We start from the raw sequence: 56963 nt of genomic DNA, 5'->3' as shown, positions 1-56963 counted from the left end.
GTTCTCCGCCAAGGCCGCATACAAGCTGCTTCAGGATCACGACAAGCTGTTCGCGCTGGCGACCCACGTCAACGACAAATTCGGCGCCTACACGCGCTACTCCACCGTGGGCGTCGGCTACGGCACCGAGACTTATAAAACGCCGGACCACAGCATCGACGTGGAAATCGGTCCTGGTTATTTCAACGGCACGCGTTCGACCGGCGAAGCCGAAAGCGGCATGACCGTGCGCGGCGCGGCCAACCTGAAATGGAAATTGAGCGATAGCGCCCTGTTCACCCAGAACCTGAGCGTGGAACGCGGCACGTCGAACATGCACTCGCTGGCCGAGACGGCGCTGCGCACCAAAATCAACAGCACCATGCAGATGAAGGCCGCGTTCAGCGTCCGCAACGACACCAACGTGCCCGAAGATAAAAAGAACACCGATACCCAGACGTCGGTGACGCTGGTCTACTCGTTCTGATAGCGCTACATGCCCTTGAACCGGTGCTGGAAGCGCTGGCTCACGGGCAGCTTGTCCTTGTGATCGCGCAGGCTTAGCCACAAGGCGCCGTCGGCATCGCGGCTGACGGCGGCGATCCGTTTGACCGCCACCACATAACCCCGGTGTATCTGCCAGAATCCCGCATCTTCCAGTTCGGAGGCCAGCTCCTTGAGCGGCGTGCGGATATGGGCTTCGGCCTGCTGCGGCGTCACCACCCGGGTGTATTTGAACTCCGCACAGAAGTAAATCACCTCGTTCAAGTCGATGAAATGTATCGAGTTGCCGACGGTCGCCTGCAACCATGACGGCGCGACCGCTTTGGGCGACAACTGCTGCATCAGCCGCGCCAGGTCCGGCGGCGGCGTGCCGAGACGGGCGCGTACCCGCTCAATGGCCCGTACCAGGCGTACCGGATCGGTGGGCTTGAGCACATAATCGATCGCGCCTTCGTCAAACGCGGCCAGCGCATGCTCCTGGTAGGCGGTGACAAACACCACGTGCGTGCGTGCGCCGAAAGTGCGCGCCACTTCCAGTCCGTTCAAGCCGGGCATGCGAATGTCGAGAAAGGCGACGTCCGGCTCCATCGCGCGCGCCAGGCGTAGCGCTTCGTAGCCGTCGGCCGCTTCGGCGACCAATTCGGCCTCCGGCCACAGCGCCGCCAGCGACTGGCGCAATTCGGCGCGCAGCAAAGGCTCGTCATCCGCGATCAGTATGCGCGGGCGATGAAGTGACATCATGCGGCTCCCAACGGCAAGGTAATTTCTGCTTCGGTCCAGCCGTCCGCCGCCACTTGCAACCTGAATCCGGCGGCGCCGCCGTGCAAGGCAGCCAGCCGCTGGCGCAGGTTGCGCAGTCCGACACCGCTGCCCAACACGGACTTTCCGGGGCCGGCGCCGTTGTCGCGCACCGCCACTATCAATGCGCCCTCGCGGCGACGCACCAGCATGCGCACGGTGACGGTGCCGGGATGCGGCTCGACGCCGTGCTGCACGGCGTTCTCCACCAACGGCATCAGCATCAGCGGCGGCAGCTCCACCGCGCCCAGTTCGACGGGACAGTCGATCTCGAATTGCAGCCGGTCGCCGAAGCGTATTCCCATCAGCGCCAGGTAGTGGCCCGCCAGTTCGCATTCGCGGCCAAGGCTGGACATCGGGCTGCGCAAATCCGGCAAGGCGGTATGCAGATAACCGATCAGGTGATCGAGCATCACCACCGCGCGTTCGGGATCGTGGCGCGCCAGATAACGCGTGTTGGCCAGCGTGTTGTACAGGAAGTGCGGCTCGATCTGCGCCTGCAAGGCCTTCAGGTCGGCGGACAGCGCGGCCTGCGTCAACTGCGCCATCTGCAAGGCGCGCGACTGGGTCTGGGCGTTCCAGAGGCGCGGCGCCAGCAACAGCAAGGCCAACGCCGCCACCGACCACTGCACCAGCAAATCGTTATGCGTGCTCACATCCACCATCAACAAGCTGCGGTGATACAGAAGACCGGCCATCCAACTCGTCAAGCCGACCAGTAGCAGCAACGCCGGCCACAAAAATCGCCAGTCACGCAGCCGGGGGGCGGTCGTCAACGCAGCCAACAAGCCAGCGGCGCTGACCCCCACCGGTAGCAGCATCGCACCGAACAAGGCCAGCAAGGTATAGGCGTGCAGCGCCAGGCACGCTAGCGCGAAGCCGGCAACCAAGGAGGCGCTTAGCACCTTTTGCCGAACGGTACTGCCCCCCGCCCGCATTAGCGCGTCAAAGACGACGGCACCGCTCATAAGCTCGGCGACTCCGGCAGTTTATTGCGCGGCATCGAATCAACCGGCACATCCTTGCCTACCACGTCCAGCGACAATTCGTCTATCCAGACCTGCCCGGCGCCGACATTGTTCACGCCGAAGTTGACACTTACCGCATCATCGGGAACATCCAGCGTGACGCTACGGATTTGCCAATCAGTGGAGCCGACGATAGGTTTGTCGAAGCTGTTGTAGAAAGCTACGCTACGGCCCGAGGGACCATCGATACCCATCCACAAGCCCGTCCAGCCGGTAACGTCGCGCGACTTGACCCGCGCCTGGAAACGCACGCGCTGTCCTTGATAACGCTTCGCCGATACAGACTGCATCAGCGTGCCCACCCCCTTGCTGTCGCCTTGCGTATTGCGCAGGAACTTGGAACCCTTGCCGCTGGTGGTTTCAACGTTGTCAATGCCGGCCTGGTAGGAGGACGGCGTCTGGCTGGTCACGAACCATGGCGCGGGCAGCTTGGAAGTGGATTCGGCGGCGACCACCCACAGCGAGGTGGCGGCAAGTGCGGCGGCGATTACGTGCATTGGTTTCATCTTTTTTCCTTGGTCATGTCCATGACGAGATGTCATGGTCACACTGTGCCTGACGACCCGGCGCCGCGGGTGGCCATGCGACCGGCGCGGCCCTTGGCGGATAAACGCGGCCGCCCTGCGATAAGCGCGCCGCTTAAACCGATGCCAAGGTTGATCTTATTATAACGCCACTGCCGCTGTCCAAATTAGCCGCATTTTGCTATAGTCGGCCCGCGCAGCGCTGCGGCTGCGCACCATCTACCGTTTCCCCTTTATTCCCGGACGATTTCATGAACACTCCCCGCATTTTCGGCACGCCCCTGTCTCCTACCGCCACCAAAGTCATGCTGCTCGGCTCTGGTGAACTCGGCAAGGAAGTCATCATCGCCTTGCAGCGCCTGGGGGTGGAAGTGATCGCCGTCGACAGGTATCCGAATGCGCCGGGCCACCAGGTCGCCCACCGCGCCCACGTCATCAACATGGCCGACGGCGCCGCGCTGGCCGCGCTGATCGAACAGGAAAAGCCTGACCTGATCGTGCCGGAAATCGAAGCCATCGCCACCGACACCCTGGCCACGCTGGAAAAAGCCGGCAAGATCACCTGCATCCCGACCGCGCGCGCCGCCCAGCTGACGATGAACCGCGAAGGCATCCGCTGCCTGGCCGCCGAAACCCTGGGCCTGGCGACGTCGCCATACCGCTTCGCCAGCAGCCTGGCGGAGCTGGAGGCAGCCACCGCCGCCATCGGCTTCCCGTGCGTGATCAAGCCGGTCATGTCGTCGTCGGGCAAGGGCCAGTCCAAGATCGACAGCGCCGCCGAAGTGAAAGCCGCCTGGGACTACGCCGCCGCCGGCAGCCGCGTGGATTCTGGCCGCGTCATCGTCGAAGGCTTCATCGACTTCGACTACGAAATCACACTGCTGACGGTGCGCTCCATCGGCGCCGACGGCCAGGTCGTGACCCAGTTCTGCGATCCGATCGGCCACGTGCAGGTGCAAGGCGACTACGTCGAATCCTGGCAGCCGTGCCGCATGAATCCACTGGCGCTGGCGCGCGCCCGCGACATCGCCGAAAAAGTCACCGGCGACCTGGGCGGCCTGGGCTTGTTCGGCGTCGAGCTGTTCGTCAAGGAAGACATGGTCTGGTTCTCGGAAGTGAGCCCGCGCCCGCACGACACCGGCATGGTGACGATGGCGACCCAGGTGCAGAGCGAATTCGAACTGCACGCCAAGGCTATCCTCGGCCTGCCGGTCAACGTGGCGCTGAAGGCGCCGGGCGCCTCGGCCGTCATCTACGGCCAGCATGAGGCGGCAGGCATCGCCTTCGAAGGCGTGGCCGAAGCGCTGCGCGTGCCGGGCACCGACATCCGCCTGTTCGGCAAGCCGGAATCGTTCGCGCGCCGCCGCATGGGCGTGGCGCTGGCTGTCGCCGACGACGTGGAAACCGCGCGCCTCCGGGCCAAGGAAGCGGCGGCCAAGGTCAAGCCGGTACTGGGCAAGTAAGCCCCTGCGCGGAGACTACATCTGCCGGAACAGGTCGACGTAGTTCCGGCTGACGACCAGCTGCTCCTCGCGCCCCTTCAGCTGCACCATCAGGCGGCCGCGAAAGTCCTGGCGGGTGCCGGCCACATGGCGCGCGGCGACGATCACGCTGCGGTGTATCTGCCAGAACTGCTGCTCGTCCAGCTGCTCCCGCAGCTTGCTGATCGGCGTGCGTATCAGGCTCTCGCCATCGGCCAGGAACACGCTGGTGTACTTGTCGTTGCTCTGGAAGTAGATCACTTCGTCGATGGCGATCAGGCGCGTATGCTCGCCCTGCGAGGCGCGTATCCACTGCAAGGTCGGCGCTGGCGCTGGTGTCGCAGCGACAGGCGCGGCGCCGCCGAGCTGCTGCAACAGGGCTTGCAGCGTCGCCGCCGTGACGCCCGCCACTGCCGGCGCGCTTGAACGCAGCGCCGCCTTCAGTTTGCTCACGGTCTTGTCCAGCCGCTCCAGGCTGGCGGGCTTCAACAGATAATCGACCGCCGAATGCTCGAACGCCTCCACCGCGTACTGGTCGAAGGCCGTGACAAAAACGATGTGCGGCGGCTTGGCGCCGGACACCAGCCGCGCCGCCACGTCCAGCCCCGTCATGCCGGGCATGCGGATGTCGAGGAACACCACGTCCGGCGCTTGCTCGTCGATCATGCGCAGCGCTTCGAGGCCATTGGCGGCCTTGGCGACCACCTTCAATTCCGGCCACGCTGTCTTCAGCTGGCCTTCCAGATAATCGCGCAGATGTTCTTCGTCATCTGCGATCAGGGCGCGGAGGGATTCGATGTCGGACTCGCATTTAAAGGCAGCATGAGGCGCACCGTCATGCCGCAAGGTTGATTTTCCAATAATTCTACCCTAGCTGCGCCATCATACAAACTGCGCAGGCGTTCCCGCAAATTGCTCAGCCCTACCCCGCCGCCCGGCTTGGCCGACATGGTGCTGCCCGGGCCCACGCCGGTGTCGCTGATTTGCAGGATCAGGTACGCGCCTTCCGCGCGGGCGCTGACGACGATCTCGCCGCCCTCCACCTTCGGTTCCAGTCCGTGCGAGATGGCGTTTTCCACCACCGGTTGCAGCAGCATCGGCGCGATCGCGAACTGGCGCAAGGCATCGGGCATTTCGATGCGGTAGCGCAGCCGCTCGCCCATGCGCACCGCCAGCACGTCCAGGTAGGCGGCGATCAGCTTCGCTTCGGATCCCAGCGTGGCCTCGTCGCTGCGGCTGGCCGCCAGGCTGGCGCGCAGGTAGTCGATGAACCGCTCCAGCATGTGCTGGGCCTTGGCCGGTTGCGGACCAATCAGGCTCACCACGTTGGCCAGTGTGTTGTACAGGAAGTGCGGCTCGATCTGTGCCTGCAAAGCGCGCAGCCGCGCTTCCGCCAGCAGGCGGGCGGTGGACGCGATCAGCTCCTGTTGCCGGGCCTTTTCCTCCGCCTGCGCCACCCGCCGCTCGGCGCTGCTGGTGACCAGGTACATCAGCAGGGCGATGGCCGCAGCCACCACCAGCGACTGGTTCAGCGCGCTGCGGTTGTCCATCAGCTCCGCCAAGCCCTTCCCGTTCAGCAGCGCGGTCCCCAGCCCCAAACCCAGCAGCACGCTGGATCCCACCAGCGCGCTGCTGAACACCAGCCGTGGCAACCCCCTGGCGCGACGCGGCCAGCCGCCGCTGACGGCGTTGGCCAGCAGGTGGCCGAGGTGGATCAGGAAACCGATCAGGTTCGAGATGAGCAGCATCGGCAGCCAGTGCCCCGTCACCAGCCTGTCGCTCCCCGACGACAGCACATCGACCACTGTCAAGGCCGTGCCCAAGCCGCAGTTCCAGATCAGGGTGTACAGCAGATTGCGCCGCGTCGACGATGGCCAGCGCCGGAAAAACGGCATCAGGTCCAGCGGATGCGCCAACCGCGCGTGGTCGGCGCCGGTAAGCGCCGTGGCTTGCTTGCTGCTGTGGTTCATGGTGGTGTCCAAAATATTCAGGCCGGCAGAAAGTTACCATGAATGCAGGCCGGCGACGCATAAGAAAGGCGCGCCATCGCCCGTGGCCCCGCTTTGATGTTGTGCGCATCAAACACGGTCAGCACGGTCTGGGCGCGTCGCGCATCCTGCGCGACGCCAACCAGGTAGCCGTCCGTCTCGGACCGCGCGCCGCGCCGCGGCACCAGCACATGCTCCTCCGCCACCCAGCCGGCGTCGAAGCGGTAGCTGTCCGCCTTGCCGCTGTCGATGTCGATCAGGTTCACGCTGTTAAAGCTGTCGTCCGCGCTTCCCGGCGCCACGCCCAGCACCGCCAGTTTGCGGTGACGGACCGACACCACCTGCGGCGCCACCCTGGGGAATTCGCTGGCGCCGAACAGCCGCGCCTCGCGCGCCTGGCCGCTGGCGTAATCCAGCGTGATCTGCACCGTGCTGGAGCCGTCACGGAAGGGCCGTATCTCGCCATGCATCACGTCCGCCAGTTCGTGCAGCGTGTCGCCTTCGTGCATCACCGCGTCCAGCCGCGTGCAGGCGCCGTCTTCGAACGCATTCCCGAAGTGGAACACCGTGCGCGCCTGCAGCTCGAACACCTGGCGCAGTTGCAGCGTGTCCTTGGCGATGACGACCACCCGCAGCGGCCGCGTTGCGCCAGCCCACTGCAGACTGTCGCCCAAGCTGATCTCGGGGCCGGACTTCAGGTCGTAGGGCGGCACCAGGAAAATCAGGTGGCGCGCGCTGACGGCGAAGTCGTGCACCATGTTCAAGTCCGGCACGTCGATCACACCGGTGCGCGTCACCTCCCCGCTTGCGTTGAGGCGGTAGATCATCAACTTGTCCGCGCCGGGCATGTTCCCGAAATTCCACAGGCCGCCGTCCGGATCGGCTTTTGGATGCGCGGAAAACGGCATCGCCTTCAGGTCCGGGCGCCAGGTCTTGACGCCGCGCGTCGCCAGGGTCTGCGGATCGACTTCGATGGCGGATCCGCCCTCCCACAAGGCGTACACGCGGCCGCCGAACGGCAGCAGGTTGGTATTGGCGACGTTGACGGTGTCGTTGCTCTTGACCGGCCTGCGGTCGATGTAGGTGCCGAAGGCCGGATACAGGAACTGGCCGGCCGCCGTCTCCTCGGTGAACTTCTGGGTGGCGACGAAGCGGCCGCGATGACTGACCTTGCCGCCGCCGATTTGCCAGCGCTGGACGTAGCCGTCGCCGTCGAACCAGTGGTGATAGCGTTCGCCGCCCAGCTCAAAGCGGCCAGGCCCGTTGCGATAGAAGACGCCTTGCAGGTCGTCCGGCATGCGGCCGTGGATCACGGCATCGCCGGCCAGTTCGCCCGTAACGCCGGCATACGCCGACAACCTGGCGTCGTGTTCGAGCGCCTGATGGAAGCGGCGGTAGGTGTCGCTGTCAGCCAGCGCTGCGCCGGAACTCAGGCCCAGCGCGGCCAGGCCGATACCACGGGAAAGGAATGCGCGGCGGTTGCTCATGATATGCCTCCCGATCAGCGCAGACTGACGCTGGTGGCGGCGCCGGGGGCCGGCAGCGCGAAGCGCGCGGCCGCATACTCCGGCGCGCCGCGTTTGCCCATGGCGTTGTTGCTGAAGGCGTAATCCTCGGTCGGCATGCCGATCAGGTTGCGGTCCATTTTGCCGTTGGCGTTGGCGTCGTGGTACAGCGAAAAAGCGTAGTCGCCGGCCGGCAGGTCCTTGAACTCGATCTGCGTGACGCCCGCCACGGCCGGCGCGGCCGCGGCGCGGAACGGCTTGCCCAGGTAGGTCTCTGCGGAGTTGTACAGGGCGACCATGATCTGGCCGTCGGCGCTGGAGACCCCGGTCACGGAGATTTTCAGGTCGGCGGCGCAGGCAGGCGTCAGCGCCAGGGTGGACATGATCGACAACAAGGACAGGACGGCGGCGGCAAGGCTGGTGGAACGCATGATGAACTCCGTTGAGTGAAAGTGACTCCACTCTAGCCAGCGGCCCACCGCTCCGGAGAACGATGCGACGAAGTGCGCAATCCCGGCGCGAAATGCAGCCGGCAGGCGCGAAATGCACTATAAATGCACGACATCACAGGCGGCGCCCGGCCGGAATATGGCGCGAAATGATGTCCAGCATCTGCTCGACGTCGACCGGCTTGGCGATGAAATCGTTCATGCCGGCGGCGATGCAGCGTTCCTGCTCCGATTGCATCACGCCGGCCGTCATTGCCAGGATGGGCAGGTCCAGCTTGAGCTCCCGGCGTATCACGCCGGTCGCGGCGAAGCCGTCCATCACCGGCATCTGCACGTCCATCAACACGACGTCATAGTCGTGCGGATGCTCGCGCAGGCGCTCCACCGCCAGCTGGCCGTTCTCCGCCACGTCGACGCTGGCGCCGGCGTATTCCAGCATGCCGCGCGCCACCACCTGGTTGAGCGGATGGTCTTCCACCAGCAGCAGGCGCACGCCGCGCAGGCGTTGCTCCGCGGCGTCGTTGTCGGCCAGGTCATCGCCGGCCGCATCATCGTCCACCGACTGCTGCGCCGCCGGCAGCTCGGCCTTCGGCAACAGGAACGGCAGCGTGACGACAAACTCGCTGCCCTCGCCCGGCGTGCTGCTGACGGCGATGGCGCCGCCCATCAACTCGGCCAGGCGGCGGCAGATCGCCAGTCCCAGCCCGGTGCCGCCGAAGCGGCGCGTGGTCGAGGCGTCGGCCTGGTTGAAGGCTTCGAACAGGCGGCTCTGCTGTTCCTGGTCCATGCCGATGCCGGTGTCGCGCACCACGAAGCGCAGGCCGACGGCGTCGCCGGCATATCCGGCCATGCCGTTGGCCGAACGCTCGACCCGCAGCAGCACTTGCCCGCGCTCGGTGAACTTGATGGCGTTGCCGACCAAATTGATCAGGATCTGCTGCAGGCGCATGGCGTCGCCCACCAGCGCCTTCGGCACCGAGGCGTCGGTGGCGATATCGAAACGGATGCCGCTGGCGGCCACCGTGGTGGTCATCACCGAATTGACCGCCGCCAGCACCTCGTCCAGCTGGAAGGTCGACGGCGCCAGCTCCATGCGGCCCGCCTCGATCTTGGAAAAGTCCAGCACATCGTTCAGGATCCCCAGCAGCACATTGCCGGACGACCGTATCATGTCCACGTACTCTTTCTGCTGGGCGCTCAGCTCCGTATTCCCCAGCAAATACGCCACGCCCAGCACCGCATTCATCGGCGTGCGGATCTCGTGGCTCATATTGGCCACGAACTCGCTCTTGGCGCGGCTGGCGGCGGCGGCGCGCTGCTCGCCGGCTGCCTGAATCAGCTCCGCGTTCTTGCGGTCGGTGATATCCATCGCCATCAGATAGGTGCCCACCACCATGCCGTCGGCGGCCACGTCGGGCACCAGGTCCACCATGAAGTGCTGGATCTGGCCGTGCTGGTCGAAGGCCCGCTCGAAGTGCAGGCGGCGGCCCAGCAGCGCCTGATCCAGATCGCCCAGCCAGCTGTCGGCCGGAGCGCCAAAAATGTCGGACACGGTCTTGCCCAACATCTGCTGAGGATCGAGGCCGAATTGCGTGCGATAGTGCTCGTTGGTGAACAGGAAGCGCCGTTCGCGGTCCAGGTAGGCGATCAGCAGCGGCAGGTTGTCGGCCAGGATGCGCGCCCGCTTCTCGCTCTCGTAGGTGCGCAGCTGGGCCGACTCGCGTTCGGCCATCAGGCGGTAGAAGGCGCCGCTCAATTCGCCGATTTCGTCCTTGCGGTCCAGCTGCAGCACCTGGATGCCGGCGCGGCTGTTCTTGATCTCGGCGATGTTGCGGCGCAGCCGCTGCAAGGGCCGCAGCAGCCGCGCAATGCCCAGCCAGGACAGCAGGCCGGCCAGGCAGGCGAACACCGTCGCCGCTGCGGCGGCTTCATAGCGCATCTCCCGCAACGGCGCCAGCGCCTCGTCGCTGGGGAAGCGCGCCGCGACGATCCAGCGCGCGTGCTGCAAGCGCCGGTAGGAATAGATGCCCTTGACGCCGTCCTTGTTCTCGGCCTCGGTCCAGCCCTGGAAGCCGCCCAGCGCCATCTCGGTGGCGCGGTTGGTGCCCGGACGCTCGTTAATGCTGTGCAGCAGCCGCGCCTTGTTCGGATGGCTGAGCAGGATGCCCTCGGCGGTCATGATGAACGTGAAGCCGGTACTGCCCGGCTTGAGCGCGCTGAGCGACTCGAACGGCGCGTAGTGCAGCAGGTTGATGCCGCCGGCCAGCACCAGCGCCACGCGGCCGTCGCTGCCGAACACCGGCGCCGTGATCAGCACCGTCGGCGCGCCGGCCAGCTTGCTGGCGAACGGCGCCGACACCAGGCCGCGGCCGCGCGCCAGGGTGAGGTCGAACCATTCCTGGCCGGCGGCGCGGAAAGGCTGCGCCGGCATACCCTCTTCCAGCGCGCCGCTCAGCAGGCCGTCGCCGTCGTAGATTTCCAAAAAAGAGAACTGGCCGCGGGCGGTCGGACGCGCCTTCAGATAGGCGCGCAGCGCCGCGGGATCGCGCAGCGTGGCCTCCGGCAGCGATTCGGCCAGCGCCGCCAGCATGGCCTTCTTGCCGGCCAGGTGCTCGTCGATGTGGGCGGCGGCGCCGGACAGCAAGGCATACTGCTGGCTGCCGATGACTTCCTTCATATCGCGCTCGGCCAGCATCAGCGCCACCACCGTCACGGTGACGGTCGCGCCCAGCACCAGCAGCATGACCAGGCCACTGAGACGGAACCGCAGGGTGGACGGCAGATACTGTTTCAACGCCATGGACAGCGCACTCACTAGAAAGATGATATCAAAGTATTACATGTCGCAGGCCGTTTTGGCTACGGCTGCACGCCATAAACCCAACAAATATGCCGCAGTTTCGGGGTATAGTGATCGGCACCGAGACAACCCAGCTATCTGCCATGCGTGCAGGCTCCGAACAGCTCACCCCTGCCCCACCCCCATCCGGCCCCGCGCCGCTCGTGCTGGTGCTGCTGACCGCCTGCTACTACCTGGTGGCCAATACCAGCCTGTTGCTGGCCTTCGCCCACACCAACGCCACCCCGGTATGGCCGCCGTCCGGCATCGCCTTCGCCGCCGTCCTGCTGCTCGGTTACCGCGCCTGGCCGGCCATCCTGCTCGGCGCGCTGGCCGCCAACCTTGCCACCTTCACCGCCAACGGCATGCCCTTCAATGCGGGGCTGGTGACGGCATCGCTGCTGATCGCCACCGGCAATACCCTCGAAGCCCTGGCCGGCGCCTGGCTGATGCGCCGCTACACCGACGCCGCGCGGCCGCTCGGCAACCTGCAGGACGTCTACAAATTCGCCACCATCGCCCTGCTGGTGTGCCTGATCAGCGCCGGCATCGGCAGCACCACGCTGGTGCTGGGCGGGTTGGTGCCGGCGCCGGCCTGGAACACGGTGGCGCTGACCTGGTGGGTCGGCGACGTCGCCGGCGTGCTGCTGGTGGCGCCGGCCATCCTGGCCTGGCGCCGGCCGCGCTGGCGCCGGGCGGTCGCGCTGGAGGCCGCGTTGTCGCTACTATTGCTGGCCGTGCTGATCGCCTGGATCTTCGGCCGCCACTACACCGCCAACGACGATCCCGGCTGGCTGCCGTATCTCTTCATGCTGTGCGTGGCCTGGGCCTCGTTCCGCTTCGGGCTGCGCGGCGCCAGCCTGACCTGCCTGGCCACCGCCGGCGGCGCCGTGCTGTGCACCGTGCGCGGCCTGGGACCGTTCGCGGTCGGCACGCTGAACGACGCCTTGATTTCGCTCGACAGCTTCGTCGTCCTGTGCAGCCTGATCGGCATGGTGCTGTGCGCCGACGCCAGCGAACGGCGCCGCATGAGCGGCGCGGTGCGCGCCCACAGCGCCGCGCAATGGGCCACGCTGCTGATCTGCGTCGGCCTGACCGTGATCGTCTGGCACCTGGTGGCGCTCAGCACCGAGCGCCGCGCGCGCGAACAGTTCGACACCGAGTGCGCCGACATCGTCGAACGCATCGCCAGCCGCATGGCCTTGTACGAATCGGGCCTGCGCGGTGCCCGCGCGCTGTTCAGCGCCGAACCGGAACCCAGCCGCGCCCAGTGGCGCAATTTCACCGATGCGCTGGATCTGCCTCACAGCTTGCCCGGCGTGCTGGGGCTGGGCTATGCGGCGCAGGTGCCGGCCGGCCAACGCGACGCGCTGGAAGCGCAAGTGCGCAGCGACGGCCACCCCGACTTCCGCATCTGGGCCAGGCCGGGCAGCGCACTGGGGCCCTGGTCCTCCGTGGTGCTGTACCTGGAGCCGTTCCAGGGCCCGAACCTGCGCGCCTTCGGCTACGACATGATGTCCGAGCCGATCCGCCAGGCCGCCTTGCTGGAAGCGGCGCGCAGCGGCCAACCGGTGCTGTCGGCCAAGGTGGTGCTGGTGCAGAACGGCAGGGAGCAAGGGCGCCCTGGCTTCCTGATGTACTTCCCGATCTACCGCAAGCTGGCCACGGCGACGGCCGGCGACGTGCCGACGCCGGCGCAGCGCATGGCGGCCCTGCAAGGCCACTCGTATAGCCCGATCCGCGCCGACGAGATGATGGCCGGCCTGCTCGGGCCCTCCGACCGGGTGGTGCAGCTGGAGATCTTCGACGGTAGCGAAGCCGATCCCGCCGCCCTGCTGTACGCCAGCGGCAGCCGCACCGACAACGACCAGCTGCAATATCCGAGCCCCTACCTGCGCACCGCGCCGCTGGTGCAGATGCGGCATCGCTGGACGCTGCGCTTTACTTCGCTGCCGGCGTTCGAAAACTCGATCGACCGCCAGAAATCCCACATCGTGCTGCTGGCCGGCGTGATCATCAGCCTGCTGTTCTTCGGCGTGGTGCGGGCGTTGACCGCGCGCCAGACCTACGCCACCGCGCTGGCCGAGGAAAAGACCGCCGCGCTGCGCGAATCGGAAAGCTCGCTGATCGTCGCCCGCGACCTGGCCGAAGCAGCCAGCCGCGCCAAGTCCGAGTTCGTCGCCAACATGAGCCACGAAATCCGCACCCCGCTCAACGCGGTGCTGGGCATGACGCACCTGCTGAACAACACCGCGCTCTCGCCCGACCAGCAGAAGTACCTGGAGATGATACGGTCGTCCGGCAATTCCCTGCTCAGCATCCTCAACGACGTGCTGGACTTCTCCAAGATCGAAGCAGGCCGCATGGAGCTGGCGCCGGCGCCGTTCCAGCTGAGCGCCGTGCTGGAAGCGATCGCCACCATCATGACCGTCAACTCCGGCGAAAAAGATCTGGAGCTGGCGATCGGCGTGGAAGCGGCCGTGCCGCAGGCGCTGCTCGGCGACGGCCACCGCCTGCAGCAGATCCTCATCAACCTGGTCGGCAACGCCATCAAGTTCACCGAGAAGGGATCGGTCTCGGTGCTGGTGGAGCGGACCGGCGGCGACATCGCCGGCGCGGTCACGCTGCGCTTCACGGTACGCGACAGCGGCATCGGCATACCGCCCGACCAGCTGGCGCTGTTGTTCGCGCCGTTCTCGCAGGCCGACGCCTCGATGACCCGGCGCTTCGGCGGCACCGGGCTGGGACTGGCCATCTCGCGCCGCATCGCCGCGCTGATGGGCGGCGCGATCGAAGTGCAAAGCATCGCCGGCGCCGGCAGCGCCTTCGTCCTGACGGTGCCGCTGCAAGCTGCCGCCGCCACCGTCGATGCAGCGCCGGCCGGCACGCCGCTGCCGCCCCAGCACCTGCTGCTGGTGGACGACGACCCGGTCAGCGCCGATTACCTGGGCCGCACCATCCGCGCGCGCGGCTGGAGCAGCGACAGCGCCGGCTCCGGCGACCAGGCAATGACGCTGCTGCGCCGCACTGCCGGCCGCTACGACGCGATCCTGGTCGACTGGGACATGCCCGGCATGAATGGCCTCGACACCATGCAGGCGATCCGCAAGGCCTTCCCGCAGGATTGCCCCGTCATCATCCTGATGGTCAGCGCCTTCGGCCAGGGCAAGCTGCTGCACACCCAAGGCGCGGAGGCGGCCAACGCGGTGCTGCTCAAGCCCGTCACCATGGCGCGCCTGAACGAAACCTTGCAGCAGGCGCAGGCCGGCACGCCGGCCGCCGCCAGCGCCAGCGCCGACCACGCCGCCCAGCCGGGCTTGCGCATCGACGGCGTGCGCATCCTGCTGGTGGAGGACAATCCGATCAACCAGCTGGTGGCGCAGAGCATGCTGTCCTACGCCGGCGCCAGCGTCGACGCGGTGGATAACGGCCGCGCCGCGCTCGACCGGCTGCGCAGCGACGCCCATCGCTACGACCTGGTGCTGATGGACGTGCAGATGCCGGAGATGGACGGCTTCGAGGCGACCACCCGCATCCGCAGCGAGCTCAAACTGGAACTGCCGGTGCTGGCCATGACGGCCGGCGTGATGCTGTCCGAGCGCGAGCAGTGCATCGCCTCCGGCATGAACGATTTCATCGCCAAGCCCATCGACGTCGAACAGATGCTGCGCGCGATCGCCCGCAACCTGCCCGCCGCCCAGCGCGCCGCCGCCGGCCGCTAGACAGCTAGACCGCTAGACCGCTAGACCGCTCCGGCGATTGTGCATTGGTGAAAATTAATGTAGTATTCTATTTACTTGTTTAAAACCAAGGGCTCCTCATGGATACCGTCACCATCCTTCTGTCTTCGTTCATCCTGTCCATCACCGGCCTGTTTGTGTTTATCTGGTCGCTGCGCAAAAGCCTGCTCGACACCACGTCCGCCGCCGCCAATGTCATCTTTTCGCCCGGTGAAATCGGCCGCGGCGAGGAGCCGTCCGCCACCGCCGTCCAACGCGCCGGCCTGGCGCTGCGGGTCGCCGGCGACGCCCACGTCGAGCTCACGCCCGCGCTGGAAGCGACGCTGCGGCGAGACCTGGCCGAACGCATCGAAGAAGACCGCTCCACCGCCTTGGTCTCCTTCGTGTTCCTGTCCTGCGCCGTGGTGTGGCTGGTGGTCGGTTCGGTGGCCGGGCTGACCAGCTCCATCAAGCTGCACGAGCCGGACTGGCTGGTGCAGCAAGCCTGGCTGACTTTCGGCAGACTGCGCACCATCCACCTGAACATCGTCGCCTACGGCTGGGCGCCGATGGCGGCCTTCGGCATCGCCAACTGGATGCTGCCACGCTTGCTGAAAACGCCGCTGGTCGGCAGCCGCTTCGCCATCCTCGGCTGCATGATCTGGAACGCCGGCCTGGTCGCCGGCGTCGGCTGCATCGGCGCCGGCATCAGCGACGGCATGGAGTGGCTAGAGATACCGTGGCAGGTCGACATCCTGATCGTCATCGGCGGCGCGCTGATGGGCCTTCCGCTGGTGTACACGCTGCAGGCGCGCAAGGTCGACCACCTGTACGTGTCGGTCTGGTACATGGGAGCGGCGCTGTTCTGGTTCCCCATCCTGTTCCTGATCGCCAACCTGCCGGCGATGCACTTCGGCGTCGAGCAGGCCACCATGAACTGGTGGTTCGGCCACAATGTCCTGGGCCTGTTCTACACGCCGATGGCGCTGGCCTCGGTCTACTACTTCCTGCCGAAGATCATCGGCCGCCCGGTGCAGTCGTACAACCTGTCGCTGCTGGGCTTCTGGACGCTGGCCTTCTTCTACGGCCAGGTCGGCGGCCACCACCTGATCGGCGGTCCGGTGCCGGGCTGGCTGATCACGCTGTCCATCGTCCAGAGCGTGATGATGATCGTGCCGGTGATCTCGTTCTCGGTCAACCAGCACCTGACCATGCGGGGCCACTTCTCCAAGCTGGTGTACTCGCCGACGCTGCGCTTCATCGTGCTGGGCGGGATGATGTACACCCTCAGCTCCCTGCAAGGCTCGATCGAGGCTATCCGCGCGGTCAACACGGTGGCCCACTTCACCCACTTCACGGTGGCCCACGCCCACCTTGGCCTGTATGGCTTCTTCACGATGGTGATGTTCGGCGCGATCTATTTCGTCATGCCGCGCGTGATGTCGTGGGAGTGGCCTTACCCAAGCCTGATCGCCGCGCATTTCTGGCTGGTGGTGCTGGGCTTCTCGATCTACTTCATCGGCCTGTCGATAGGCGGCTGGTTGCAAGGGCTGGCGATGCTGGACGCCGCCAGACCGTTCATGGACTCGGTCAAGGTGACGATCCCCTACCTGCAAAGCCGCTCGCTCGGCGGCGCCATCATGACGCTGGGCCACCTGGTGTTTGCCGGCCACTTCGCCGCGATGGCGCTGCGCCACGGCCCGGCGCGCACCGGCGCCGCGCTGCTGCACGTCGCCCCAACCACCCTGGCAGGAGCCTGATCATGCATGACGAACTTAAACTGCTCAGCGGCGCCATGGTCACGCTGGCGCTGGCCACATCGGCGCTGGTGGTGGTGCCCTTCCTTCAACTGAAGGACGTCGTACCGCCGGCCGGCCTGAAGCCCTACACCTCGGCGCAACTGCGCGGGCGCGAGATCTACATCGCCAACGGCTGCATCTACTGTCATTCACAGCAGCCGCGCGACAAGGCGCTGGCGCCGGACGACAAGCGTGGCTGGGGGCGCGCCCCGGTGGCCGGCGACTACCATTACGACAAGCCGCACCTGCTGGGCACCATGCGCACCGGCCCGGACCTGTTCAACATCGGCGCGCGCCAGCCCAGCCAGGACTGGCATCTGGGCCATCTGTACCAGCCGCGCGCCTACACGCCCGGCTCCATCATGCCGGCCTATCCCTTCCTGTTCGAGACCAGGGACAAGGCCGATCCCGGCGACCGCGTGCTGACGCTGCCGCCGGGTTACGAGCCACCGGGCAAAGTCGTCGTCGCCAGGCAGGAGGCGCTGGACCTGGTCGCCTACCTGCAGGGGCTGGACCACACCTATCCGGTATTCGAAGGGAAAGCCAAATGATCGAGCCGCCGAAGCATGACGCGCGTGAGCGCGAACACCCCGATCCGCACGAACGCAACCGCCCGGTACCACGCCTGGTGCTGGCGCTGGTGTCGGCACTGGTGATCTGGGCAATCGGCTACATCGCCCTCACCCAGCGCAACGAAGCGCCGGAGCTGGGCGACCGTCGCACCTTGTCCACGCTGGAAGGCAAGCCAGCCGGCGCTGGCGGCGCGGCCGACGGTGCGCAGGTGTACGCGGCCAACTGCGTGGCCTGCCACCAGGCCACCGGCGCCGGCCTGCCCGGCGTGTTCCCGCCGTTGGGCGGCTCCGAGTGGGTACTGGGGCCGGACAGGCTTCCAGTCAACATCCTGCTGCACGGGATCACCGGCAAACTGACCGTCAAGGACACGCCCTATAACGGCCAGATGCCGGCCTTCAAGGACAAGTTGAGCGACGCCGAAATCGCGGCGGTGCTCAGTTTTGTGCGCTCCAGTTTCGGCAACGGCGCCGGCAAGATCGGCGCCGACATCGTCAAGGCCGAGCGCGAAACCGGCAAGAACCGCAAAGATCCGTGGAACGGTGATGAAGACCTCAACCAGCTCAAACAGTAGCAGCCTGCGCTCCACGCTGGCCATGCTGGCGATGGTGTGCGCAACAGGCGTCGCGGCACTGTACTACGGCACCATGGGCTTCGAGGTGGTGTCGACCGAGGATGGCCGGCGGCTGGCCGTCAGTCGCCAGCCGCTGGAACTGCCTGCCGCGGCGATCCACCAGCCGCAAGCCGGCACGCTGGCGCAGATGCTGGGCGAAGATGGCCGCATCGCCATCGTCACCTTCTTCTACAGCAGCTGCACCGCCGTCTGCTCGGCGCTGGGCAACGAGCTCCAGCAAATGCAGGATGAGATAAGCAGGCGCGGCTTGCAGCACGCCGTGCGGCTGGTCAGCATCAGCTTCGATCCGCGCGATACCGCGCCGGTGCTGGCCGCTTACGCGCGGCGCCAGCATGCCGATCCGGCGCTGTGGCGCATGGTCGGCGTGGATCGCGAGGACCAGCGCAAAGCCTTGCTGGACGCGTTCGGCATCGTGGTGCTGTCCGCGCCGTTGGGAGAGTTCCAGCACAACGCCGCCTTCCACCTGATTGACCAGCAAGGCCGCCTGGCACGCATCGACGACTACGACGATCCGGCGCAGGCACTGGAAGACGCTGTGCAGCTGGCCCGCACCCCGGCACGCGGAGGCCGGCCATGAGCAGGCGGCGCATCGCTGTCGGCCTGGCCTGTCTCGCGCTGGCCGCGCTGGCACGCCACTGGCTGGAGGCTGCAATGCTACGCCACATGCTGCTGCAAGTGCCGCTGTTGCTCGCCGCCGGATGGATGCTGGCCGGCGGCGCGGCGCGATCAACAGCGCCCGCCGCCATTGCGCGCTGCGACCAGCATGGCGTCTGCGGCCTGACCGTCCTGCTCTTCGTCACCGCCTACTGGATGATTCCGCGCGCGCTGGAACAGAGCATCACCGCACCGGGGGCCGAGGCGGCGAAATTCGCCTCGCTGCTCGCGCTGGGCGCCATCATGCCGGGATCGCTGAGGCGCGCCAACTCGATCGTGCAGCTCTTCTTTCTCGGGAATTTCAGCTGGATGATGGCGGTCGCCGGCATCCAGTATCAAAGCATGCAGCAACGCCTGTGCAACGCCTACCTGCTGGACGACCAGGCCTGGACCGGCGTCGGACTGGTCGCCGCCTCGGTGGCGATTGCAGCTATCTGGTGCTGGCGCCTGGCGCCGGCGTTCATCAACCACTCAAACAAAGCCCATCATGTCCCAACTTCCGCTGAACCCCGCATCGATCGCCACGCTGGTCCACGAGTTCTATGACGCGGTCCGCGCGGACCCGGTACTGCAACCGGTATTCGACGCCGCCATCGGCGACAACTGGACTCCCCACCTGCAGCGCATGGTCGATTTCTGGTGCACCGTCATGCTGGGCAACCGCAGTTTCCAGGGCAACGTCTTCGGCAAGCACATGCTGCTGAATGGCGTCACGCCCGAGCACTTCATGCGTTGGCTGGCCCTGTTCGAAGCCGCCGCCACCCGTCTGTTCAACCCCACCGACGCCACCGAATTCAAAACCGTCGCCCGCCGCATCGCCGCCAGCCTGCAATACGGATTTTTCGGTGAAGTGAAGGTGACCTCACCCAAGGAGCAATCATGAAAGCCATACCCGACACCGCACAGCACTACAAAAGCAGCCCGGTCTTCACGCAAGACAGCGTGCCGGCCGCCCTGCAACGCAGCCACACCACCGCCGCCGGCGTGTGGGGCCGCATCACGGTATTGGAAGGCAGCCTGCTGTACCGCATCACCGATCCGTCGCAGCCGGCCGAGGAAGTCCTGCTCACGCCGGAGCGCCCCGGCGTGGTCGAGCCGCGCATCGAACACGAAGTCAACGTGGTCGGCCCGGTGCGCTTCCAGGTCGACTTCCACCGTTAATCCATCAACCAGTCAGGAACCAGCATGAACATCGACAAATTCAAACACCAGCATATCGACATCCTCAGCGCCATCGCCGACCTGCGCCGGCTGGTGCAAGCCGGCATCGCCGAACACGCGGCGGACATTTCGCAGCGCATCGTCACGATGAGCGGCATCATCAAGCTGCACCTGGCCGTCGAGGACCGCGTACTCTATCCGACGCTGGAGGCCAGCGGCAACGCGGCGCTGGCCGGCATGAGCCAACGCTACCGCAAGGAGATGGACGGCATCGGCGGCGAGTACCTCGGCTTCGCCGGCCGCTGGAACACGCCACGCCAGCTGGCCGAACAGCCGGAAGCCTTCCGCGATGAAGCCAACCGCGTGCTCAAGACGCTGTACGAACGCATGAAGAAGGAAGACCGGGAGTTCTATCCGGCCATCGAATCGGCGCACGCTCTGGCCTGAGGCGGCGACATGGACTAGCGTTTTTAGCCGGAATTGGCCTCCCGCAGGCCATGATTGGTCTCCTAGAATGGACGCACTCACCAACCACTCCGAAGGAAACCATCATGAACGCACGTACCGATTTCTACACCGCCTCGCCGGACGCGATGAAGGCCATGATCGCGCTGGAAGTCGCGGTCAACAAGCTGGGCCTGGAGGCGCCGCTGCTGGAGCTGGTGAAGCTGCGCGCCTCGCAGATCAACGGCTGCGCCTTCTGCATCGACATGCATACCACCGACGCCCGCAAGGCCGGCGAAACCGACCGCCGCATGCACGGCGTGGCGGCGTGGCGCGAGACGCCGTTCTTCACCGAACGCGAACAGGCCGCGCTGGCGTGGACCGAGGCGCTCACCCAGCTCTCCACCACCCACGCGCCGGACGCCGACTACGAACGGCTGCAATCCCAGTTCACACCCAAGGAACAAGTGGACCTGACGCTGGCCATCAACACCATCAACTCCTGGAACCGCCTGGGCGTCGGCTTCCGCAAAATTCCGGCGCTGTAAGGCTTCGGCGGCCGGCGTCAATTGTGTCTTGCATGTTCAGGACAACAGGCGCCGCCGGCGGCCCAAAAACCGCGCCACATCAAGCACAACCTTTAAACAAGCTTGCCGTTTGCATCATGTGATACCGCTTCCATTTTGCAATCCGTTGCCATGGAACAACGGAATTGTGACATTTTGTCTTAAAAACACCCACCTTTCCCCTCCCCCGGTCCACACTAAATAAGGCGCACAACAGCACAACTACAGCCGCCATTAACCTAAGGAGGGGTACACGATGAAACAACCCAAGCTTGCATTGACAACTTTAGCAGTCCTGAGTGCCCTGGCCACTACCGCCCATGCGCAAGACGGCATGCCGATCACCGTCAGCGGATTCGGCACCGGCGCGCTGACCATGACCAATTCCGACCAGGCAGAATTCAACCGCGTCAACCAGGCTTCCGGCGTCGGCAAGGACGCCCGTCCAGGCGTCGATTCCAACCTGGGCATCCAGGCCACCGCCAAGTGGAGCGACACCATCTCCTTCACCGCGCAAGGCCTGGTACGCAAGAACGGCAACAACGATCAATTCGGCGCCGAGCTGGCATGGGCCTTCGCCAAGTTCAAGGTCAACGACGACTTCTCGCTGCGCGTAGGCCGCATCGGCCTGCCGGTGTACATGATCTCCGACGTGCGCAACGTCGGCTACGCCAACACCATGCTGCGCCCGCCGAACGAAGTGTACCGTCAGGTCACCGCCGACAACGCGGACGGCGGCGACGTCACCTACCAGCACAGCTTCGGCGACACCACCGTGACCGCGCAGGCGGCGATCGGCCGCACCACGGTGCGCGCGCCCGGCAACTACCGGGTCGAATTCAAACCCGTGATATCGACCCAGCTGGTGGTCGAGAACGGCCCGTTCACCTATCGCCTGGGCCGTTCCCAGGCCAATTTCGGCATCTACGACAACGCCAGCCTGTCCGGCCTGGTGGGCACGTTGAACAAGGTCGGCCTGACCTCGGTGGCCAATGAAGTCAAGCTCACCGACATCAAGGGCACCTTCACCTCGGCCGGCATTGCGATGGACTACAACAACATCATCGGCCAGGCCGAATACGCCAAGCGCAAGACCGAATCGCGCCTGGTGCCGGACACCAGCAGCTGGTACATCATGGCGGGCTACCGCTACGGCAAGTTCGTGCCTTTCATCGTGCACGGCGACGTCAAGCAGGACAGCATCCGCGACTTCTCCGGCATGCCGACCGCCGGCCCGTTGGCCGCGCTGACCGCCGGCACCAACGCCGCCATCAAGTCCGGCCTGCAATCGACCACCGGCATCGGCCTGCGCTGGGACTTCTACAAATCTGCCGCGTTCAAAGTGCAGATGGACCGCATCAAAACGCGCGACGGCGCCGGCTATTTCCTCAATCCCAAACCGGGCTTTGCGGGCAGCACCGTCAACGTGTACGCCGCCGCCATCGATTTCGTCTTCTAAGGAGAATCCATATGAAAACGACAATCGGAAAAGTATTGTTGGCAGCCGGCGCCTGGCTCGCCATCGCCCCTGTGTTCGCGACGGAAATCGTCGTCATCGTCAGTCCGAAGAATCCGGCCACGCGCATGTTCGGCGAGCAGGCGGCCCAGTTCTTCCTCGGCAAATCGACGCTGTTCACGCCGATCGAGCATACCGACGGCCCGCTGCGCAACGAGTTCTATAAAAAAGTGCTGGACAAGGACTCCACGCAGGTCAAGGCCATCTGGTCCAAGCTGGTGTTCACCGGTAAAGCCAGCGCGCCGAAGGAACTGGGCTCCAGCGCCGAGGTGAAGAAGGCCGTGGCGGCCGATCCTCAGGCCATCGGCTACATCGAGAAGTCGCAGGTCGACGACACGGTCAAGGTGATCCTCACCGTGCCTTAAGCCAGCAGCATCGACCCGAAAGTTGGACCGCAACTTTCGGGTTTTAAAGATAGCGCGCCAGCTCATCGAGCGACAAGCTGCGCTCCGCAGTACCAGGCACGCTGCAGGCAAAGGCGCCGGAGATGGCGCCCAGCCGCATGCAGTCCTCGATTCCCATCCCTTGGAATTTCCCGTGCAGGAAGGCGCTGACGAAGGCGTCCCCCGCGCCATTGCTGTCGACCACCGGCAGGTCCAGCTTGGCGCACGGCACATGCAGCACCTCGGCATCGCCGCGCCGCAGCAGGTAGCTGCCCTGCGCGCCGGCCATGGCGATCACCGCTGACGCCCGTCCCGTATCGAGTATCTCCCGCATCACCTGCTCATGCCGCCCGCGCAAGGCCGCCGTGCTGAGAAAGACCAGGTCGGAACGCCGCGCGAAATCGTGATAATAGGGATTGCTGCCATCCCAGTCGTGCAGGTCGGTCGACACCGGCAGGCCGCAGGCTGCGGCGTCGTCGTACCAATGACGCGCCCAGGGCATGATGGTCAGGTGCAGATGCCGGGCGCGCTCCATGTGGGGCAGATAAAAGTCGCGCTCCATGCGCAAGTCGTCCGGATGGCGGCCGTCGTACAGCGACAGGCGGCGTCCGTCCGGCGACACCAGATTGACGCTGCGCCGCGTGCCGCTGGCATGCACCACGCCATGGAATTCCAGGCCGCGCTCGCGGTAGCGCGCGTGGACCAGTTCCGCCTGCGCGTCGGCGCCGATGAAGTCGAGCAGCACCGGACGATGTCCCAGCGCCTGCAAGCCCAGCGCCACGCCGTTGCCGGTGTGGGCGACGTAGTCGTACACGGCGGGTACGTGGATGGAATCCGCCTCGGCCAAAGGCAGCGACGGCACCAACACAATGGTGTCGATGCCGACACCGCCAGCGACCAGCACGCGCACGTCAGAAAGCTGTTGCATTTCACACTCCCGGAAGGTTGAGAATGTAGCAAAATAACAGTCAATACTTATGCAGTCAACAACATAATGCCTTTGTATTGGGCGAAATGTAGTTAAATTACCAAACTCGCGCCATCGTCAGATCTGCGCTATCCCGCCATCGACGAACAGCTCGATACCGTTGACGAAGCTGCTGTCGGCCGACGCCAGGAACAGCACGCCCTTGGCGATTTCCGCCGCTTCGCCCAGGCGCCCCATCGGCACCAGACTGGCCAGGTGGCTATGCAAGCCCGCCACATGGTCGGCCGGCACCAGCCCGGCCAAGCCGGGCGTGCCCACCGGACCGGGGCTGATGACATTGACGCGGATCCCGCGCGGCTTCAGGTCCAGCAGCCAGGAACGCGCGAAGTTGCGCACCGCTGCCTTGCTGGCGCTGTAGACGCTGAAGTTCTCCGTGCCCTGCACCGTCGTCGTCGAGCCGGACAGGATCACCGACGCGCCATCCTTCAACAGCGGCAAGGCCTTCTGCACCGTGAACAGCGTGCCGCGCACATTGGTGCCGAAGATGCGGTCGAAATGTTCTTCGGTGATCGCGCCCAGCGGCTGCATGTCGCCGCCGCCGGCGTTGGCGAACAGGATGTCGAGCCGGCCGGAACGGCGGCCGATTTCCGCATACACGCGGTCCAGGTCTTCCAGCCGCGCGCTGTTGGCCCGCACGCCGACGGCGCCGTGGCCGATGGCGTCGAGCGCCGCATCGAGCTCCGGCTGGCGGCGGCCGGTGATGTAGACCATCGCCCCCTGTTTTGCGAATTCCTGTGCCGTTGCCAGGCCGATGCCCGTGGTGCCGCCGGTGATGAGTGCTGTTTTGCCTGCCAGTTTCATGATGTGCTCCTGAGGTTGTGTTGAGAGCACCCACTTTAAGCCCGCGTCATTATTCGATAAAGTAGCTACAAACAAATGCTTTATTCACCTGTGTGTATAATCGAAAGCAGGAGGAATCATGGATCAGCTACTGGCAATGCGCACCTTCGCCCGCGTGGTGGAAGCCGGCACCTTTACCAAGGCGGCGGACTCGCTGCAAATGCCCAAGGCGACGGTGACCAAGCTGGTGCAGTCATTGGAGACGCACCTGGGCGTCAAGCTGCTGCAGCGGACCACGCGCCACGTCGCCGTCACGGCGGACGGCGCCCAGTACTACGAGAAGGCCACCCGGTTGCTCAAGGACCTGGGCGACATCGACAGCAGCTTCGGCGCGGCGCAGGCCATGCCGCGCGGGCATCTGCGGGTGGACGCCGGCTCCTCGGTGGCGAGCCGCATCCTGGTGCCGGCGTTGCCGGAATTCCTGGCGCGCTACCCCGGCATCCAGCTCGACCTGGGCGTCAGCGACCGCCATGTGGATCTGATCAGCGACAACGTCGATTGCGTGATCCGCGGCGGCGCCGTCACCGACCTGTCGCTGGTGGCGCGCCAGATCGGCAAGGCCGCATGGGTCACCTGCGCCACGCCGGCCTACCTGGCGCAGCACGGCACGCCCAAACATCCGTCCGAGCTGGAAGGCGATCACCGGGTGGTCAACTACCTGTCGGCCCGCACCGGCCGGGCGACGCCGATCGCCTTCGCGCGCGCCGCGCAGAAGGTCGAGATACGGCCGCGCCACGCCATCGGCGTCAATGAGAGCAATGCCCACTTCGCGGCGGCGCTGGCTGGCCTGGGCGTGATCCAGACCTTCGAGTACATCACCCGCGACCACATCGCCAGCGGCGCGCTGGTGCCGATACTGAAAAGCTGGCAGCCGCCGCCCTACCCCTTCCATGTGGTCTATCCGCCCAACCGCCACCTGAGCAACCGGCTGCGCGTGTTCATCGACTGGATCGCGGCGCGCTTCGGCGAATCCGTCTAGCCTTCCACCACGATCACCGGCCGCAAACGTTTGCGCGACGCCCGCGCGTGCGGCACCCAGGCGTGGGTCTGCCAGCGCCGCCACATGATCAGTCCGCGTATCCATTCGTCGGCGGCGTAGGCGATCCACACGCCCGGCAAGCCCCAGCCCAGCACCACGCCCAGCAGCCAGCTGCCGCCGGCCAGCACCAGCAGCATCGACAAGGCGCCCGCCATCACCGGAAAGCGCGCGTCGCCGGCCGCGCGCAGCGCGTTGATCACCACCAGGTTGAAGGTGCGGCCCGGCTCCAGCAGCACGGTAATCCACAGCAGCGTGGCGCCGGCCGCGATGATCTCCTGGTCCTGCGTGAACCAGCCCAGCAGCCAGCGGCCCAGCAGCGCGGCGCAGGCGGCGATCAGGATGCACACCACCAGCCCACGCGCCAGCGCGCGCCGCACCACGCCGTGCGCCTCGCGCAACCGTCCGGCGCCGATCAGGTAGCCGACCACGATCTCCACCGCCAGCCCGGTGGCGATGGAGAACATCATCACCCCGCCCATCAGTTGCAGCACATAGGCTTGCGTGGCCAGCGACCTGGCGCCCAGTTCGGCCGCCGTCGCCACGCTGACCATGAAGGCCAGCCGCCAGGCGATGTTCTCGGCCGCGCCGGGCAGGCCGATATGCAGCACCGCGCCCAGTTCGCGCCGCGGCAAGCGCCACCAGTCGTCGCGCGCCACGCGGATGCCCAGGTGCACGCGCCACATCAGCAAATGCAGCGCCAGGCCGATGGCGCGGCTGATCGCCAGCGCATACGCGTAGCCGGGCAGGCCGAGCGCCGGAATCGGACCCCAGCCGTGCATCATCGGTATCGCCAGCGCCAGGTGGCTGACGTGCATGATCACCAGCACCACCAGCGTGTCGCGGGTGCGCAGGTGGGCCCGCATCACGCTGGCCATCGACGCGTTCCACGCATCGAGCAGCATCGCCGGCGCCAGCGCCTGCAGCAACGGCGCCGCCAGCGGCAGCACTTCGGCCGGCGCGTTCAGCAGATGCAGCAGGCCGTTCGCGCCCAGCAGCGCCAACAGGCCGGTGACGGCGCCCAGCCAGGTGCTGGCGCCCACCACCGCGCAGGCGACGTGGTTGGCGGCGTCGCGCTGGCCGCCGCCCAGGTTCTGCGTGACCACCACGCTGACCCCGGCGCCGATGATGCGGAATAAAATGAACAACGTGGCCGACACCTGGCTGGCGATGGCGAAGGCGCCGCCAGCCTCGTCAGAAATGCGCGACGCCAGGCCGGTGCCGATGACGCTGGAGGCGATCGCCAAGCCCAGCTCGACGAGCAAGGGCCAGGCAAGATTGAACATGGGCGGGGTACGGATCGGCGTTTTGGCGGCGGGCATCTTGAGCTGGCAAAGAAGTGTTGCGAATTAATCTTAGTTTACATCAACTGGAAGCGCTTTCACTGTCACCATTGAAATAATCTATGGATGTAAAATCGTTAGCAAAGGATACACTTCCGCTGACTCAACACGCTACGACTATCATTGTGCGATTAACCATCAACGTCGTTGCCTTTTCAATCACCCTGCTGCTGAGCCTGCTCGGCGGGCGGGCCAACGCCCAGACGCTGACGGTGTTGTATCCCGACATCGGCGAACCCTACCGCACCGTGTTTGCCGAAATCCTCCAGGGCGTCGAAGACCAGGCCAAGGCCAAGCCGCGCGCGATCGCGCTGGGCGCCGGCAGCGACCTGAACGAACTGCGCAACACGCTCAAGAACGGCAAGGTGGTGATCGCCCTCGGCCGCCAGGGTTTGAAGGCGGCCGCCATGCTCGACCCGGCGCAGGGGGTGGTGGTCGGCGGCGTCGGCTCGGCGCCGGAGGCCGAACGCCTCAACGGCATCAGCCTGGCGCCCGACCCGGCCCTGCTGTTCGGCATGCTCAAGACCCTGCTGCCCGGCATCCGCCGCGTGATCGTGGTCTACAACCCGGCCAGCAACGAGGCGCAAATCCGCCTCGCGCGCGAGGCGGCCCGTGGCTTGGGACTGGAACTGGTGGCGCTGGAAGCGAGCGACCTGGCCGGCGCGGCGCGCGCCTACGAAACCCAGTTCGCCGCCGCCGACGGCCATCGCGACGCCCTGTGGCTGCCGCAGGACGCTATCACCGTCGAGGAAACCACCATCCTGCCGCTGGTGCTGAAGGAGTCATGGAGCCGCAACCTGCCGGTGTTTTCCAGCAGCGTATTGCACGTCAAGAAAGGCGTGTTGTTCGGCATGTACCCCAACAACGTGCAGCTGGGCCGCGACCTGGCCGCGCTGGCCCTGGCCGTGCAGAACGGCGACATGCCGAAACGGGGCGTGACGCCGCTGCGGGCGGTGCGCAGCGCACTGAACTCGCGCACCGCCAGCCACATCGGCCTGAATCTTGTCTCCAGCCAACAACGGAGCTTCGACGCGGTCTTCCCCGAGCCCTAGCGTTCAGGTCGCTAGCGGCGATTTTATTTCCGAATTGCAAAGTCTCGGCTTATACTATGAAAGCATCTTGACAGCGCCGTTCCTGGCGCCGTGGTAGCGATGTAGCAAAGATAGTATGATGAAAAACACAATATTCAAACTGCGGCGCTTGCGACGCGCCGGCGCCCTGCTGCTCGCCAGCGTCACCGGCGCGACGCACGCTGCCGGCGGCGTGGTGCCGTCGAGCATCGCCCTGGTCAGCGCCAGCGCCGCCCATGGCGGCATGCTGATCGCTCCGGTCGAACCGATCTTGCCACCGCCGCAGACGCCGTTGCGCGCCGACGTACGCCCCGTCACCCTGGCCCAGCTGGAAGACCAGCTGCGCCGTCCCGAATTGCAGGCCTCGATCGGCAAGGGCAGCATCGCCGTCGTCTATCCGAATGTGGAGGAGCCGTTCCGCTCGGCCTTCATCGCCATGATCCAGGGCATCGAGGAGCGCACCAAGCTCAAGGTGCGCAGCTATCCGGTCGACCCGAAAATCGATACGGCCGAACTGAACGCCACGCTCAAGCGCAACGGCACCAGGGTGGTGATCGCTTTGGGCCGCCAGGGCTTGAACGCCACCGCCGGGCTGGACCGCGAGATCGCCGTGCTGGCTGGCGGCGTGCTGCTGCTGTCGGACGCCGAGAACGTCATGGGCATCAGCATGACGCCCGATCCGGCCATGCTGTTCTCGCGCCTGCGCGTGCTGCTGCCGGAGCTCAAGCGCGTGATCGTGGTCTACAACCCGCAGAAATCCGAATGGCTGGTCAAGCTGGCGCGCGAAGCGGCCAAGGCCCAGGGCCTGGAGCTGCAAACCCACGTGGCCGGCGACCTGGCCCGCGCGGCCCAGCTGTACACCCAGCTGATCGGCGCCGCCGACAACCGCCACGACGCCGTCTGGCTGCCGCACGACAGCACCACCGTCGAGGAAAGCACCATCCTGCCGCTGGTGCTGCGCGAATCGTGGAACAGCGGCGTGCCCCTGTTCTCGAGCAACGTGTTGCACGTGAAGAAAGGCGCGCTGTTCGCCATGGTGCCCGACAACGTCGAGCTGGGCCGCACGTTGGCCTCCTCGGCGCTGGGCGTGATCGCCGGCGATGTGCGGCGCCGTCCGCTGGTGCCGCTGCGCGAGCTGCAGACCGCCATCAATCTCCGTACCGCCAGCCATATCGGCCTCAACCTGGGCGCATTGCAACAGCGCAGTTTCGACTTTGTCTACCCGCAGCCCTGATGATCTCCATAGTCCGTAACTTTCTCCGTCGCACCGGTTTCCAGCGCCAACTGACGGTCATCGTCTCGGCCGCCATCCTCGGCCTGGCCGTGTTTTCGGCGCTGATGAATTCGTGGGAAGCCAATGCCCGCATGCGCGACTACTTCATCGGCCAGGGCCAGCGCGTGGCCGACAACCTGGCGCGTCAGAGCACGCTGGCGCTGCTGTTCCACTCGGCCGAGAACGCCCGCGAGGTGGTCAATTCCACCCTCTCCTTCCCCGACGTGGCGGCGCTGCAGATCATGGACGCCAAGCGCAAGGTCCTGCTGTCCAAGGTGGTGGCCGGCGCCACGCTGGACGTCGCCAACCTGAACAAAGTGGTGCCGGCGCACGCCGGCCTGGTCGGCGAAACCGCCGACGGCTGGCTGTTCGCCGCGCCGGTGTACGGCGGCCAGAGCGAAGCCTCGCCGTTCGAATTGCAGGAACACCAGCAGCAGCTGCTGGGCTACGTCCACGTGCAGATCGCCAAGAACACGCTCAAGCAGCTGACCTGGTCGCTATTGCTGGGCAACCTGGCGCTGACGCTGTCGTTCGCCGTGGTGCTGCTGGTGCTGGGCCGCCTGCTGACGCGCCACATGATCAATCCGCTCAACGCGCTGTCGACGCTGATGCGCCGCGCCGAGTCGGGCGAATCGGGCATGCGCGCCGCCCCCGCCGGCCCGCGCGACCTGATCGAGATGGCGCACGCCTTCAACCAGATGATGAACGTGCTGGAACAGCGCGAGGCCGAGCTGAAGGAATCGCGCGACGCCGCCGTCAACATGGCGCAGATGAAGGCGCAGTTCGCCGCCACCGTCAGCCACGAGGTGCGCACGCCGCTCAACGGCGTGGTCGGCATGCTCGACATGCTGAAGGAAACCCGCCTCACGCCGCGCCAGCAGGAATTCGTCGACGTCGCCTGGAACTCGTCGCGCACGCTGATCGCGCTGATCAACAACATCCTCGACTTCTCCAAGATGGAAGCGGGCAAGCTCAAGCTGGAAGAGACCGAGTTCTGCCTCGGCACCCTGCTGTCCGAGGTGCTGGAACTGGTGGCCCGTCCCGCGCAGCAGAAGGCCGTGGCGCTGAACTGGAACGTCGCGCCCGAGGTGCCGGTGCGCATCGCCGGCGATTCGCTGCGGCTGCGCCAGATCCTCATCAACCTGATCGGCAACGCCGTCAAGTTCACCGACCAGGGCGAAGTGGCGGTCGGCGTGGCGCTGGCGCCCGGCGCCGACTTCGGCCTGCGCTTCGAGGTGCGCGACACCGGCATCGGCATGAGCGAGGAAGTGCGCCGCCACCTGTTCGAAGCCTACGTGCAGCCGGACCCGAGCACCACGCGCCGCTACGGCGGCACCGGCCTCGGCCTGGCCATCTGCAAGCAGCTGGTCGAACTGCTGGGCGGGCGCATCGGCGTCGACAGCGTCACCGGCGCCGGCACCACCTTCCACTTCACGATACGCTGCCGTCCGGCGCAGCAGCAGGTGGCCGGTCCGCCGCTGCCGATGCGCCCGCCGGCAGCGGCCAACGCTGCGGCGACGCCGGCCGCGGCGCCGCCGCCCACGCTGAGCCCGGTCGCCATGCCGGAGCGCCAGTTCCGCGTGCTGGTGGCCGAAGACAACCGCACCAACCAGATGGTGGCCGCCGGCATGCTGGCGATGAACGGCTGCGTCTGCGAATTCGCCGCCGACGGCGTGGAGGCGGTGCGCGCCGCCCAGCGCGAGCGCTTCGACCTGATCCTGATGGATTGCAGCATGCCGGAAATGGACGGCTACGAAGCCACCGCCCACATCCGCCTGGCCGAGCTGGCCATGGGCCGGCGCACGCCGCTGGTGGCGATGACCGCCAACACCCAGGTCGGCGACGCCGAAAAATGCCTGGCCGCCGGCATGGACGATTACCTGGCCAAGCCGATCACGCTGGTGGAGCTGCGCCAGAAGCTGGAAAAATGGCTGCCCCACGGCGGCCCGCTGAGCACCCCTGCCCACCAGGCCGCGCCGGCCGCCGCGGCAAGCGAGACGCGCGCCTACGGCGGCCCCTGCCCGGTCGACCCGGTGGTGTTCGACAAGCTGCGCGAAGTGCTGGGCGACACCCTGCCGCACGCCGTCACGCCCTACCTGGAAGACATGCCGGCCTGCCTGGACGAACTGGAACAAGCGGTGCGGGCCGGCGACATGGCCACCGCCCGCATCCGCGCCCACGCGCTCAAGGGCGCGTCCGGCAACTTCGGCGCCGAGACGCTGGCCCAGCTGGCCCAGCAAGCCGAGCACTACGCCGCCGAGCAGCAGCCGGAACAGATCGCGCCTTTGCTGGCGCCGCTGCGCGCCCACTACGAGGCGCTGGCCGCCTTCCTGTCCGCCGAGATCAGCGACGCCGCCCCGCTGGCCGCGCTGCCCGGCGACGACCGCCCGCAAGTGCTGGTGGTGGACGACGACCGCAGCACCCGCAGCACCCTGCGCCACACCCTGCAGCGCGACGGCTTCCACGTCGAGGAAGCGGCCAACGGCGCCGAGGCGCTGGCGATGCTGGCGCGCTTCCAGCCCGACGTGATCCTGATGGACGCGATGATGCCGGTGATGGACGGCTTCACCGCCTGCGCCCGCATGCAGGAACTGCCCAACGCCGGCGCCGTGCCGGTGCTGATGATCACCGCGCTGCAGGACAATTCGTCGGTCGAGCGCGCGTTCGCCGCCGGCGCCAGCGACTATATTCCGAAGCCGATCCACTATGCGGTGCTGTCGCAGCGGGTGCGCCGCATCATCGAGGCCAACCGCGCCGAGAAGCGCATCCGCCACCTGGCCTACAACGACGTGCTGACCAACCTGCCCAACCGCACGCTGTTCTTCGAACTGCTGGCCGCCAGCATCGACCAGGCGCGCCAGGCCGGCGACGGCCAGCAGGTGGCCGTGCTGTTCATGGACCTGGACCGCTTCAAGTACGTCAACGACAACCTCGGCCATGACGTCGGCGACCGCCTGCTGCAGGCCGTGGCCCAGCGCGTGCGCCACACCGTGCGCGCCGACGACGCCGTGGCCCGCCTGGGCGGCGACGAATTCACCGTCGTGCTCAACGAGCTCGACAGCCCGGCCGCCGCCGCCACCGCCGCCCACAACATCGTGCGCGTGCTGTCGGCGCCGTTCCCGATCGACGGCCACGACATCTTCGTCACCGCCAGCGTCGGCATCGCCATGTATCCGCACGACGGCGCCGACGTCGCCACCCTGGTCAAGCACGCCGACAGCGCCATGTACCGCGCCAAGCGCACCAACACCGGCTTCCAGTTCTACGAAGCGTCGATGGAGCATTCGATCTCCGAGCACGTGCGGCTCGAGAGCGACCTGCGCCGCGCCATGGAGCAGCAGCACCAGCTGGAAGTGTTCTACCAGCCGCAGGCCTGCCTGGACAGCGGCAAGATCATCGGCATGGAGGCGCTGGTGCGCTGGCGCCATCCGACGCGCGGCATGATACCGCCGGTGGACTTCATCCCGCTGGCCGAGGAAACCGGCCTCATCAATCCATTGGGCGACTGGGTGCTGCGCACCGCCTGCGCCCAGCTGCAGCAGTTCATCTGCGCCGGCCTGCCGCCGATGCGGGTGGCGGTCAACCTGTCGGTGCGCCAGCTGCTGCAAAAGGATTTCGCCGCCTCGGTCGAAGCCGTGCTGGCCGACACCGGCCTGGCGCCGCACCTGCTGGAACTGGAGATCACCGAGAGCACGCTGATGGAAAACGCCCAGGACACACTGGCCGCGCTGCACCGCCTGCACTCGCTGGGCGTGCGCCTGTCGATCGACGACTTCGGCACCGGCTATTCCTCGTTGTCCTACCTGAAGCGCTTCCCGGTCGACATCATCAAGATCGACCGCTCCTTCGTGCGCGACGTGCCGCAGGACGCCGACGACGCCGCCATCATCAGCGCCATCATCGCGCTGGCCCACAGCCTGCGCCTGGAAGTGGTGGCCGAGGGCGTGGAAACCGAGGCCCAGCTGGCATTCCTCAAAGGGCGCGAGTGCGACATGATGCAAGGTTTCTTCCTCAGTCCCGCGGTGCCGGCCGAGCAGTTCGCCGAACTGGTACGACGACATATAGACACGGCTACAACAGTTGCGGCAAAGATCTGTTGATTTTTATACCTTGGCAACAAGGGGCAGGCTAGAATCAAAAAAAAACGTAACAGGAGATAGCATTTTGAAAGTGTTGAGCGCCCAACGGCTGTATCTGACCGCGGCACTCACCCTACCGCTGGTGGCAGTGCACGGCATGGCCCAGGCCAGTGCCGATCCCGTGACGGAAGAAGACGAACTGGCGCTGGTCTACGGCGCCAGCGACAGCGTCAGCATCGCCACCGGCAATCTGCAAACGCTGCGGCGCGCGCCGGCCGTGGCCACCGTGATCACTGCGGCCGACATCGCCGCCATGGGCGCCACCGACCTCGACCAGGTGCTGGAAAGCGTGCCCGGCGTGCACGTCAACCGCACGCCCAACAGCAACTCGCCGCTGTATGTGGTGCGCGGCATCGTCAGCGCCTACACCCCGCAAATCCTGATGCTGCAAAACGGCGTGCCCATCACCACGGCCTATATCGGTAACAAGGGCAACATCTGGGCCGGCTATCCGCTCGAACACATCGCCCGCATCGAGATCATCCGCGGCCCCGGTTCGGCGCTGTACGGTTCCGACGCCTTCTCCGGCGTCATCAACCTCATCACCAAGGGCCCGGGCGAAGTGCCGGGCACCGAGCTCGGCGCCCGCACCGGTTCGTTCAACAGCCGCGACGCCTGGCTGCAGCACGGCGGCAAGCTCGGCCCGGTCGAAGTGGCCGCCTACCTGCGCGCCGGCCAGACCGACGGCAATGACCGCACCCTCGACGCCGACGCCCAGAGCCGCAACGACACGCTGTTCAAGAGCCACGCCAGCCTGGCGCCCGGCCCGCTCAACAACCAGTACAAGGCCATCGACGGCAACCTTGACCTGATCTATGGCCAATGGCGCGCCCGCTTCGGCTACAAGAAACGCTACGACATGGGCACCGGCGCCGGCATCGCCTCGGCGCTGGACCCGGTGGGCCGCCAGCAAAGCGAGCGCATCACCAGCAACCTGGCCTGGGCCGACCCGCAAGTGACGCGCGAATGGGGCCTGGGAGCCAGCCTCAGCACGCAGCAATATTCGCAGGAAGTGAACACCTGGTATCAGTTGCTGCCACCGGGCGCGACCTTCCCGACCGGCACTTTCACCAACGGCATGATCGGCGTGCCGGAGACCTGGGAGCGCACTTACCGCCTGTCCGGCTACGCCGACTACAGCGGCTTGCGCGATCACCACCTGCGCATCGGCCTCGGCCACGACGACATCGACCTGTACCGTGTCCATGAATGGCGCAACTTCAACTACGCGGGCAATGGCACGCCGATTCCACTGCCGGCGGTGATCGACACCACCAACACCACGCCATTCATACGGCCACAGCGGCGCAAGATCGATTACCTGTACCTGCAGGACGAATGGAATTTGGCCAAGGACTGGAGCCTGACCGCCGGCGTGCGCCACGACCATTACTCGGACTTCGGCGGCACCACCAATCCGCGCCTGGCGCTGGTGTGGGATGCCAGCTTCGACCTGACCGCCAAGCTGCTGTACGGCCGCGCCTTCCGCGCCCCGGCCTTCGTGGAAAGCTATGGCATCACCAATCCGGTCGCGCTGGGCAATCCGAACCTGAAGCCCGAGCGCAACGCCACCACCGAGATGGCCTTCAACTGGCAGGCCCGCAGCGACGCCACCGTCAACCTGACCTTCTATCGCTACGATATGAAGAACATCATCCGCGTCGTGCCCAATGTGGTGCCGGGCACCGGCGGCGCCTACGCCAACACCGGCGACCAGAAAGGCCACGGCATCGAGCTCGAATCGAACTGGACCGTGACACGCGACCTGCGCCTGGCGGGCAACTACGCGTGGCAGCGCTCCATCGACCAGACCACGCATACGGACGCCGGCTATGCGCCGCGCCATCACGCCTTCGGCCGTGGCGACTGGACCTTCGCCAGCGGCTACCAGGCCGGCGCGCAGCTGAACTGGGTGGCGGGCCGCATGCGCGCCTTCGGCGACGCCCGTCCGGCAATCTCCGACTACACCACCGTCGACCTGACTCTGGCGACCCACGCCGGCCGCAACCAGTGGAACTTCGCGCTGGCGGTGCGCAACGCCTTCAACACCGACGTGCGCGAACCGAGCCCGGCGCCCGGCCTGAGCCTGCCGCACGACCTGCCGATGGCGCCGCGCACCATCTCGCTGCAAGCGTCGTACAAGATGTAAGTGGCTGGCGATCCGGCAGGAAATTCGGCGTAGTGGCGCGCGCAAGTGCGCACATCGCTGGCGCGGGATGCGGCAGTTCCAAGCAATTTCGGCCGGGTCGAATTCGCGAAGTGGCGTCAGAATGAGCGGACGACATGCGCGGCGTCCCTGCCCGGGTCGCCATTTAACTGCAAACTAGTCTCATACAAGGAGGGGCCTATGCATCGCCTGGCGATATTCGACTACGTCTTCGTCGTCATGCTGGTTCTGTGTTTCCTCATCCGTGCCCCTTCCGAATACAAGAACAAAAAAATTCAGTCCGTTGAATCCAGGGAGGGTGGGAAAGCCAAGTTCTATTTGATGCTCGTCTTCACAGGCTCGACTACTTTACCACTGCTGTACCTCCTGACGCCCTGGTTCAATTTCGCGAACTACCGGGTCAGCGTCGGCGCCGGCTGCTTAGGCAGCGCGCTCGCGGTACTGGGCCTGTCTTTATTCTGGAAGACGCACCGGGATCTGGGCCGCCAGTTTTCTCCAACACTAGAACTCAAAGCATCCCATGAATTAATTTCCAACGGTATCTATCGCCACATACGGCACCCAATGTACACGGCCGTATTTACGGTTGCGGCTGCGCAGCTGTTCTTAATTGGGAATTTCGTCGTTGCACCCGCTTTCTTGCTCACCTTTGCACTCCTGTACTTCACCCGCATCAATCAAGAAGAACAAATGATGCTGGACCATTTCGGAACCGCTTATGCAGACTACCAGCGGCGGACGAATCGCCTGTTTCCTTGGTTCCGGCGGACTCCTTAAGAAAAGCACCATGCCGACGGCCCCTGTCGCGGCATATCACGCGGCGCGGCGCAACTGCTGCGCCTTGGTCGCAGGCAAGGCGGCGCGCGGCGCGACAGCCGGGAATGGCCGCACCGTGTTCTTGCTCCAGCCATCGGCATCGATCTTGAACGAGCCCACCAGCTGCGCCAGCTCGCGCGCCTGGTCCTGCATGGCGTCGGCGGCGGCCGCAGCTTCTTCCACCAGCGCGGCGTTCTGCTGGGTGACGTCGTCCATGTCGCTGATGGCGGCGGTGACCTGCTCGATACCGTGTTCCTGCTCGGCGCTGGCGGCGCTGATGGCCGACATGATGCCGGTCACCTTCTCCACGCTCAGCACGATCTCCTCCATCGTGGCGCCGGCCGCCTGCGCCAGTTCGCTGCCGCTGGCGATGCGCTCGGCCGATTCGTTGATCAGCAGCTTGATCTCCTTGGCCGCGCTGGCCGAACGCTGGGCCAGGTTGCGCACCTCGGACGCCACCACGGCGAAGCCGCGTCCCTGCTCACCGGCGCGCGCCGCCTCCACCGCCGCGTTCAGCGCCAGGATATTGGTCTGGAAGGCGATGCTGTCGATCACGCTGGTGATGTCGACGATCTTGTGCGCGTAGGCGTTGATGCTGGCCATGGTCTGCACCACCTCGGACACCACCTTGCCGCCCTTGCCCGCCACCGCCGACGCCGACTCCGCCAGGCGGTTGGCCTGGCGCGCATTGCCGCTGTTCTGCTTGACCGCCGAGGTCAGCTCAACCATCGCCGACGCCGTCTCCTGCAGCGCGCCGGCCTGGTGCTCGGTGCGGCGCGACAAATCCATATTGCCTTTGGCGATCTCGCGCGAGGCGGCGTCGATGGCCACCGCGCCGTCGCGCACACGGCCCACGGTATCGGCCAGGCGGCCGGTCATGTGGCTGAGCGCATCGAACAGCTGGCCGATCTCGTCGCTGCGGCCGTGCCGGATGGCGACATGCAGCTCGCCCGCGGCCACCTGCTCGGCCAGCGCCACCGCCTGCGTCAACGGACCCACGATGCTGCGGGCCAGCGCCAGCGCCAGTCCCGCGCCCAGCGCCAGCGACGCCAGGCCCAGGCCGGCGAGCATGGCGCGGCTGCCGTCGAACTGGCTGGCCGACTCTTCGGCCTGCGCCTTCGCCTGCTGCGTCTGATACGCCAGCAGCTTGCCCAGCGCGCCGGTGTAGGCCTGGAACACGGCGGCCATCTTGTTGTCCAGCAGATCGCCCACTTCCTGGGTGCGGCCGCTGTCCTTCAGCTTGAACAGTTCGGCGCGCAGCGCCAGGTAGGCGGCCTTCTTGCCGGCCACGGCACGCAGCAATTCCGTTTCCGCGCCCTGCGCCGGCATTGCCGTGAGCCTGGCTTCCAGGGCCGTGGCCAGCTTCTCGCCGGCGCTCAGCTGGGCCTGGAAAATGTCGCCCACTTCCAGGCTGTCGCTGCGGGCGATCGAGGTGGCGCGCAGCCCGTTCAACTCGGTCATGCCCAGCAGCTCGGAGGTCAGCTGCTGCCTGGCCAGTTTGTGGTTGACCAGGTTGGAGGTGGTGTCATTGGCCGTCTGCAAGCGCCACAAGGCAACGCCGGACATGCAGGCCATCAGGAACAACAGCGCGGCGAACGAGGCCATCACACGAACAGCGGTATTGAGTTGTGGAATTTTCATGACGTTTCGGTAAGAGAAGTGCGGTTCGCACAAGATGAGTGCGAATATACGCGCCGAATATGACCGGGATATTACCGCATGGCAACTTATTCATATATGTTTATGTGAAAACAATATATATTTTTCAAGAGCAATATTCTGCCGAATACGTATATACTGCTTTGACCACCTGCCTCCTCTGAAAATCGTGAGCACACTCCCCGACGCCGAAGCCGAACTGCTGCAATCCGAACAAGACGCCGTGCTCGCGCTGAGCAAGTTGTTGCGCATCTGGTACAGCGAGGCCGGCCTGCACGGCATGTTGCGCTCGCTCGACGCGACGCTGGCGCAGTGCCACGCCATCCGCGACGAGTTCGCCACCGAGAGCGAGGACCTGCGGCTGGACGCCGAACGGGGCGCCATCAGCCAGCACCTGAGTTTCATGCTGTCGCTATGCGCAGACTGATAACATACTTTTCTTTTGGTTAAGATGTAATCGGCTCGTAACAATTTCCCATTAGCATTACCGGCACTGTAGTCAACCAAAGGTTACTGGCCGTGGAGTTCAATGCCTCTCGTTTGCACCTGCCCCGTTTTCGCCTGTCCGTCGCCGCCGACCTGTGCGTAGAGACGGTCTCGGTGCTGTCCGACACCAGCAATTTCAGCGTGCTGGAATTGTTCACCGAGCGCCGTGATCTGATGAGCTTGCCGGTGCTGGAAAGCGACCGCCCTATCGGCCTCATCAGCCGCAACATCTTCATGTCGCAGATGTCCAAGCCCTTCTACCATGAGCTGTACGGCAAGAAGAGCTGCATCGCCTTCATGGACAAGGAACCGCTGATCGTCGACGCCGCCATGAGCATCGAGGAGCTGACCTTCCGCGCCGTCGAATCGGGCGAGAAGGCGCTGGCCGACGGCTTCATCGTCACCCGCGACGGCGGCCTGGCGGGCGTGGGCTTCGGCCTGCAGCTGATGAACGTGGTGGCCAATATGCAGGCCGAAAAGAACCGCCAGATCATGCACAGCATCGACTACGCCAGCGTGATCCAGCGCTCGCTGCTGCGCCCTTCCGACCTGGCGCTGGCCGGCACGCTGCGCGACGCCCACCTGGAATGGCAGCCGCGCGACGTGGTCGGCGGCGATTTTTATCACTTCGCGCGCTATCCGGACGGCTGGTTCGCCGCCATCGCCGACTGCACCGGCCACGGCGTGCCGGGCGCCTTCATGACCTTGATCTCGTCGTCGACTTTGGCGCAGGCCTTGCAGCAACTGGGTCCGCGCGATCCGGCCGCGCTGATCGCCGAGGTCAATCGCGGCGTCAAGAGCATGCTGGGCCAGGTCGAGCAGCGCCACAGCCAGCACGGCGCGCCGGCCTCCAACGACGGCATGGACGCCGCCTTCCTGTGGTTCGACAACGCCAGCCGCCAGCTGCATTTCGCCGGCGCCAAGCTGCCGCTGTTCCAGCTCGACCCGGACCAGCAGGCGGTGCAGACGGTGGACGGCGAGCGCATGGGCGTGGGCTACGTCGACACGCCGCTGGACTACGCCTGGACCAACAAGATCATCACCATCCCGGAGCGCAGCCTGCTGTTCCTGACCACGGACGGCCTGATCGACCAGATCGGCGGCCCGAAGGAAATCGCCTACGGCAAGCGCCGCATGCGCGACGTCATGCTGGCCCAAAGCGGCGCCGGCGCGCGCGACGTCAGCGACGCCATGCTGGCCGACTACCAGGCCTGGCAAGGCGAACAGCCGCGCCGCGACGACCTGACCTTTTTCTGTTTCCGCCCATAGGAGCGCCGATTTTGCTGTACGAAGAATTCAACGATTTCTGGGACGTGGCCCGCAAGCGCCACATCATCTTTTTCTACGTGGGCTATTTCTCGCAGCACGTGGTGGCCGCCATTTCCGAGACCATCAAGGCACGGCTGGACACCGCCGGTGCGGCCGGGCCGACGCGCCGCCGCATCTTCTCGTCCTTCGTCGAAATGTCGCAGAACATCATGCACTACTCGTCGGACACGCTGACGCCGGACGAACAGAGCGACCAGCAGATGCGGCGCGGCTCCTTCTGCATCGGCATGAAGGACGACAGCTTCTTCCTGCTGTGCGCCAATCCGGTCGACAACGCCAACGTCGAGCGCATCCGCAACCGCCTGGAGCCGTTGCACACGATGACGATGGAAGAGATCAAGTCCGCCTACAAGAAGGCGCTGCGCGACGAGACGCCGGCCGACAGCAAAGGCGCCGGCCTGGGTTTCCTTACCATGGCGCGCGACGCCAGCGAACCGCTGGAGTTCGAGTTCGTGCAGGAAGCGCAGCACCCGGACACCACGGTGTTCTGCATCAAAGCGATCATTTAAATCAGTACTGGAACAGATATGGAACCCCTCTTCATCAGCGCCTCGCCCACCTCGCCGGAAATCGACTTCCGCTTCGACCAGCACACCCTGTCGATCAAGGGCGAGTCCTATCCTGAAAACGCGGCAGCCTTCTACGGCCCGCTGATCGCGCGCGTGCAGGCCTGGCTGGACGGCTGCGTCGACGCCAGCATCACCGTCAACGTTTCGCTGGCCTACTTCAATAGCTCCAGCACCAAGATGCTGTTCTCCTTCTTCGATGCGCTGAACAAGGCCGCCATCGCCGGTAACCAGGTGCGCCTGAACTGGTACCACGACGAAGACGATGACACCATCCTCGAATTCGGCCAGGAGTTGCAGGACGATTTCGGCGCGCTGGATTTCCAAGACCACCCAGTGAGCAACTGATGATGACCATCCCTGGCCGCGAAGAAGCCGACCTGTTTGCGCTGGAGAGCGCGGCGCTGGCCAACGCCAGGGCGGCCCACGCCGATCCGCGCGCCGACGCCCGCGCGGCGCTGGCCGAAATGATCGTCCACTACGAGCGCCTGATGCGCGAGAGCCGGCGCCTGATCCGCCGCAGCGACCGCGCGGAACTGGACATGAACCAGATGAACCGCCAGCTGCACGAACTGGCGCTGCAGCTGGAATACCGCGCCACCCACGATCCGCTGACCGGCGCGCTCAATCGCGGCGCCGTCATCGAGCAGGCTTCCGGCTGCCTGGAACGCGGCGACATGGCCTTGATCGTGCTCGATATCGACCACTTCAAATGGGTCAACGACGATTTCGGCCACCCGGCCGGCGACGCCGTGATCCAGACCGTGGTGCGCTGCCTGCAGGAGCTGCTGGGGCCTGCGGTGGCGATAGGCCGCGTCGGCGGCGAGGAATTTTCGGTGGTGTGGCCGACCAGCGCCATCGACGAAGCCATGCGGGTGGCCGCCAGCATCTGCGACGCCATCGCCGACCAGGTGTTCGCCGCGCCGATCGACCGCCAGATCACGGCCAGCGTGGGCGTCAGCTGGAACCGCGCCGGCACCAGCTTCGAAACCGCCTACAGCCACGCCGACGAAGCGCTATACGCCGCCAAGCGCGCCGGCCGCAACTGCGTCAAGCTGCACACGCAGCTGCCGCCGCCGCACGCCACCTCTACGCCACCAGCGCCTGAAGACGTATCAGCTCCTTGCCATTGAATTTGCAGATGGCGCGAAACGCTGCACCGATGCGCCGGTCGCCAGCGGCGGCACGCCAGAACTCAATGGCGGCAGCCGCTGCCGCCATCCAGTCCGCGCGCTCCTGCGGCAGCGGCAAGCCGGGTTTGAACTTACGAAACGGCAACTCAACGCCTCGCACCGGCGCGTACAGCATCGGCAACATGTCGTAGGCCGGCGCCAGCGTGAGCGGCGCTTGTCCCGCCGCTCCCGGTATGAAGGCCAGATTACCCTCGTGCATATCGGTGTTGCCGATCAAGCGGCCGAAGTGCCACAAGCGGTTGATGCACGCCTGGGTATCGTCGCTGATGTATCGTTCGTCGGCCAGGCGCTTGCCCACCTTGGTCCAGGCCTCGCCCGCCATGCCGAACAGCGCGGCGTCCAGCGCGGCCCAGGTGCAGACCGGCGAACGTCCGAACTCCCCATGGCGGTCGAAGCGCACGACTTCCAGAAAAGTACGTTGATCATGACGGAGGATACTGCTGCGCGCCGCTGGCAGCGCCAGATGGCTGGCCAGCGTTTCGAGCGCCAGATGTTCGCATATCAGCAGATCCGCCCAACGCTGCGCACCCGGCGAATTATCGTTTCCGGAGAATTTGACGATGACATGCGTCTTGCCCTCGCTGCGCTCGCGGCAGGCGGTAAATTTAGGGAATTCGCCGCCGGCCGAAGAGCCGGCAATGCCCGCCTCCATCGCCGTAGCTGCCTGCCGGCCATAGGCGGCAGCCACTCCTCTATCCGCAATCACAGTGTAGCCGCGTTGCATCGTCTCGAGGTGACGACGATATGCAACCTCTCCCAGGATGTAGTTGCCGGCGCTGTCGGCCCCCATTGTGGACAGCGCATGCAGTACATCGTCTTCCTGCCATCTTCGCGGGTCCGCCCCGGTTTGCAGCAGATCGGCGTAGCGGTGCGCAAACTGCCGTCCGAGGAAACCCTGTGGCCGCATATCATCCAGCGGATAGGGCAAACCCGGAAACCAGCCGTCGCGCATCTCCTGCGCCAATGGCCATTCGAACGGCTGCTCATAGCGCATCGCGCAGCCGGCTGGATAAATGGGGTCGAGGGTCGCAATCTGTTTTCCGCGCCCTTGGCGGTCGATGCGATACAACGCGATGGGCGCGATGGTGCCGCGTAACGGGCGGCGGGCGGCATAACTGGTGCGCCGGGCGGCGCCACGGACGACGATCTGGTCGCCCAGCTCTTTCACCATCCGCATCATGGTGGCGCGGCTCAGCGTAGGTCGTGCTTTCTGTAGGCGCAGCAGCAAGTCGGCGCCGGAAATGACCCGAGCCAATCGAATGATCTGCAAGATATCGCTCGAAGATGCCATAGTATTGAAACGTTTATTGAAACGATTTTTCTTAAATAACTATAGCATATTCAAGTAGTTACATTCAAAATAGGGCTATCTTTGAAACGATTCTTCAAGGTACTGGCGTCAGCAGCGGCCGGCCGCCGAAGTGGGCCAGCAGGTTGTCAAGCACCAGCTGGCCCATCGCGTGGCGGGTCTCCACCGTCAGGCTGCCCACGTGCGGCGTCAGCACCACGTTCTCCAGCTCGCGCAACACCGCCGGCACATGCGGCTCGTTGTCGAACACGTCCAGCGCCGCCATGCCCAGCGTGCCGTCGCGCAGCGCGGCGACCAGCGCCTCCTGGTCCACCAGCGACCCGCGCGCGACGTTGACCAGCGTGCCCTCCGACCCAAGCGCCGCCAGCACCGCGGCATCCACCGCATGCCGCGTGGCCGCGCCGCCCGGCGCGCACACCACCAGATAGTCGCTGGCCCGCGCCAGCTCCAGCAGCGTGGCGCAGCGCTTGACCGCCACGCCGTCCACCGGGCGCGGTTGGAAGTAGCGCGTGCGCATCCCGAACGCCGCCGCCCGCGTCGCCACCGCCTGGCCGATGCGGCCGAAGCCGAACACCCCGCACACCTTGCCCCGCAGCGCGCGCGTCGGCGCCAGCGGCATGCCGCGCTCCCAGGCGCCGCTGCGCACATGCCGGTCCAGCGCCGGCAGCCGCCGCGCCGCCGACAGCAGCAGCGTCAATGCCAGATCCGCCACATCCTCGGTCAGCACACCCGGAGTGTTGGTGACAAAAATGCCACGCGCGCGCGTCGCATCCAGCGCCACCGCGTCGACGCCGATGCCGTTGACGGCGACGATCTCCAGCCGCGGCAACTGCGCCAGCAGCGCCGGCCCGATGCCGATCGCGCCCGTCGTCAGCACGCCGCGTATGCGCCCCGCCACACCCGCAAGCCATTCAGGCTGCGCCTCGCAGGGCTGGCGCCACAGGTGATGGCAGTGAAACGCGTGCTCCAGCTGCGCCATCACGGCCGCCGACGGACTCGCCGCCAGCACCAGTATTTCCGGTTTGATATTGGTTTCATGGTCCATGTCACGATTGTACCGATTGTGCAAACGGCGGCGCAGGTTTCCCGTGGCTTTGCGTAGACTTTCTGTCGGCATTTCCGTATGCTGGAAGCTACCTTCCAGGAGCGCGCCCCGATTTGAACGTCCACGCCCCCACCCCGCTCGCCTGTCTGGCCGCCCGCCGCTGGCTGCGCGCGGCGCTGGCCGCCTGCATGATGCTGTGCGGCGCCGCCGTCGCCGGCCCGGAGCGCTGGGACCAACTGGCCACGCCACTGTTCGACCACCTCGGCCTGGAACAAGGCTTGCCCCATCCGGTCGGCATGGCGCTGGCGCAGGACGGCGACGGCTTTATCTGGGTCGGCACCCAGGCCGGCCTGGCGCGCTGGGACGGCTATCATATGCGCAGCTTCCACCACGACAGCGCCGCCATGATGTCGCTGCCCGGCGACTTTATCCAGGTGCTGCACGTCGATGTGCGCGGCCGCCTGTGGGTGGGCACCTCCGTCGGCGGCCTCACCATGTACGACCAGCGCCGCGAACAATTCACCCGCCCCGTCGAAGAACTGAGCAAAGGCCAGATCAACGCCATCGCCAGCGACGCCAGGGGCAACCTGTGGATAGGCACCTCGGCGGGCCTGAAGTACTACGACACCGTCGAACGCACGTTGCGCCGCTACACCCACGAGGAGCATCCCGGCCTGCCGGACAACCAGGTCCGCGCCCTGCTGATGGACCGCGCCGGCACGCTGTGGATAGGCACGGGCAGCGGCCTGTCCCGGCTCAAGGAAGGCGGCGCCATCACCCAGGTCGCCGTCAACGGCGAGGGCCGCGGCGGCTGGAGCGACACCGTGCTGTCGCTGGGCGAGAACAGCCTCGGACAAATCGCCTTCGGCACGCTCAAGAGCGGCGTCGGCCTGGTCGACGCCGGGGCGGACCAGGGCCGCATCCTCGGCATCCCGGGCGTCAAGGAAATGCAGGGCAATATGGTGCTGTCGGTGATCGAGACCACGCCAGGCACCTGGTGGGCCAGCACCTACGGCGGCGGCGTGGTCGAGTACCGCAACGGCAAGGGCCACCGCATCCTGCACCAGCCGGCCGTGGCCCTCAGTCTCAGCAGCGACCGCACCGCCGCCCTGCTGCGCGATCGCAGCGGCATGATCTGGGTGACCACCGAGCGCGGTGTCGACGTGTTCGATCCGCACAACGAGAGCGTCGATTCGGTGTTCGGCGCGCAGGGCGCGCCGGAAGCGGCCGTGAGTTCCCTGATGACCGACAGCCAGCGCCAGGTCTGGATCGCGCTGGCCGACCAGGGCATCGACATCGTGCGGCCGGACGGTGCGCGCCGCGCCGCGCTGCGCCCGGACCCCGCCCATCCCGACACCGCACTGCCAAACCGCATGGTCTTGTCCATGGCAGAAGCCGACTCCGGCGACGCCTGGCTCGGCACCCAGCTGGGCCTCTACCGCACGCACGGGCAGGCGCGCAGCGTGCGGCGCGTGCCGCTGCCGCAGCCCAGTCCCTATCCGCGCATCGGCACCATCCTGCGCCAAAAGGACGAGCTCTGGCTGGGCACCTTCGAAGGACTGCTGCGCTACGATCCGAAGACCGGCGCCGTGCGGCGCTACGAACAAGGCGCGGCAGACGCCGGCGGCCTGACCGACAACCGCATTCACGCCGTGATCGCCGACGCCGACGGCGCGCTGTGGATCGGCACCCGCAATGGCCTGAACCGGCTGGATCCGGAAAGCGGCAAGGTGGAACAGATCCGCGCCGACGCCGGCAAGCCGAACGCCTTGTCCGAAGCCGTCGTCAGCACGCTGGTGCTGGACACGCGCGGCCGCCTGTGGGTAGGCACCTACGGCGGCGGCATCTGCGTCATGACCGGGCGCGATGCGCAAGGCGCGCCGCAGTTCGAGCGGGTCGGCACCATGGCGGGGCTGGCCAGCGGCACCATCATGTCCCTGCAGTCCGATCCCGTGGGCCGGGTCTGGGCCGCCACCGCCGACAGCATCGCCGTGATCGACGCCGCCACCCTCAAGGCGCGCGCGCTGACCCGCGCCGACGGCCTGGCCTTCCGCACCTTCTTTATCGGCGCCAGCGCCGTCACGCCGGAGCGCGACCTGGTGTTCGGCGCCACGACCGGATTCGCGGTGGTCTATCCGGGACGGCTGAACGACTGGGGCTACCGTCCGCCGCTGGTCATCAGCGCGGTGCGCGTGGACCAGCATGCATGGCCCCCGGACCGGCTGGCCGGCGCGCAAGGCCCAACGCTCACGCTCAAGCCGGAGAACCAGAACTTCGAAGTGGAGCTGGCGGCGCTGGACTTCTCGGCGCCGCAGCGCAATCGCTACGCCTACCTGCTGGAAGGCTTCGACCAGCGCTGGGTGGAGGTCGACGCCAGCCGCCGCATCGCCAGCTACAACCGCCTGCCGCCCGGCGCCTACCGCCTGCGCATGCGCGGCAGCAACCGCGACGGCCAGTGGACCGCCGACGAGCTGCAACTGCAGGTGGTGGTGCTGCCGGCCTGGCACCAGACCTGGTGGGCGTGGCTGGGATACTTCCTGGCCGCCTGCGCGCTGGCCTGGGCGCTGGTGCGCTGGCGCGTGCGCCAGTTGCACCACAAGGGCGAGACGCTGCAGGCGCTGGTCTACTCGCGCACCCAGCACCTGGAAAAACTCAACGCCATCGTCAAGTCGATCAACGAGCAGCTCGATTTCGACGCGCTGCTGCACACCATCCTGCATGAATCGACCGTCATCAAGGGCATCGACTCGGCGCTGGCGCTGGTGCGCGAAGCCGGCACCGAGACGCTGTCGCTGCGCGCGGCCTGGGGCCGCATCGACGCCGCCGCCGACAGCTACAACATCGACCTGCGCCAGGCCGACTTGCGCTACGCGCCGGCCGACTGCATGATCGCGCCGGACATCTTCGAAGTCCACCACCAAAACTCGCTGCCCGGCGACGTCTGCGCGCTACTGGCGGTGCGGGTGGTGATCGACGGCCAGGTGGAAGGCTACCTGGTGTTCGAGAACTACCAGTACCAGGCGGCCTTCGCCGCCAGCGACCTCGATCTGCTCAAGGCCTTGAAGGAGCCGTTCGTATCGGCCTACCAGAAGGCGCGCGCGCTGCGGCTGCTGGAGCAGGCGCGCGCCAACGCCGAAGCGGCCACCCGCGCCAAGAGCGATTTCCTGGCCAATATCAGCCACGAGATCCGCACCCCGATGAACGCCATCCTCGGCTTCGCCGGCCTGGGCACGCACCTGGACCTGCCGCCGCAGCCGCTCGACTACTTCCGCAAGATCGGCCGCGCCGGCCAGAGCCTGCTGGAGATCATCAACGACGTGCTGGATTTCTCCAAGATCGAATCGGGCAAGCTGGAACTGGAAGCGCTGCCCTTCGACCTGCCCGACACCCTCAGCCAGCTGGCCGACCTGTTCGCCTGGCGCGCCGCCGAGCGCGGGCTGGAGCTGGTGATCTGGGCCGCGCCGGACGTGCCGTCCAACCTGCTGGGCGACCCGCTGCGCCTGAGCCAGATCCTGGTCAACCTGGTCGGCAACGCGCTCAAGTTCACCGCGCGCGGCCACATCGAGCTGCGCGTGGAGCGCGACCATGCGGCGGCGCTGCCGGCAGGCGGCGCCGCCGACAACCACATCGCGCTGCGCTTCGTGGTCGAAGACAGCGGCCTCGGTATCAGCAAGGAGCAGCAGGCGCGCCTGTTCCAGGCCTTCGCCCAGGCCGACGCCAGCACCACGCGCCTGTACGGCGGCACCGGCCTGGGACTGGCGATCTCGCAGCAGCTGGTGCGCAAGATGGGCGGCGTGATCCAGGTCGACAGCGAGCCTGGCGTCGGCAGCAGCTTCAGTTTCACCGTGGCGCTGCAGCCGGCCGCCGACCAGACGCCGCGCCAGGCGCCGCTGCCGCCGTCGGTGCAGGGCAAGCGGGTGCTGGTCGTGGACGACAGCGAAGCGGTACGCCACATGATGAAGGTCCAGCTGGCGAGCCTGGGCCTGAAGCCGCGCGCGGTGGCCTCGGGCACGGCGGCGGTGGCGGCGTTGCAGCTGGAGGACTACGACATCCTGATGATGGACGCCGACATGCCCGACCTGGACGGCATCGAGACGCTGCGCCTGATGGCCGAGGATGCGCAACTGGCGGCCGTGCCGGCGGTGCTGATGGTGACCGCCTACGCGCGCGAGCATGACCGCCAGACCGCCGAACAAAGCCGCCTGATGCCCTTCCTCGACAAGCCGGCCAACCCCTATCTGCTGCGCAGCGCGGTGCTGGCGGCGCTGGGCCTGGAGAGCGGCCAGCCGGCCGCCAAGCTGGCGGCGCCGCCGTCGCTGGCGGTGCAGCGCATCCGCGGCGCGCACGTGCTGGTGGTGGACGACAACAGCATCAACCAGCAGGTGGCCAGCGAGATCCTGCAGCGCGCCGGCGTCAAGGTGGACCTGGCCGGCAGCGGCGAGGAGGCGGCGCGCATGACCGCCGCCGGCGACTACGACGCGGTGCTGATGGACATCCAGATGCCGGACATGGACGGCTACCAGGCCACCGCCCTGATCCGCGCCGACCAGGTCCACGGCAAGCTGCCGATCATCGCCATGACCGCGCACGCGGTGGCCGGCTACCGCGAACGCTGCCTGGCGATGGACATGAACGATTACGTCACCAAGCCGATCGACCCCGACACCTTGTACGCCGTGCTGGCGACCTGGGTCGAGCCGGACCTGAGCCGGCTGGACGCCGCCGAGCCGGCGCCGCCCGCCCATCCGGACTACACCGCCTCCGCCGACGCGCGGCGCGGTATCGACCTGGACGCGGCGATGCAGCGGCTGGGCGGCCACGGCAGCTTGCTGTCGCGCCTGCTCGGGCTGTTCGCCAAGGATTTTGGTGCGAGTTTGCAACAGATTCAAGATGCAATCCACTACGGCGATTTCTTGAAGGCGGCCGACCTGGTGCACAAGATACGCGGCGCCGCCGGTAATATATCGGCAACAGAGTTGTATGAAACGGCAACCGCGCTGGAGGACCGGCTGCGGGACGATCCCTCTGGGCTGACCGATGTGCTGCAGGCTTTCGCCCAGTCGTTCGGGATCGTGATGGAAAGTGCGCATCAAGACATGCTTGAGCAAGATGCAAGGATGGCCGAGCTGGCCCACACTACCTAGCAACTTGCGAGTCGCACGGCGTTTGCGAAAGTTGCTTGAGGTAAGGCTTGCTTTGGCCTAGGATGAACTTGCGTTTCGACACGCGAGGTTTCCTTAAATCCACACGAAAGGTACTGACATGGCCACGCATTCCCCGCAAGATCTCGATCTGCTGCTGTCCAAATTGTCCGGCGACGACACGTTCCGCGCCAGTTTCCTGAACGACCCGCAACTGGCACTGGGCACGCTGGGCATCAAGCTCGACGCCGACAAGATCCCCGCCTTGCGCAGCCTGCCGGCCAAGGATGTGTTCATCGCCAGCCGCCACGCCATCAAGGGCAAGCTGGAAAACGCCGCCGGCGCGATTCCGTTCTTCCTGTCGGGCCAACGCTAAGCCACGACCCGTGATCGCTCACGGTTCGTAGCGCATTTCCACCGTATCCTGTGCGCCGGACGCCTGTCCGCAACCGCATACAGCGATCACCATATCCTTCAAGGGGTCGAGCCCAAATACCCGCTCGATGTCGATCTCGTTGACCGCCGCCGTCACAAAGGCCGGCATTCCCGCTTCCGTCGCCAGCAGATAGAACGTCTGCGACAGATGGCCAGCGTCCAGCAGCAGCGCGCGGTAAGCCTTGGCGTGATTGCGGTACTTCCAGAAATTGCGCTCCACCCGCGCCGCCAGCACCACCATCATCGGCGCATCGACAAACCAATCCTGGTCGGCCACCATGCGCATCGCCAGTTCCGCCGTCTGCGTGGTATCCATCGCCGCCAGCGGCTCCAGCGCGTGACGTACCGGATGATAGTGGTACAGGCCGGGCGCGACGCCTTCGATGCGCTGCGCCAGCACATAGGCTTCCACCGGGTGCAGGCCGCCGGCCGATGGGCTGAGCTTTTTCAGCACGAAGGCGCCCGGCGCCATTTCGCGTTCGCCCTGCGAGCCGAAGGCGCGCTGCAACAGGCGGGCGACGGTGGCCACCGGCAGCACGGCGGCGGGATCGAAATTGCGGCCGGTGTAGCGCTGGAACAGCGTGTCGTCGAGCCGCGCACGGTCGGGATGGGGCAGCGCGATGGCTTCGCTCTCGGCGCAGCGCTCGATGACCGGACCGGGCGGCGTGCCGTACGACACCACCAGCTCTTCAAAACTGGGGAACTGCATGCCCTTGTCGACCCGCATATCGCCCCAGCGGCTGAACGTATGCGCGACGGCCGACAGCGGCCGCCAGTTCTGCGAGCGCAGCACCTCGTCGCGTTCGCGGAAGCGCGGGTCGTCGCCGATCAGCAGGCCGCACTCCAGCAGGCGGGCGATGACGGCGGCGCCGTATTTTTCCTCGCTGGTGTCGCGCTCCTGCCACAGCGTCAGGCCGATGCCGCCCAGCGCCGCCATCTCTTCCAGTGTGACTTCCACTTCCTGGCCCAGATGCGGCGCCAGCGCCATCCAGCGTATCGTCGCGCCGAGCGCGCCGTCGCCGGCAAACAGCGCCGTCCAGTCGATATCCAAATCCTCGCGGGGTTCCAGGAACAATACGGCGCAGCGTCTGATCAGCATATGGGACTCACCTTGAAAGTTAGCCTTGCAAGCTCCAGCGGCCCAGTGCGGTGTAAGGCAGGTTCTGGCCGATGTGACTGTGGACCAGCACCAGCTCGCGCACCGTCCACTCGACGGGAGCGACGGCTTGCGGCGGCGCCGTTACATCATCGTACAGCAGTGTGACGTGCGGCGTATAGCCCGGCGGGTTGCCGGGCAGGCCAGCCTTGAGCAAGGCCGTCGCGAGACTTTTATACAGGGAGCCGAGGCCGGTGACGCCGTCACCGCCGGTCAGCACGAACGGCCGGTTGCGGGCGCGGTTGACGAAGGTCTGGGCGACGTCGAAGCTGACCGCGAAAGGCGCCGTTGCCGCCGCCACCGATGCGGCGGCCTGCCCTGCCCGCGCCACCACGCTGTCCGGCATGCCGGGAAAGTCACCCAGGTTGCACAGCGTGGCATGCAGGCGCGCATCGGCGATGGGCCGGCCGCGCATGGCGTGCACGCTCTTCAGCTCGGCGGTCAGTTGGTGGATGCGGGCGATGGCGCCGGCGTCGGGCAAGACCGCGAAGAAGATCCGGTCCGTCAGCTGAGGTTCGGGTTCGAAACCGGGCAGTAAAGTTTGTTGTGTCATGCCTCGCAGTTTAACGCTTGACAGCACCGATTACAACTGTAATCATTCTCAGCGATTACACCTGTAAATGAAAGAAACGATGAAAGCCATTCCACAGATCAGTGAAGCCGAATCGGTCGTCATGGAAACCCTTTGGGCGCACAGCCCACGCAGCGCGGAGGAAGTGGCCGCCGCCGTCGGCGACGAGCGCGCCTGGCAGGAATCCACCGTCAAGACCCTGCTCAACCGGCTCTTGCGCAAGAACGCCGTCAAGGTGTTGAAGGATGGGCGACGCTATCTCTACACGGCCGCGATCACGCGCGAACAATGGCTGCACAGCGAGAGCAAGGGATTCCTGGACCGGCTGTTCGACGGCCGCGTGGCGCCGCTGGTGGCGCACTTCAGCCGCCACCGCAAGCTGAGCAAGGCGGATCTGGAAGAACTCAAGCGCCTGATCGGAGAACTCGATGACGGTAAATGACATCGGCGAACTGCTGCCCGTGCTGATGCGCGCCACCGTTGTCCTGAGCGTGGCCGCCATCGCAGCGATGGCGCTGCGCCTGCCGTTGCGCCGCAGCTTCGGCCCCGGCGTCGCTTACGCCGCGTGGCTGGGCGTGCCCTTGTGCGCACTGGCCGCGCTGCTGCCCGCCCCACCGACCGGCAGCGTGCTCGCGCAGCACGCAGCGCCCGCCGTCCAACCGCTGGCCGCCGCCATGCGCGGCCTGGCGCCGGCGCCGTCATCGGCGCTGACCAGCATCCTGATTCTGCTGGCCTGGCTGGCTGGCGCACTGTATTTCGCGGCGCGCCAGATGCGTCAACAACGGGCATACATACGCAGCCTGGGCAAACTCACGCGGCGCGGCGGCATCGCCTATGCTGAATCCCCGTGCGCAGGCCCGGCGCTGGTCGGCCTGTGGCGGCCCATCATCGTGGTCCCGGGCGATTTCGATAGCCGCTACACATCGCGAGAACGTGAACTGATACTGGCCCACGAACGCGCCCACGCGATCCGCCGCGACCCGCTGGCCAACGCTTCCAGCGCGGCCCTGCTCTGCCTGAACTGGTTCAATCCCCTGCTCCACATCGCCGAACGCCTGATGCGCAGGGACCAGGAGCTGGCATGCGACGCAGAGGTCGTGCGCCATCACCCGAACGCGCGTCGCAGCTACGCCAACGCCATGCTGAAAACCCAGCTATCCGCAGGCGATGCGCCGCTTGCATGTCAATAGCAATCCACCCACCCTCTGAAAGAGAGAATCATGAACCTGAACCGCACCACACCGTATGCTTTACGTTTGACCGGCCGCCTTCTGATCGCCTCCGCCTTGGCCGCCGGCAGTTGGGCCACCTGGGCAGCGCAACAGGCGCCTGCTGGCCCGCTTTACGATGTGGCGGTCAATTTGAACGTCGGCGGCGCCAGCTCATCGCCGCACTTACATACGCACGCAGGCGAAACGGCCACGCTGCGCAGCGGCGACGGCGCGCAGCAATGGGAGACCAGGCTCACGCTCAAACCCACCGACGACGGCAAAGTGTTCATCAGCAGCAGCGTGAAACATGGCGGCAAGGAGGTCGGTAAGCCGGGCTTGCTGGTGGCGCTGGGCGAGCCAGCCACGGTCAGGATCGAACTGGACGATAAGTCGCGGTTGGAAATGCAGCTGACGGTAAGCCAACTCAAGCCGTAAGGCGTCGCGCAGTCAGAAAAACTTACACCTCCTCCGGTCTGCTGCCGCCCTGGGCAATAGAACAACTGCAAATCAATGACTTACGTCCACGGCATGCGAATTGCTCTGCTGGGTGCTGATCATCAACCCAGTTACTCGCCCGGAGGAAGTCATGCAAAGCAATCTATACCAACAACAAGCGCGGCGGCGCACATGGATGAGGCCGCTTGCTGGCCTCTGCCTGCTGTGGCTGTCCATGCTGTTCGCGCCCGCAGGCGCGGCGGCACAGGACCTGCATCTGGTCAAGGTCATGCCGATCGGCGACTCGCTGACGGCCGGCTATCCGCTCACCCCGGAACTCAGCTATCGCAAGGAATTGCGCAGGCTCTTGCGCCAGGACGGCAAGGAAATCGACTATGTCGGCGCCTTCGATCAAGATCCCGCCGCGCCGCTGCTGGACCTGGCGCATCAGGGCCAGGTCGGCGCCACCATCGGCATTATCACCAACGCCGCAGCATGGAAGCAGTTCAGGCCGGACATCATACTGCTGATGGCTGGCACCAACGACTTCCGGCTGGTCGACGCCAGCACCAGCCTAGGCGGCCTGCGCCGCGTCGCCTCCGCCATCGACCTCGGCGCGCTGCTCGAGCAGATCAATCTCGACTACCAGTCCATGGGCATGCCGGTACAGATCTTTGTCTCGACCATCCCACCGATGGGCTTCGCCACCGTCAGCGGCTCGTCGCGGGTACTGGACACCTTGCCCATGTATCTCGAAACCAATGGCGGCAGCTTTGATACGGTCAGCCAGCACACGGGCGCCATCACCGAGGCACAATTCCTGGCCGCGTTTTCCGCCTTCCTAACGCGCCAGAAACTCAACCCGGACCTCGACCATATCTTCCACGCCGCCGACGCCAACGGCGACAACGCGCTGGCAGAAACAGAATACACGGCCGCGCTGCGGCTGCTGACCGAATGCATCCTCAACAAATTCATTGAAGACTACAACAGCAATATCCGCGCGGTGGCCAGCAACATCGCCAACACACACTTCCTCGATGCCGGCTCGCAGCTGACGCTGGCGGACTTTACCGACGGCACCCATCCCGCCACCCAGCAAGGCTACGACAAGCTGGCTCCCGCCTGGTTCAGCGCGCTGCACGCCTACTTCGCCGGCCTGCCCCGCTACTGGATCGGCACCAGCGGCTTCTGGAACGACGGCATCAACTGGGCCGCCACGCCGAACGGTCCGGGCGGGGTCGGCCAGCCGACGGGCGGCTCGGCCTACCTGCTCCAGGACGACAATATCAACCGCACCGTCATCCGCGACAACGACGCCAACCCGGCCCTGCTGCTCGACTTGCGCATCGACGCCACCGGCAGCGGCCAGATGACGTTGCGCTCGACGGCCGATTTGCGCGCAGTGCTGCTTGCGGTCGGCCTGAAGGGCAAAGGCCGGATCGAGCAGACCGACGACAGCACCACCACGGTGCCCACGCTGATCATGGGTTCGGACGCGGGCAGCGCCGGGGAATATGTGCTGGACGGGCCGAGCACCACCCTGCGGACGGTGAACGAGGAACTGGGCTTCAACGGCAGCGGCAGCTTCTTCCAGGACAACGGCAACAACGACGTGCTGCGCCAGCTGATCCTCGGCTTCACCCCTACCGGCTCCGGCAGCTACACGCTGACCCAGGGCACGCTGTCCGCCAACGAAGAATTCATCGGCCTGGGCGGCGGCGGCATGTTCATCCAGATCGGCGGCACGCACCGGGTCGAAGCCAAGTCCCCTACCGCCGGCGGCGTCGAGGGAACCATGACCATCGCCAGCGACTCGGGCAGCCACGGCAGCTATGCGCTGAAGGGCGGCAGCCTGAGCGCAATCAACGTCGTCAACAACGGCACTTTCGACTACAGCGGCGGCACGCTGGCGGCAACACGCTTCATCAACAACGGCACGCTGCGCCTGGCCGGCCGGCGCCAGCTTGACGGCGACCTGTTCCTGCCGCTGAACGGCCAGATCCAGATCCCCGACGCCTTCCGCAGCGGCGCGCCGACGCATCTCGACCTAAGCGGCGGCGCCGAGCTGGAAGGCCGCATCATCGTCAGCCTGGCGCCCGGCGCCACGCCGCAACTGGGCGACAGCGCGGTACTGATGACGGCGGCGCACGGCATTTCCCCGTTGCTGCCTGGGGCGCTGCGCGTGCCGCTGCTGCCCGGCAAACTCATCCTGCACGGCGAAATCGTCGGCCGCTCATTGCTGCTGGTGGTGGCGCAAGTCACTTGCGACGACGTGAGCATGGTGCGCAGCACGCTCGGCCGGCGCGGCAACCGGCTGGCAGGCGACGTCAATAACGATGGCGTGGTCGACGTGCGCGATCTCGCGATCATGGCCCAGAAGCTGCCATCCGGCACCAGCTGTTCGTTCTAACCCTCAGCCACCTCGAACCTTTAACAGGAGCACCTTATGAAAACCCGCATGACATCCATGCTAATCCGGGCGCTGGGCGCCTTGTTGGCGGCCTGCTGCCTGCAAGCGGCCGCCGGTCCGATACTCAGCATCCTCCCTTCATCACCCATGGTGTTGCCCGGCCAGACCTTCAGCGCCACGGTGGCGATCGAGAACGCCAGCGATTTGTTTGCCTACCAGTTCGACCTGGCATTCAACCCTGGGCTGCTGCGCATCACCAATGTGACCGAGGGCAGCTTCCTGCCCTCGGTCGGCCCCACCGTCTTCTTCCCTGGCACCATCGACAACAGGGCCGGGCAACTGGCGTTCACAGTGGGCACGCTGACCGATGGCCTGCCAGGCGCCAGCGGCGACGGCGGCCTGGTGCGGATCGACTTCCAGGCCCTCGGCACCGGCGGCATTTCCGGCCTGTCGCTATCTAACCTGATCCTGTTGAACTCCAGCCTGGTCGAGATCGCCGACGCGTCGGTGATCCCGGGCCAGGTGGCCGTGGTGCCGGAACCCGGCACCTTGCTGCTGCTCTGCTCCATGGTGCTGGGCATGCAGTTGGCCCTGCGTCGCAAACCCCGACATTGACGAACCAGACAGGGACACCCACCCGTATCTGCCGCGAACCTTTACGGACCCGCGGGGTCCATAGATTAAAAGGCATCAGGGTGATCTCATGAAGAAAACTGCCGCAGTGCTGGTATTGGGACTGGTCATAGCCGTGCCGGCCACGGCTGACTTCGAGGCAAGCCTGAAGGCGCTTCAGGTGCACGATTACGCCACCGCGCTGGCCGAAGCGCGTCAGGGGCAGGCGAGCGGCGACGCGCGTGCATCGTACCTGGTGTTCATGATCCTGAGCCAGACCGCGCTGCATTATCTTGATGCGGCCGGCAAGCCCGACATGGCCCGCTATTTCCAGTTGGCGGCAAGGCCCGTTGCCGAGCGCGCGCTCGACGTGGAAGCGTTCGACGCTCTGTATCGTGCCGCCGCCACCGGATTCCCGCCCGCGGTGCTCGGACTGGCGGCGATGGAAAGCGGCGTGGTCGGCGAAGGCAATCGGGCCCGGATGTTGGGGTTGTTGCAGGCGGTTCCACCGCAGCAGAAGCAGCTGTTGGCCGGCTACGAAAGAGCCGGGCAGCTGCTCGATCGCCTGGGACAGAGCCATGCCTCGCCCCGGCTGTTCATCGATACGCTGGAGTTGGCGCAGGTCATGGCGGCCGCGAAGGCGTGTCCCCCGGGCCCGGCCATCCAGCCAGTCAAGTTGCTGGCCACGGCGATCTCGACGCCACCCCATGACACCATCTACCTGCCGTCAACGGTGCCGGGCTATGAGCATGCGTTTCTGATTGCCGGCCAGTGGCAGGAGGAATGGACGTTCCAGGCCTGCGGAAAAACGGTGGCGCTGAAGATCGACTTTTCCGCCGATGGCCTCGGCGGCGCCAACATGCGCACGGACGGCCAGGCCGCCAGAGTTATCGAGGCCAACGATCGACAATGAGCATCCGCCATCGGCGCTTATTTGACGCGCTGCTTCTCCAGCTTGCGCGCCAGCGTGCGGCGGTGCATGCCCAGCCGCCGCGCCGCTTCCGAGATGTTGAAGTCGGTCTCGGCCAGCACCGTGTGGATGTGCTCCCACTCCAGCGTCTTGACCGACGTGGCGCGGTTGGTCAATTCCAGCTCCGCCGCGCCTGCCACGTGTTCGAAGGCCGCTTCGATGTCGTCGGTGTTGGACGGCTTGGCCAGGTACTGGCAGGCGCCCAGCTTGATCGCCTCC

Annotated in this window: 50 protein-coding genes (2 of these 50 running past the window's edge); 33 read left to right on the top strand and 17 right to left on the bottom strand. The window is 66.1% G+C overall.

Annotation, left to right across the window (positions count from 1 at the left end; all coding sequences use genetic code 11):
- On the top strand, positions 1 to 466 hold the 3' portion of the coding sequence (locus tag RUGAMON1_RS18380; protein WP_445231867.1) for a DUF481 domain-containing protein. 275 nt of this gene lie to the left of the window's left edge; only the last 466 of its 741 coding nucleotides appear in the window; its start codon lies beyond the left edge, outside the window; its stop codon occupies positions 464 to 466.
- 5 nt (positions 467 to 471) lie between these two features.
- On the opposite strand, the gene RUGAMON1_RS18375 is transcribed toward RUGAMON1_RS18380, so the two are convergent.
- From RUGAMON1_RS18375 to RUGAMON1_RS18365, 3 genes are read right to left on the bottom strand one after another with little or no spacing between them, the layout of a single operon-like run.
- The gene (locus RUGAMON1_RS18375) at positions 472 to 1224 is read right to left on the bottom strand and encodes a LytR/AlgR family response regulator transcription factor (RefSeq protein ID WP_445231866.1); all 753 of its coding nucleotides are present in this window, start codon (positions 1222 to 1224) and stop codon (positions 472 to 474) included.
- Positions 1221 to 2186, bottom strand: coding sequence for a sensor histidine kinase (locus tag RUGAMON1_RS18370; RefSeq protein ID WP_445231865.1), 966 nt, complete (start codon positions 2184 to 2186; stop codon positions 1221 to 1223). The genes RUGAMON1_RS18375 and RUGAMON1_RS18370 overlap by 4 nt, the downstream gene beginning before the upstream one ends.
- Before the next feature lie 59 nt (positions 2187 to 2245).
- A complete protein-coding gene (locus tag RUGAMON1_RS18365; protein WP_445231864.1) occupies positions 2246 to 2815 on the bottom strand; it encodes a transcriptional regulator in 570 nt (189 codons plus the stop codon).
- A 269-nt stretch (positions 2816 to 3084) separates the two neighbouring features.
- Between RUGAMON1_RS18365 and purT the strand changes: the two genes are divergently transcribed.
- Positions 3085 to 4296 carry a formate-dependent phosphoribosylglycinamide formyltransferase gene (purT, locus tag RUGAMON1_RS18360; protein ID WP_445231863.1) on the top strand — a complete coding sequence of 404 codons (1212 nt, stop codon included), beginning with the start codon at positions 3085 to 3087 and terminating at the stop codon, positions 4294 to 4296.
- Between the two features lie 15 nt (positions 4297 to 4311).
- Here purT and RUGAMON1_RS18355 read toward each other — a convergent pair whose 3' ends face one another.
- The 5 genes from RUGAMON1_RS18355 to RUGAMON1_RS18335 all read right to left on the bottom strand — a co-directional run bounded on the left by RUGAMON1_RS18355 (position 4312) and on the right by RUGAMON1_RS18335 (position 11056).
- Positions 4312 to 5070, bottom strand: coding sequence for a LytR/AlgR family response regulator transcription factor (locus tag RUGAMON1_RS18355; protein ID WP_445232079.1), 759 nt, complete (start codon positions 5068 to 5070; stop codon positions 4312 to 4314).
- Between the two features lie 20 nt (positions 5071 to 5090).
- Positions 5091 to 6284 (bottom strand): sensor histidine kinase, encoded by a 1194-nt coding sequence (locus RUGAMON1_RS18350; protein WP_445231862.1) that lies wholly within the window; start codon positions 6282 to 6284, stop codon positions 5091 to 5093.
- Between the two features lie 17 nt (positions 6285 to 6301).
- Positions 6302 to 7789, bottom strand: a complete 1488-nt coding sequence (locus tag RUGAMON1_RS18345; RefSeq protein WP_445231861.1) for a carotenoid oxygenase family protein — start codon at positions 7787 to 7789, stop codon at positions 6302 to 6304.
- A gap of 14 nt (positions 7790 to 7803) precedes the next feature.
- Positions 7804 to 8238: a DUF2141 domain-containing protein gene (locus tag RUGAMON1_RS18340; RefSeq protein ID WP_445231860.1), complete on the bottom strand. Its 435-nt coding sequence runs from the start codon at positions 8236 to 8238 to the stop codon at positions 7804 to 7806.
- Positions 8239 to 8371: 133 nt separating this feature from the next.
- Entirely contained in the window at positions 8372 to 11056 is a 2685-nt protein-coding gene (locus RUGAMON1_RS18335; RefSeq protein ID WP_445231859.1) for a PAS domain-containing hybrid sensor histidine kinase/response regulator family protein, read from the bottom strand.
- A gap of 143 nt (positions 11057 to 11199) precedes the next feature.
- Here RUGAMON1_RS18335 and RUGAMON1_RS18330 point away from each other — a divergent pair, with 143 nt between their 5' ends.
- The 12 genes from RUGAMON1_RS18330 to RUGAMON1_RS18275 all read left to right on the top strand — a co-directional run bounded on the left by RUGAMON1_RS18330 (position 11200) and on the right by RUGAMON1_RS18275 (position 22523).
- Positions 11200 to 14817 (top strand): CHASE domain-containing protein, encoded by a 3618-nt coding sequence (locus RUGAMON1_RS18330; protein ID WP_445231858.1) that lies wholly within the window; start codon positions 11200 to 11202, stop codon positions 14815 to 14817.
- A 98-nt stretch (positions 14818 to 14915) separates the two neighbouring features.
- Positions 14916 to 16574 carry a cbb3-type cytochrome c oxidase subunit I gene (locus tag RUGAMON1_RS18325; RefSeq protein ID WP_445231857.1) on the top strand — a complete coding sequence of 553 codons (1659 nt, stop codon included), beginning with the start codon at positions 14916 to 14918 and terminating at the stop codon, positions 16572 to 16574.
- 2 nt (positions 16575 to 16576) lie between these two features.
- Positions 16577 to 17164, top strand: a complete 588-nt coding sequence (locus tag RUGAMON1_RS18320) for a cbb3-type cytochrome c oxidase subunit II (protein WP_445231856.1) — start codon at positions 16577 to 16579, stop codon at positions 17162 to 17164.
- Entirely contained in the window at positions 17161 to 17757 is a 597-nt protein-coding gene (locus RUGAMON1_RS18315) for a c-type cytochrome (RefSeq protein WP_445231855.1), read from the top strand. The genes RUGAMON1_RS18320 and RUGAMON1_RS18315 overlap by 4 nt, the downstream gene beginning before the upstream one ends.
- The gene (locus tag RUGAMON1_RS18310; RefSeq protein WP_445231854.1) at positions 17729 to 18394 is read left to right on the top strand and encodes an SCO family protein; all 666 of its coding nucleotides are present in this window, start codon (positions 17729 to 17731) and stop codon (positions 18392 to 18394) included. The genes RUGAMON1_RS18315 and RUGAMON1_RS18310 overlap by 29 nt, the downstream gene beginning before the upstream one ends.
- The gene (locus RUGAMON1_RS18305; protein ID WP_445231853.1) at positions 18391 to 19017 is read left to right on the top strand and encodes a hypothetical protein; all 627 of its coding nucleotides are present in this window, start codon (positions 18391 to 18393) and stop codon (positions 19015 to 19017) included. Before RUGAMON1_RS18310 ends, RUGAMON1_RS18305 begins: the two co-directional genes overlap by 4 nt.
- The gene (locus tag RUGAMON1_RS18300; RefSeq protein WP_445231852.1) at positions 18959 to 19354 is read left to right on the top strand and encodes a group III truncated hemoglobin; all 396 of its coding nucleotides are present in this window, start codon (positions 18959 to 18961) and stop codon (positions 19352 to 19354) included. Before RUGAMON1_RS18305 ends, RUGAMON1_RS18300 begins: the two co-directional genes overlap by 59 nt.
- Positions 19351 to 19632, top strand: coding sequence for a TehB family protein (locus tag RUGAMON1_RS18295; RefSeq protein ID WP_445231851.1), 282 nt, complete (start codon positions 19351 to 19353; stop codon positions 19630 to 19632). Before RUGAMON1_RS18300 ends, RUGAMON1_RS18295 begins: the two co-directional genes overlap by 4 nt.
- Positions 19633 to 19656: 24 nt before the next feature.
- Positions 19657 to 20079: a hemerythrin domain-containing protein gene (locus tag RUGAMON1_RS18290; protein WP_445231850.1), complete on the top strand. Its 423-nt coding sequence runs from the start codon at positions 19657 to 19659 to the stop codon at positions 20077 to 20079.
- A gap of 104 nt (positions 20080 to 20183) precedes the next feature.
- Positions 20184 to 20624, top strand: a complete 441-nt coding sequence (locus tag RUGAMON1_RS18285; RefSeq protein WP_445231849.1) for a carboxymuconolactone decarboxylase family protein — start codon at positions 20184 to 20186, stop codon at positions 20622 to 20624.
- 274 nt (positions 20625 to 20898) lie between these two features.
- The gene (locus RUGAMON1_RS18280; protein WP_445231848.1) at positions 20899 to 22101 is read left to right on the top strand and encodes a porin family protein; all 1203 of its coding nucleotides are present in this window, start codon (positions 20899 to 20901) and stop codon (positions 22099 to 22101) included.
- Positions 22102 to 22112: 11 nt separating this feature from the next.
- Complete coding sequence (locus RUGAMON1_RS18275) at positions 22113 to 22523, top strand: type 2 periplasmic-binding domain-containing protein (RefSeq protein WP_445231847.1); 411 nt, start codon at positions 22113 to 22115, stop codon at positions 22521 to 22523.
- 43 nt (positions 22524 to 22566) lie between these two features.
- On the opposite strand, the gene RUGAMON1_RS18270 is transcribed toward RUGAMON1_RS18275, so the two are convergent.
- Both RUGAMON1_RS18270 and RUGAMON1_RS18265 read right to left on the bottom strand, forming a co-directional pair.
- On the bottom strand, positions 22567 to 23469 hold the full coding sequence (locus RUGAMON1_RS18270) for a carbohydrate kinase family protein (RefSeq protein ID WP_445231846.1): 903 nt from the start codon (positions 23467 to 23469) through the stop codon (positions 22567 to 22569).
- Positions 23470 to 23586: 117 nt separating this feature from the next.
- Positions 23587 to 24330, bottom strand: a complete 744-nt coding sequence (locus RUGAMON1_RS18265) for an SDR family oxidoreductase (protein ID WP_445231845.1) — start codon at positions 24328 to 24330, stop codon at positions 23587 to 23589.
- Between the two features lie 118 nt (positions 24331 to 24448).
- Between RUGAMON1_RS18265 and RUGAMON1_RS18260 the strand changes: the two genes are divergently transcribed.
- Complete coding sequence (locus RUGAMON1_RS18260) at positions 24449 to 25348, top strand: LysR family transcriptional regulator (RefSeq protein ID WP_445231844.1); 900 nt, start codon at positions 24449 to 24451, stop codon at positions 25346 to 25348.
- Here RUGAMON1_RS18260 and RUGAMON1_RS18255 read toward each other — a convergent pair.
- Positions 25345 to 26727 carry an MATE family efflux transporter gene (locus RUGAMON1_RS18255; RefSeq protein WP_445231843.1) on the bottom strand — a complete coding sequence of 461 codons (1383 nt, stop codon included), beginning with the start codon at positions 26725 to 26727 and terminating at the stop codon, positions 25345 to 25347. The genes RUGAMON1_RS18260 and RUGAMON1_RS18255 overlap by 4 nt on opposite strands.
- A 146-nt stretch (positions 26728 to 26873) precedes the next feature.
- On the opposite strand from RUGAMON1_RS18255, the gene RUGAMON1_RS18250 reads away from it, so the two are divergent.
- The 5 genes from RUGAMON1_RS18250 (at position 26874) to RUGAMON1_RS18230 (ending at position 36174) form a co-directional block, all read left to right on the top strand.
- Entirely contained in the window at positions 26874 to 27800 is a 927-nt protein-coding gene (locus tag RUGAMON1_RS18250) for an ABC transporter substrate-binding protein (RefSeq protein ID WP_445231842.1), read from the top strand.
- Between the two features lie 118 nt (positions 27801 to 27918).
- Positions 27919 to 29052, top strand: coding sequence for an ABC transporter substrate-binding protein (locus tag RUGAMON1_RS18245; RefSeq protein WP_445231841.1), 1134 nt, complete (start codon positions 27919 to 27921; stop codon positions 29050 to 29052).
- Positions 29052 to 33191 carry an EAL domain-containing protein gene (locus RUGAMON1_RS18240; protein ID WP_445231840.1) on the top strand — a complete coding sequence of 1380 codons (4140 nt, stop codon included), beginning with the start codon at positions 29052 to 29054 and terminating at the stop codon, positions 33189 to 33191. The genes RUGAMON1_RS18245 and RUGAMON1_RS18240 overlap by 1 nt, the downstream gene beginning before the upstream one ends.
- A gap of 70 nt (positions 33192 to 33261) precedes the next feature.
- On the top strand, positions 33262 to 35379 hold the full coding sequence (locus tag RUGAMON1_RS18235) for a TonB-dependent receptor plug domain-containing protein (RefSeq protein ID WP_445232078.1): 2118 nt from the start codon (positions 33262 to 33264) through the stop codon (positions 35377 to 35379).
- A 198-nt stretch (positions 35380 to 35577) separates the two neighbouring features.
- Entirely contained in the window at positions 35578 to 36174 is a 597-nt protein-coding gene (locus tag RUGAMON1_RS18230; RefSeq protein ID WP_445231839.1) for a protein-S-isoprenylcysteine O-methyltransferase, read from the top strand.
- Positions 36175 to 36210: 36 nt separating this feature from the next.
- On the opposite strand, the gene RUGAMON1_RS18225 is transcribed toward RUGAMON1_RS18230, so the two are convergent.
- Positions 36211 to 37854: a methyl-accepting chemotaxis protein gene (locus RUGAMON1_RS18225; protein ID WP_445231838.1), complete on the bottom strand. Its 1644-nt coding sequence runs from the start codon at positions 37852 to 37854 to the stop codon at positions 36211 to 36213.
- Positions 37855 to 38041: 187 nt separating this feature from the next.
- On the opposite strand from RUGAMON1_RS18225, the gene RUGAMON1_RS18220 reads away from it, so the two are divergent.
- From RUGAMON1_RS18220 to RUGAMON1_RS18200, 5 genes are all read left to right on the top strand, one after another.
- Positions 38042 to 38299, top strand: coding sequence for a hypothetical protein (locus RUGAMON1_RS18220; RefSeq protein WP_445231837.1), 258 nt, complete (start codon positions 38042 to 38044; stop codon positions 38297 to 38299).
- Between the two features lie 113 nt (positions 38300 to 38412).
- On the top strand, positions 38413 to 39627 hold the full coding sequence (locus RUGAMON1_RS18215) for a SpoIIE family protein phosphatase (RefSeq protein ID WP_445231836.1): 1215 nt from the start codon (positions 38413 to 38415) through the stop codon (positions 39625 to 39627).
- 11 nt (positions 39628 to 39638) lie between these two features.
- Positions 39639 to 40196: a SiaB family protein kinase gene (locus tag RUGAMON1_RS18210; protein WP_445231835.1), complete on the top strand. Its 558-nt coding sequence runs from the start codon at positions 39639 to 39641 to the stop codon at positions 40194 to 40196.
- Between the two features lie 18 nt (positions 40197 to 40214).
- Positions 40215 to 40601 carry a DUF1987 domain-containing protein gene (locus RUGAMON1_RS18205; RefSeq protein ID WP_445231834.1) on the top strand — a complete coding sequence of 129 codons (387 nt, stop codon included), beginning with the start codon at positions 40215 to 40217 and terminating at the stop codon, positions 40599 to 40601.
- Positions 40601 to 41386: a GGDEF domain-containing protein gene (locus tag RUGAMON1_RS18200; RefSeq protein WP_445231833.1), complete on the top strand. Its 786-nt coding sequence runs from the start codon at positions 40601 to 40603 to the stop codon at positions 41384 to 41386. The genes RUGAMON1_RS18205 and RUGAMON1_RS18200 overlap by 1 nt, the downstream gene beginning before the upstream one ends.
- Here RUGAMON1_RS18200 and yjjJ read toward each other — a convergent pair.
- On the bottom strand, positions 41343 to 42716 hold the full coding sequence (yjjJ, locus tag RUGAMON1_RS18195) for a type II toxin-antitoxin system HipA family toxin YjjJ (RefSeq protein ID WP_445231832.1): 1374 nt from the start codon (positions 42714 to 42716) through the stop codon (positions 41343 to 41345). The genes RUGAMON1_RS18200 and yjjJ overlap by 44 nt on opposite strands.
- Positions 42717 to 42831: 115 nt before the next feature.
- Entirely contained in the window at positions 42832 to 43800 is a 969-nt protein-coding gene (locus RUGAMON1_RS18190) for a 2-hydroxyacid dehydrogenase (RefSeq protein WP_445231831.1), read from the bottom strand.
- A gap of 113 nt (positions 43801 to 43913) precedes the next feature.
- Here RUGAMON1_RS18190 and RUGAMON1_RS18185 point away from each other — a divergent pair, with 113 nt between their 5' ends.
- Positions 43914 to 48944, top strand: a complete 5031-nt coding sequence (locus RUGAMON1_RS18185; RefSeq protein WP_445231830.1) for a response regulator — start codon at positions 43914 to 43916, stop codon at positions 48942 to 48944.
- Positions 48945 to 49062: 118 nt separating this feature from the next.
- Positions 49063 to 49317: an NHLP-related RiPP peptide gene (locus RUGAMON1_RS18180; protein WP_116989104.1), complete on the top strand. Its 255-nt coding sequence runs from the start codon at positions 49063 to 49065 to the stop codon at positions 49315 to 49317.
- Between the two features lie 18 nt (positions 49318 to 49335).
- Here RUGAMON1_RS18180 and RUGAMON1_RS18175 read toward each other — a convergent pair whose 3' ends face one another.
- Together RUGAMON1_RS18175 and RUGAMON1_RS18170 are read right to left on the bottom strand one after the other, a co-directional pair.
- A complete protein-coding gene (locus RUGAMON1_RS18175) occupies positions 49336 to 50475 on the bottom strand; it encodes a putative peptide maturation dehydrogenase (RefSeq protein ID WP_445231829.1) in 1140 nt (379 codons plus the stop codon).
- Positions 50476 to 50494: 19 nt separating this feature from the next.
- Positions 50495 to 51085 carry a 2'-5' RNA ligase family protein gene (locus RUGAMON1_RS18170; protein ID WP_445231828.1) on the bottom strand — a complete coding sequence of 197 codons (591 nt, stop codon included), beginning with the start codon at positions 51083 to 51085 and terminating at the stop codon, positions 50495 to 50497.
- Positions 51086 to 51164: 79 nt separating this feature from the next.
- Here RUGAMON1_RS18170 and RUGAMON1_RS18165 point away from each other — a divergent pair, with 79 nt between their 5' ends.
- The 6 genes from RUGAMON1_RS18165 (at position 51165) to RUGAMON1_RS18140 (ending at position 56687) form a co-directional block, all read left to right on the top strand.
- Complete coding sequence (locus RUGAMON1_RS18165; RefSeq protein ID WP_445231827.1) at positions 51165 to 51545, top strand: BlaI/MecI/CopY family transcriptional regulator; 381 nt, start codon at positions 51165 to 51167, stop codon at positions 51543 to 51545.
- Positions 51532 to 52293 (top strand): M56 family metallopeptidase, encoded by a 762-nt coding sequence (locus RUGAMON1_RS18160; protein ID WP_445231826.1) that lies wholly within the window; start codon positions 51532 to 51534, stop codon positions 52291 to 52293. The genes RUGAMON1_RS18165 and RUGAMON1_RS18160 overlap by 14 nt, the downstream gene beginning before the upstream one ends.
- Positions 52294 to 52323: 30 nt before the next feature.
- A complete protein-coding gene (locus RUGAMON1_RS18155; RefSeq protein WP_445231825.1) occupies positions 52324 to 52749 on the top strand; it encodes a hypothetical protein in 426 nt (141 codons plus the stop codon).
- A gap of 196 nt (positions 52750 to 52945) precedes the next feature.
- Positions 52946 to 55162, top strand: coding sequence for a hypothetical protein (locus RUGAMON1_RS18150; protein WP_445231824.1), 2217 nt, complete (start codon positions 52946 to 52948; stop codon positions 55160 to 55162).
- Positions 55163 to 55210: 48 nt separating this feature from the next.
- Positions 55211 to 55777: a cohesin domain-containing protein gene (locus RUGAMON1_RS18145; protein WP_445231823.1), complete on the top strand. Its 567-nt coding sequence runs from the start codon at positions 55211 to 55213 to the stop codon at positions 55775 to 55777.
- A gap of 88 nt (positions 55778 to 55865) precedes the next feature.
- Complete coding sequence (locus tag RUGAMON1_RS18140) at positions 55866 to 56687, top strand: hypothetical protein (RefSeq protein ID WP_445231822.1); 822 nt, start codon at positions 55866 to 55868, stop codon at positions 56685 to 56687.
- A gap of 17 nt (positions 56688 to 56704) precedes the next feature.
- Here the strand turns inward: RUGAMON1_RS18140 and RUGAMON1_RS18135 are convergent, their stop codons facing one another.
- On the bottom strand, positions 56705 to 56963 hold the final stretch of the coding sequence (locus RUGAMON1_RS18135; RefSeq protein ID WP_116989097.1) for a response regulator transcription factor. Its footprint extends 284 nt past the window's final position; the window shows 259 of its 543 coding nt (coding positions 285-543); the start codon falls outside the window, past its right edge — the gene reads right to left on this strand; the stop codon is at positions 56705 to 56707.

Origin of the sequence: Duganella rhizosphaerae (genome assembly GCF_040364205.1) — a bacterium.
Taxonomy (GTDB): domain Bacteria; phylum Pseudomonadota; class Gammaproteobacteria; order Burkholderiales; family Burkholderiaceae_D; genus Rugamonas; species Rugamonas rhizosphaerae.
This window is presented reverse-complemented; position numbering and strand designations above follow the sequence as displayed.

What these genes read in the sequence shown, in the direction of transcription:
- RUGAMON1_RS18375 (WP_445231866.1), bottom strand. Translation starts at nt 1,224, where the DNA reads ATGATGTCACTTCATCGCCCGCGCATACTGATCGCGGATGACGAGCCT.
- RUGAMON1_RS18365 (WP_445231864.1), bottom strand. Translation starts at nt 2,815, where the DNA reads ATGAAACCAATGCACGTAATCGCCGCCGCACTTGCCGCCACCTCGCTG.
- purT (WP_445231863.1), top strand. Translation starts at nt 3,085, where the DNA reads ATGAACACTCCCCGCATTTTCGGCACGCCCCTGTCTCCTACCGCCACC.
- RUGAMON1_RS18350 (WP_445231862.1), bottom strand. Translation starts at nt 6,284, where the DNA reads ATGAACCACAGCAGCAAGCAAGCCACGGCGCTTACCGGCGCCGACCAC.
- RUGAMON1_RS18345 (WP_445231861.1), bottom strand. Translation starts at nt 7,789, where the DNA reads ATGAGCAACCGCCGCGCATTCCTTTCCCGTGGTATCGGCCTGGCCGCG.
- RUGAMON1_RS18340 (WP_445231860.1), bottom strand. Translation starts at nt 8,238, where the DNA reads ATGCGTTCCACCAGCCTTGCCGCCGCCGTCCTGTCCTTGTTGTCGATC.
- RUGAMON1_RS18335 (WP_445231859.1), bottom strand. Translation starts at nt 11,056, where the DNA reads ATGGCGTTGAAACAGTATCTGCCGTCCACCCTGCGGTTCCGTCTCAGT.
- RUGAMON1_RS18330 (WP_445231858.1), top strand. Translation starts at nt 11,200, where the DNA reads ATGCGTGCAGGCTCCGAACAGCTCACCCCTGCCCCACCCCCATCCGGC.
- RUGAMON1_RS18325 (WP_445231857.1), top strand. Translation starts at nt 14,916, where the DNA reads ATGGATACCGTCACCATCCTTCTGTCTTCGTTCATCCTGTCCATCACC.
- RUGAMON1_RS18320 (WP_445231856.1), top strand. Translation starts at nt 16,577, where the DNA reads ATGCATGACGAACTTAAACTGCTCAGCGGCGCCATGGTCACGCTGGCG.
- RUGAMON1_RS18315 (WP_445231855.1), top strand. Translation starts at nt 17,161, where the DNA reads ATGATCGAGCCGCCGAAGCATGACGCGCGTGAGCGCGAACACCCCGAT.
- RUGAMON1_RS18310 (WP_445231854.1), top strand. Translation starts at nt 17,729, where the DNA reads ATGAAGACCTCAACCAGCTCAAACAGTAGCAGCCTGCGCTCCACGCTG.
- RUGAMON1_RS18305 (WP_445231853.1), top strand. Translation starts at nt 18,391, where the DNA reads ATGAGCAGGCGGCGCATCGCTGTCGGCCTGGCCTGTCTCGCGCTGGCC.
- RUGAMON1_RS18300 (WP_445231852.1), top strand. Translation starts at nt 18,959, where the DNA reads ATGTCCCAACTTCCGCTGAACCCCGCATCGATCGCCACGCTGGTCCAC.
- RUGAMON1_RS18295 (WP_445231851.1), top strand. Translation starts at nt 19,351, where the DNA reads ATGAAAGCCATACCCGACACCGCACAGCACTACAAAAGCAGCCCGGTC.
- RUGAMON1_RS18290 (WP_445231850.1), top strand. Translation starts at nt 19,657, where the DNA reads ATGAACATCGACAAATTCAAACACCAGCATATCGACATCCTCAGCGCC.
- RUGAMON1_RS18285 (WP_445231849.1), top strand. Translation starts at nt 20,184, where the DNA reads ATGAACGCACGTACCGATTTCTACACCGCCTCGCCGGACGCGATGAAG.
- RUGAMON1_RS18280 (WP_445231848.1), top strand. Translation starts at nt 20,899, where the DNA reads ATGAAACAACCCAAGCTTGCATTGACAACTTTAGCAGTCCTGAGTGCC.
- RUGAMON1_RS18275 (WP_445231847.1), top strand. Translation starts at nt 22,113, where the DNA reads ATGAAAACGACAATCGGAAAAGTATTGTTGGCAGCCGGCGCCTGGCTC.
- RUGAMON1_RS18270 (WP_445231846.1), bottom strand. Translation starts at nt 23,469, where the DNA reads ATGCAACAGCTTTCTGACGTGCGCGTGCTGGTCGCTGGCGGTGTCGGC.
- RUGAMON1_RS18265 (WP_445231845.1), bottom strand. Translation starts at nt 24,330, where the DNA reads ATGAAACTGGCAGGCAAAACAGCACTCATCACCGGCGGCACCACGGGC.
- RUGAMON1_RS18260 (WP_445231844.1), top strand. Translation starts at nt 24,449, where the DNA reads ATGGATCAGCTACTGGCAATGCGCACCTTCGCCCGCGTGGTGGAAGCC.
- RUGAMON1_RS18255 (WP_445231843.1), bottom strand. Translation starts at nt 26,727, where the DNA reads ATGCCCGCCGCCAAAACGCCGATCCGTACCCCGCCCATGTTCAATCTT.
- RUGAMON1_RS18245 (WP_445231841.1), top strand. Translation starts at nt 27,919, where the DNA reads ATGAAAAACACAATATTCAAACTGCGGCGCTTGCGACGCGCCGGCGCC.
- RUGAMON1_RS18240 (WP_445231840.1), top strand. Translation starts at nt 29,052, where the DNA reads ATGATCTCCATAGTCCGTAACTTTCTCCGTCGCACCGGTTTCCAGCGC.
- RUGAMON1_RS18230 (WP_445231839.1), top strand. Translation starts at nt 35,578, where the DNA reads ATGCATCGCCTGGCGATATTCGACTACGTCTTCGTCGTCATGCTGGTT.
- RUGAMON1_RS18225 (WP_445231838.1), bottom strand. Translation starts at nt 37,854, where the DNA reads ATGAAAATTCCACAACTCAATACCGCTGTTCGTGTGATGGCCTCGTTC.
- RUGAMON1_RS18205 (WP_445231834.1), top strand. Translation starts at nt 40,215, where the DNA reads ATGGAACCCCTCTTCATCAGCGCCTCGCCCACCTCGCCGGAAATCGAC.
- RUGAMON1_RS18200 (WP_445231833.1), top strand. Translation starts at nt 40,601, where the DNA reads ATGATGACCATCCCTGGCCGCGAAGAAGCCGACCTGTTTGCGCTGGAG.
- RUGAMON1_RS18190 (WP_445231831.1), bottom strand. Translation starts at nt 43,800, where the DNA reads ATGGACCATGAAACCAATATCAAACCGGAAATACTGGTGCTGGCGGCG.
- RUGAMON1_RS18180 (WP_116989104.1), top strand. Translation starts at nt 49,063, where the DNA reads ATGGCCACGCATTCCCCGCAAGATCTCGATCTGCTGCTGTCCAAATTG.
- RUGAMON1_RS18175 (WP_445231829.1), bottom strand. Translation starts at nt 50,475, where the DNA reads ATGCTGATCAGACGCTGCGCCGTATTGTTCCTGGAACCCCGCGAGGAT.
- RUGAMON1_RS18170 (WP_445231828.1), bottom strand. Translation starts at nt 51,085, where the DNA reads ATGACACAACAAACTTTACTGCCCGGTTTCGAACCCGAACCTCAGCTG.
- RUGAMON1_RS18165 (WP_445231827.1), top strand. Translation starts at nt 51,165, where the DNA reads ATGAAAGCCATTCCACAGATCAGTGAAGCCGAATCGGTCGTCATGGAA.
- RUGAMON1_RS18160 (WP_445231826.1), top strand. Translation starts at nt 51,532, where the DNA reads ATGACGGTAAATGACATCGGCGAACTGCTGCCCGTGCTGATGCGCGCC.
- RUGAMON1_RS18155 (WP_445231825.1), top strand. Translation starts at nt 52,324, where the DNA reads ATGAACCTGAACCGCACCACACCGTATGCTTTACGTTTGACCGGCCGC.
- RUGAMON1_RS18150 (WP_445231824.1), top strand. Translation starts at nt 52,946, where the DNA reads ATGAGGCCGCTTGCTGGCCTCTGCCTGCTGTGGCTGTCCATGCTGTTC.
- RUGAMON1_RS18145 (WP_445231823.1), top strand. Translation starts at nt 55,211, where the DNA reads ATGACATCCATGCTAATCCGGGCGCTGGGCGCCTTGTTGGCGGCCTGC.
- RUGAMON1_RS18140 (WP_445231822.1), top strand. Translation starts at nt 55,866, where the DNA reads ATGAAGAAAACTGCCGCAGTGCTGGTATTGGGACTGGTCATAGCCGTG.